Below are 54,686 nucleotides of genomic sequence, written 5' to 3' on the forward strand. Positions count from 1 at the left end.
AATAGGCGTCCACCACTTCCCGCTGTGTCTCGGTGAGCATATCACCGTAAAAATCCAGCAGAAAGCTGATGCGCAGGTCCTTTGCCACACTCCCGCCTCCTTCACAGCGTGTAAAGTGCTTTTCTTTACAGCATTAGGAATTATACACGATTCCAGCGATTTTGTCAACAGGGAAGGGGAAATTTGTAGGGCGGCGAACCATGCGGCGCCCTCCCCGCCCAGCAGGAGCCGCTTTTTTCCGGCACTTCTTGCAAGAATCCTTAATTTTACATAGATTTAATACGGATGCAGCGCTTTTATCTATTGACATTTAATAATATATAGTATATACTTATATAAACAGAAATTTTCAGTGAAAAAGCAGAGAACGGTGTATGTGAAACCCTCTTGTATATTCCCTTGACTATTTCAATTTCGCGCGCTTTGTCACCTTTTAGAAAGAGAGGTTTGGTGATCGAAATGGGGAAAAACTGGCGCAACTACTGGAAAGTGGCCGTCCCAGCCTTTTTGCTGGGGGCCTGTATAGCTGGGGGCACAGCCCTTTTCCTTTGGTGGAACACCTTGCCCGCTCAACAATTCCCTTACTGGGGCGAAGGGACCTCCCCTGACCCCAGCGGGGAGGGCGCGACCCTATGGATCGAGGTCGACAGGGAGGAAAACGGCTCCGGCAAGGTGTCCTACACAGTGGACAACCTGAGCACCCTGGCCCGGCTCCAAGCGACTACTGGGGGAGAACAGTGGGTGGACTTTTCCCAGGGCGGGACCTTTCACCGGGTGACGGAAAGCCTCTCCCGGGACGAGGGCCCGGAGACACTGGATGTGGGGGACGCCTGGACGTTCACTGCGGAGCTTCCCCCGGAGACCCTGGCCCTGCCGGGGCGCTACCGCTTTTGTGTGGAGGGCGTGGGGGCGGTGCCCTTTACCGTCAATCCCAACGGGACCGTGGAAGCGGAGAACGGAGAGCCTATCCACAGCAGCATGGGCACAGGGGGGTTGATGGTGGCCATGGACACCGAGGACCTGTTGGAAGGCTCCCACCTGGTGGCGGTGTGCCGTCTAAAAGAGGTATCCCGGCCCTTCCGCGTCCGCTCCGCTGGCAGCGAGGGCAACGGCGGCCTGCAAAACTATACCGAGTACTACTTTGAAGTGCTGGAGACCCTGCGAGGCGAGGCGGCGGGCCCTGTCATCGCCGTGCGGAGCCTGGGGGGCCGGGTAGGCGCTCTGGATTTGGAAGTGGATGAAGTCCTCCAGTTTCAGGAGGAGGAAAACTACCTGCTGTTTCTGTACCAGCCGGGCATGGGGGGCAACTTCCATACAGAGGGGGACTACTATTATGTATACGGCAACACCCAGGGTATGTACCTGTGCGGGGACACAGCCTCTCTGAGGGAGGACCCGAACGGCTCTGTGCGGAACGCCTATACAGAGGAAGGTCTCTCCGTGGACGCTTTCCTCAAACAGCTGGATCAGGTGAACAAGAACCACCCACCCCAGCCGGAGAAGGCCAAAGAGGAGTACCTCCAATATCTGCGGGACCGGGTGGGTGTGGACGGCTACACCCAGGAGGAGTACGACCAGGTGGCCGCCGGCATCCAGGTCTATGCCACCTACGCCAGCAATCCCCCGTCCTATTCCGGCGGCGAATGACCGCAAACAAAAAAGCACCCCGCGGGGTGCTTTTTTCATGGGCTGGGGCGCTCAGCCGGCTTTTTCCAGGTCCCGGCGCAGCCGGTGGATGATGCGCTTTTCCAGCCGGGATATGTAGGACTGGGAGATGCCCAGGTGGTCGGCCACCTCCTTTTGGGTGTGCTCCTTGGCCGACCCCAGCCCGAAGCGCAGCACCATGATGGTCCGCTCCCGAGGGGAGAGGCGGTCCACAGCGCTGCGGAGCATAGTGCGCTCGGCCTCCCGCTCGATGTCCTGGTTCACCGCGTCGGGCTCGCTGCCCAAAAGGTCGGAGAGCAGCAGCTCGTTGCCGTCCCAGTCCACGTTCAGGGGATCGTCGATGGAGACCTCGTGGCGCAGCTGAGAGCTCTTCCGCAGGTGCATCAGGATCTCGTTCTCGATGCACCTGCTGGCGTAGGTGGCCAGCTTGATGTTCCGCTCCACCTGGAAGGTGTTCACCGCCTTGATGAGCCCGATGGTGCCAATGGAAATCAAATCCTCCACGCTGGCGCCGGGGCTTTCAAACTTTTTGGCGATGTACACCACCAGCCGCAGGTTGTGGGTGATGAGGGGCTCCCGGGCGCCGGACACCCCGCTGCGGATGTTCTCCATCACCTGGGCCTCCTCCTCCTTGGTCAGGGGCGGGGGCAGGGTCTCCGGCCCATTGATGTAATGGCAGCCCCGGCTTTCCGGCGGGAACAGCCGCCAGAGCAGCCGGGCCAGCAGATCGCGAATTTTCTGGAACATGGCAAAGACCTCCTAAACACAAGATCGAGGGGCTAGTGGGCGAGCCCTGGAAACTGGTCGGGATTGTACAGGGCCTGGTACGGCCCGGCGGCAAACCCCCGCTCCCACAGGGCGACGTAACAGGAGACCGGCTCCTTTTCGGGCAGGCACAGCACCCGTTCCGGCCGGAATGCGGGCAGCACCCCCGAACCGCCCAGGCTCTCAAAGGGCACCAGCCGCAGGGAGCTCCCCGGGTCGGGAGGTTCCCCCCGCTCCAGCAAGCCGGCCAGGCCGGCAGGGACCGCCTCTCCCAAGGCCGACGGGGCGCAGACCAGGACCGGCAGTCCGGAAAAGGGCTCCCGCAGGGTGTTGCCCGTGTCGGCCCGGGCCCAGATTTGGACAGATTTCCCGTTTTGCTCCACCAGGAACCGGCGGGATTGATGGGACAGGTCCTCCCGGTGGAACAGCTTTTGAAAGAGCCACAGCACCAGATAGGCTGCTGCCGTGAACAGGAACAGCAGCAGGGGGGACAGGTCCAGGTACACCGCGTGCCCCACCACCGCCAGGTTCCGTGGGGCAAACCAGCGGATGAGGAACAGGAAAAATCCGGCCAGGAGAAAGGAAAAGGCCCAAAAACACAAAAAGGCCCGGAGGAACCCCCGGCGGGAAAGGGGGCAAAAGGCTGCCGCTGTAGTCAACGCGGCAGAAGCCCCACCCCAAAGAAGGGCCAGCCACAAGGGCTGCTGGGGCAGCAGGCACACAAGGGAACAGGCCGCCCCCACCGCGGCGCCCAGCGCCAAACGGCGGTTTCTCACCCGCAGGTGCAGGGACCTCCGCACACACCACAGCAGAAAAAAATCCACATACAGGTTGGTGACGGCCAGCACATCGGCGTAAACTGTCATAGCATTCCTCCTGTCACAGCTTATTATAAGTCCTTCCCGGGGAAAGCCCTGTCGCTTTGTGGGAGCGGCGTGAGGGAAAGCAGGCCAGTTTAAAAATAAGAAAAATTCTTGTTTTCTATTGATTTTCCCAAATTTTGAGGATATAATAGTTACACAAGGCGCCAAGCCCGCAAAAGCATCCGACCGGGCAGTGCCGCATTTTGGATAGTGAAGGGGCGCTTTGCGCACCCTATACCAATAAAAATAGGACCGCACTCAGAAAGGAAGGGAACGCTATGTATTTGAACAAGAGGAAGATCGTTCTGGTGGGCACCGGCATGGTGGGTATGAGCTTTGCCTACTCTGCCTTGAACCAGGCGTTGTGCGATGAGCTGGTGCTGGTAGATATTGACAAGCGCCGGGCCGAGGGCGAGGCTATGGACCTGAACCACGGGGTGGCATTCGCCCCCTCCAGCATGAGAATCTACGCCGGGGATTACAGCGACTGCACCGACGCGGATGTGGTAGTCATCTGCGCAGGGGTCAGCCAGAAGCCGGGGGAGTCCCGCCTGGACCTGCTCAAGCGGAACGCGGCGGTGTTCCAGTCCATCATCTCCCCCATCACCCACTCGGGCTTCTCGGGGATTTTCCTGGTGGCCACCAACCCGGTGGACATTATGACCCGGGTCACCTATGAGCTCTCTGGCTTCAACTCCAACCGGGTGTTCGGCACCGGCACCACCCTGGACACCGCCCGGCTGCGCTACCTGCTGGGGGACTACTTCACTGTGGACCCCCGCAACGTCCACGCCTATGTCATCGGCGAGCACGGCGACAGCGAGTTCGTCCCCTGGAGCCAGGCCATGGTGGCCACCAAATCCGTGCTGGATATCTGCGAGCACTCCGACGGCAGGTTCTGCTTGGAGGAGATGCAGAAAATCAGCCTGGAGGTGCGGGACGCCGCCCAGAAGATTATCGAGGCAAAGCGGGCCACCTACTACGGCATCGGCATGTCCTTGGTGCGCATTGTCCGGGCGGTGCTGTCCAATGAAAACAGCGTGCTCACTGTGTCTGCCCGGCTGCGGGGGGAATACGGCCAGCGGGATGTGTTCGCCGGGGTGCCCTGCATCGTCAACCGCAACGGCGTGGACCGGGTGCTGGAGCTCTCCCTCACCGAGGAGGAGCGCCAGAAATTCGGAGACTCCTGCGCCATCCTTCAGGAGAGCTACCAGGGCTTGGAGCTGTAACAGGCCGGGCTCTCCACCAATCTTGCAAACTGTGTGGAAAGAAAGGGACGCGGAATGACTTCTCTGCTTTTTGTGGCCTTGGGCGGCGCCCTGGGGGCCGCGGGCCGGTACGGCCTGAGCCTACTGCCCTGGAAGGGGGCTTTCCCCCTGCTGACGCTGCTCACCAACTTTCTGGGAGCGGTGGCCATCGGGTTTCTCAGCGGGCTCTTCTCCCAGCGCCTGCTTGGGGAGCGGGGAAAGCTCTTCTGGCAGACCGGCGTCTGCGGGGGCTTCACCACCTTCTCCACCTTTTCCCTGGAGGCAGTGACGCTGTTCCAAAACGGCAAATATCTGCTAGGCGGGGCCTATATTCTGGCCAGCGTGGCCCTCTGTGTGGCGGGGGTCCTGTTGGGCCAGGCGCTGGCCCAGATGCTGGCGAACGCCTGATGGGCGGGAAACAGGACAAAAACGGTCCCCGAAGCGGCGCGGCTTCGGGGACCGTTTATATCTGGAAGGCGTGCTTCACAGCTCCCTGCCCAGGATTTGGATATCCGCGATGAGCTGGTCCACCGCCTCCTCCCGGGTGGCCCAGCTGGTGCACAGGCGGATGGCGGTGTGCTCTTCATCCACCTTGGCCCAGACGGAGACCGCGTACTTTTCCCGCAGCCTGGCCAGCAGCCGGTTGGGGAAGACGGGGAACTGCTGGTTGGTGAAGGAGGGGGCGAAGAAGGGGAACCCAGCCCCTTGGCAGGCAGCGGCAATGCGGTAGGCTTTCTCGTTGGCTTCCCGGCAGATGCGGTAATAGAGCCCGTCCTCAAACAATGCCAGGAACTGCAGCCCCAGCAGCCTGCCCTTGGCCAGCATGCCGCCGTTCTGCTTGATGGCGTAGCGGAAGTCCTGCTTCAGCTCGGGGTTTGCGATGACCACCGCCTCTCCAAAGAGGGCGCCGCACTTGGTGCCGCCGATGTAGAACACATCGCACAGCCGGGCCAGGTCCGCAATGGAAATGTCCGTCCCCCGGGCGGTCAGTCCATAGCCCAGGCGGGCCCCATCCAAAAACAGGTACAAGCCCCTTTCCCGGCACACACGGCCGAGGGCTTCCAATTCAGAACGGGTGTAAAGGGCGCCGTTCTCCGTGGGGTGGGAGATGTACACCAGCTTGGGCTGGACCAGGTGCTCCCGGGCCTCGTCGGCCCAGTGGGCGGCCACGGTCTCCTCCACTTGAGCGGCGGTCAGCTTTCCCTCCGGGCCGCAGGGCAGGGCCAGCACCTTGTGGCCGGTGGCCTCCACCGCGCCGGTCTCATGGCCGTTGATATGCCCTGTCACCGGGGCGATAGCCCCTTGATGGGGCCGCAGCGCCGCCCGGATCACCGTGAAATTGGCCTGGGTGCCCCCCACCAGAAAGTGCACATCCACATCCTCCCGGCCGCACTCCTTGCGGATCAGGGCCCGGGCCGCCTGGCAGTATTCGTCCTCCCCATAGCCCACGGTCTGGGTCAAATTGGTCTCTGCCAGCTTTTCCAAAATCCGGGGATGGCATCCCTCGGTGTAATCGCAGTTAAAATAGAGCATGGGTATTCCTCCCTATTGAATGGATTCTCTGCCGTTCTTATCATAAGAAGCGGAAAAAGATCCGTCAAGCGGTTTTCCAAAAAAAGAACGCCCCTGCCGCAAAAACGCGGCAGGGGCGTCTGTGAAAGGAGAACTCTCAAGGGCTGGAGGAGGGAGATGGTCAGCCCTTGCGCCTATGAAAACCAAAGAAGGAGCCCAGCAGGGACTGGGGGCGCTCCAGCGTGCGGATATCCTCCTGCACGAAGGCCACCGGCTGCAAGCCGCCCTGCATAACCACGCGGTTGGGACGGTCATTGTACATGGGGTATTCAGAATTTCTTATAGTAACAGGCTGCTCTACAAAATCAAACATTGCGATCTTCCTTTCTTCCGCAAAGCAGGATTGAAAATTTGTATTTTCCTGAGAGACAGTTTCCACCGGGTCCGTTCACGCCCCGCTCTCTTCAGCATCTATATTCTAGCATATATCTTCGATATTTTCAACATCTTTATGCTATTTTACCAAAATATTTTTTGAAGATCCAAAAATTCATTTTTGAGCTTTGCAAAGGCGTTTTTCCACGAAAAACACTCTCTTTCTGCACAGCGGCTTTTTCAAAGCTGCAAACACTCTGAAAAAGCACTGTGCTAAAGCCAAAAAAGGGCAAAGTAAAGCCCGGCAGGAATGAGGCCTTGCGCCTCTTCTCTGCCGGGCCCTTTCACAGGGGCTTTTCCTTTTTCCAACCCTGGGTCAGGTCGTGGATCACCAATCCCCGCTCCCGCGCGTACCGCACGGTATAGGCCGTCCCTCCTGTATCCCGCTGCAGGTAGCAAACACAATGCGCACTGTGGTCCACCAAATAGCGGTTGCGCAGGAACAGGCAGCCCCGGGTATAGGCTTTCGCTGTGTATACCACCTCATCCGCCTGGCGCAGCAGCGCCCGGTAGACGGCGGCATCCCGTTGGCTCCACTGGGACTCCTGCCCTACATAGGGGAGCACCAGCACCAACCGCAAATGGGGAAAACGCTCTCCCCGCACCCGAAGCACCTCTTGGGCAGCCATGGTGTCAAAGCCCAAAGCGCCTCCCGCCAGAAATGTGGCAACGCCCCCCTCTGCCAGGGCGCTGATCTCCTCGCGCAGTTTGCGCCGGAGCCAAAGCCCCTCCTGAGCAGGGATACGGCGGTGGCCGGTAAAGCAGCAGCTTGTCTCACGCTCCAAAGGGAGCACTCCTTTCTGTGTTATTCATCTCCAAGATATTCCTCCACAAGAGCCGCCTCATTCCCCGACGTTTCGTACAGGCGGCTTTCTTCCACCAGGAAGGGCAGCCAGCCATTCACGTTTACAACTGCCAGATACTGGCCGTTTTCCGCCGACGCCCCGTACTCCGCAACCCATTCCACCATGACGCCCAGAGCACGCCGGCCGCGGAGTTCCACGGAAAGGCTTTCCTCCACAGGGGGAAGCTCATAGGCTCCATAGCGCTCCTGGATGTGCCGGTTAGCCGTGGCCCCGGCAAGGGCGGGGCGGACCGGGGCAAGGAAATACATCCCTGCCAGCAGCAGCAAAAACGCCAGCGCCAGCAAAACAGCTGCCCGCTTTTTCACGGAAGGTCACTCCCTTGGCCCTTTTCTTAAAGGATACCAGCAACCGGGAAGAATGTCAACCAACGCAAAAAGCGGCCCCCGCAGGAGCCGCTTTTCTTACTGAAACAATACGCTAAACCGAAAGGGAGATTTACTTGGTGCCCTCGTACACAGCCACAGCGCAGGCAACGGTAGCGCCTACCATGGGGTTGTTGCCCATGCCGATGAGGCCCATCATTTCCACGTGGGCAGGCACAGAGGAAGAACCGGCGAACTGGGCGTCGCCGTGCATGCGGCCCATGGAGTCGGTCAGGCCGTAAGAAGCGGGGCCGGCAGCCATGTTGTCGGGATGCAGGGTACGGCCGGTGCCGCCGCCGGAAGCCACGGAGAAGTACTTCTTGCCGTTCTCCAGGGCCCACTTCTTATAGGTGCCGGCAACCAGGTGCTGGAAGCGGGTGGGGTTGGTGGAGTTGCCGGTGATGGAAACGTCCACGCCCTCAGCCTTCATGATGGCCACGCCTTCCAGAACGTCGTTGGCGCCGTAGCACTTCACAGCGGCGCGCTCGCCGTCGGAGAAGGGCTTGGTCTCCACAACCTTCAGCTCGCCGGTGAAGAAGTCGTAGTCAGTCTTCACATAGGTGAAGCCGTTGATACGGGAGATGATGTAAGCCGCGTCCTTGCCCAGGCCGTTGAGGATGATGCGCAGGGGCTCCTTGCGGGCGCGGTTGGCCGTCTTGGCAATGCCGATAGCGCCCTCAGCAGCCGCGAAGGACTCGTGGCCGGCCAGGAAGGCGAAGCACTTGGTCTCATCGCGGAGCAGCATGGCGCCCAGGTTGCCGTGGCCCAGGCCCACGTTGCGCTGCTCGGCCACAGAGCCGGGCACGCAGAAAGCCTCCAGGCCGATGCCGATGGCCTCGGCAGCGTCGGCAGCGGTCTTCACGCCCTTCTTAATGGCCACGGCGCAGCCCAGGGTATAGGCCCAGCCGGCATTCTCAAAAGCGATGGGCTGCACGCCCTTGACGATCTCATAGGGATCGAAGCCCTTGCTCTTGCAGAGCTCGCGGGCCTCCTCCAGGCTGCCGATGCCGTACTCGGCCAGACACTTCTCGATCTTCGGCATTCTTCTCTCTTTGCCTTCAAACATGACGTCATTAGCCATTTGCTTGTCCTCCTTAGTTCATCCGTGTGGGGAATTATTCTTCTCTGGGGTCGATGTACTTGGCAGCGCCGTCGAAACGGCCGTACTGGCCAATGTTGTTCTTGTAGGCCTCGTCGGGAGAAACGCCGTGCCGGATATCCTCCAGCATCTTGCCCACCTTGACGAACTGATAGCCAATGACCTCGCCCTCTTCATCGAGAGCCATCTTGATGACATAGCCTTCTGCCATCTCCATGTAGCGCACGCCCTTCAGGCCGGTGGAGAACATGGTGCCCACCTGGCTGCGCAGGCCCTTGCCCAGGTCCTCCAGGCTGGCGCCGATGGGCAGGCCGTCCTCAGAGAAAGCGGTCTGGCTGCGGCCATAGGCCAGCTGCTTGAAGATCTCGCGCATGGCCACGTTGATGGCGTCACACACCAGGTCGGTGTTCAGACACTCCAGCAGGGTCTTGCCGGGAAGGATCTCAGCGGCCATGGCGGCGGAATGGGTCATGCCAGAGCAGCCCAGGGTCTCCACCAGAGCCTCCTGCACAATGCCCTCCTTCACGTTCAGGGTCAGCTTGCAGGCGCCCTGCTGGGGAGCGCACCAGCCCACACCGTGGGACAAGCCGGAAATATCGGAGATCTGGTAGGATTTTACCCACTTGCCTTCCTCCGGGATGGGAGCGGGGCCATGATGGGGGCCCTTCTTCACCGTGCACATATTTTCCACTTCATGGGAATAGTTCATATTGGTACTCCTTTCGGTTTCAGTTTTCTTCCGGCCCGGCAGCGTCGCCGTCCGAAAAACCAATCTGTGTCCATTATAATCGGAAAAAGCCTTTGTTTCAAGAGCTTTGCCGAAATTTTAACAGGGAAGGCCCGCCTCTTTGAGCACATCCTCTGCCTCCAGGGTGATAGAGCCGTCCGCCCGCACAAAGCAGGGGATGCCAATGCGACCCTCCTCCCGGGCCTCTCTCAGCTCCTCCCGGGTGTCCCGCAGCTTTAAAAAGGCCCGCAGGTTATCCGTGCTGGCAGTGATCTCCACAAACCGGAAATCGGTAAAGCCCTTCTGGGCGAAGAGCTCCTTGGCCTCCCGGCAGCCGGAACAGATGACAGAGCCGTAAAAAGTCACAGAACCTTCCCGCTCCCGCTGGGGCAGGTCCAGCTCATACTCCAGCACCTGGCAGTTGCCCGCGTTGAACTGGAAGAACGCCTCGTTGGTCATATCGTGGAAGTAGCTTTCGATAATGCGGCAGATGCCGCCGTGGCACACCAACAGCACGGACTCCTCCGGGTACTTCTGGGCGATGTCCTCCAAGAAGGCGTAAACCCGGGCGGCGGTGGACATCTGGGACTCCCCGCCGGGGTAGTGGATGGCAAAGGACTTCTTGTTGTTGAGGAAGCCCTCGTCAAAACGGGAGGCCCCCTCGTAAACGCCGTAGTTCTGCTCTTTGATGCGGGGGTCGATCATCACGGGCAGGTCCCGGCCCTCACAGATGAGGGCGGCGGTCTGCCGGGCCCGCAGCAGGGGCGAAACAATGACCCGGTCGATGGGGGTGTCCTTCAGCTTTCGGGCGGTCTCCCTGGCCTGCTCCATGCCGGTCTCGTCCAGGGGCAGGTCCGTGACGCCGCAGACGATGTTCTCCCGGTTCCAAGCGGTCTGTCCATGTCGGGTAACGTAAAGTTTCATAGGGTCCTCCTCAATACCAAGTCAAGTCCAGGCTGGGGTCCAGGTCCGCCAGGAACTGGGCCAGCAGGTCAATGCAGCCCTGGATATCCGCAAGGCTGCCCACTTCCGCCGGGGAGTGCATGTACCGCAGGGGGATGGACACCAGAGAGAAGGGCACGCCCTTCCCGGTCTTGTGGATCACGTCCCCGTCGGTGCCGGTGCGGCCGGTGGCCGCCTCGGTCTGCACGGCGATGCCCTGCTTTTCAGCAGCCTGGCGCAGCAGCCTTTGGAGCTTTCGGTGGCAGCTGGGGTTGTTCACCAGCACAGGTCCGCCGCCCACCCGCACGTCTCCGGTGGCGGCGGTGTCCACGCCTGGGTAGTCGCTGGTGTAGGTCACGTCCACGGCGATTGCCAGGGCGGGCTCCACCCGGGAGGCCACAAAGTAGGCGCCGTTCATGGTGGTCTCCTCCCCCACGGTGGCGGCGCCGTAGACCCCCACCTTGCAGCCCATCTCCCGGGCTTTTTTCACCGCTTCCATCACAATGAAGGCGCCGGTGCGGTTATCCATGCCCCGGCCGGTGACGCACCCGTTGAGCAGCTCCCGGCAGTCCGTGTCGAAGATCACGGGGTCGCCCAGGGACACATGGGCCAGGGCGTCCTCCTTGCTTTTGGCCCCGATGTCGATATACAGATCCTTGGGGGCCAGGTCTTCTTTCTTGGCCATCTCCCTCGTAAACACCACAGACCCATACAGCGGACCGCGCTCCGTAATTACCTGGACTTTATGGCCAGGATACAGGGGCGCAAACACCCCGCCGGTGCGGTTCACCCGCAGAAAGCCCTCCTGGGTCACGGCGGTGACCAGCAGGGCAATCCCATCCATATGGCCGGCCAGCAGCACCCGGAAATCACAATCCGGGTTGAGCACAGCCACCACGTCCCCTATTTCATCGGTTCGCACCTGGTGGGAAAATGTCCCGGCATAGCCGTACAGCTTTTTCCCCAGCTCTGTCTCCCTGCCGGAGGCCGAAGGGGTGGCAAGCATCTCCCATAAAAGCTCCTTGTTCATCTCGGCTCGATCCCTCCCTTAATTCTCACAGTATTCCGCCTTTCATTATACCGGAAAGGCATGGTGTTGAAAAGCCCAGGGGCCGCACTTTTTTCACATCCCCTTTTCCTGGCTGTGAAAAGGGCTTCTTCTGCGCACAAAGCAAAAGGCGGCGCACCGGCTCTTTATCAGCCGGCACGCCGCTTTCCGCTGGCCCGAAAGCCTTTTCCTCTTTACTCGCCGTGGCTCGCGCCGCCCATGGTTTTCACCAGCACGGCCTTCTGGGCATGAAGGCGGTTCTCTGCCTCCTCGAAAATGTACTGGGCATTGGCCTCGAACACCTCCTCGGTGATCTCTTCACCCCGGTGGGCGGGCAGGCAGTGCTGCACCATGGCGTCGGGCTTGGCTTGGGCCATGAGCTTCTCATCGACGCAGTAGCCGGCAAAGGCCGCTTCCCGCTTCTGGCGTTCCTCCTCCTGGCCCATGGAGGTCCACACGTCGGTGATGACCACGTCCGCGTCCTTGGCGGCCTGAAGGGGGGAATCTGTCAATTCAAACTTATCCCCGTACCCGGCGGCGAACTCCAGGATCTCCTGGGGCGGGCGGTAGCCCTGGGGGCAGGCAACGGACACGCCCATGCCCACCTTCAAACCGCCCACAATCAGGGAGTTCATCATGTTGTTGCCGTCGCCGATAAAGCACAGCTTCAGCCCTTCCAAAGAGCCCTTGTACTCCCGGATGGTCATTAAATCCGCCAGCACCTGGCAGGGGTGGCAGAAGTCCGTCAAGCCGTTGATGACGGGCACGCTGCCGTACTGGGCCAGGGCCTCCACCTCGTCCTGACCGAAGGTGCGGATCATGATGCCGTCCACATAGCGGGAGAGCACCCGGGCCGTGTCCTGAACCGGTTCGCCCCGGCCGATCTGAGAGCCTTCTGCCCCCAGCACCACGGCGTAGCCCCCCAGCTGGTTGATGCCCACCTCAAAGCTGACGCGGGTGCGGGTGGAGGACTTCTCAAAAATCATGCCCAGGCACTTGCCCCTGAGATGGGGGTGCTCGATGCCGTGCTTGGTCTCATACTTCAGCTGGTCGGCCAGGTTCAGGATGTCGAGAATTTCCTCGCCGGTGAGATCCAGCAGCTTCAACAGGTGTTTCATGGGTGTTCCTTCCTTTCTGTGCTCCCGCCGGTAAACGGCGCGGACCGTCTCTGTGTTATGCTCCCAGGACTCTCTGGAAGATGGCCAGGCCCTGGTCTATATCCTCTTGCGTGATAGTGAGCGGAGGCAGAAACCGCACCAGCTCCTTGGCGGTGAGGATCAAAAGCCCCTGCTTGGCGCACTGCACCAGCACCTCGTGGGCGTCTTTCTCCTTGAGCTTCACGCCGATCATCAGCCCCCGGCCCCGGACGTACTCCACCTGGGGCATGGCCTCCAGCTTCTTCCGGAAGCAGGCGCCCTTCTCCGCCACGCTCTGAAGGAAGGCGGGGTCGGACACCCGGCGCACCACCACCCGGGCCCCGGCGCTGGCAACGGGATTGCCCCCAAAGGTGGAGCCCTGCATGCCGGGTTTCAAGATATCCCCCAGCCTTTCGCTGACCAGGCAGGCGCCCATGGGCAGGCCACCTGCCAGGCCTTTGGCTGTGGTGACAACGTCCGGCTTCACCCCATAGCCCTGGTAGGCATAGAAGGAGCCAGTGCGCCCAATGCCAGTCTGCACCTCGTCGATGAGGAGCAGCACGTCTTTTTCCCCGCACAGCTGGGCCAGGCCCTTTACAAATTCCTCGTCCATGGGGATGACGCCGCCCTCGCCCTGGACCATTTCCAGCATCACGGCGCAGACGGAGCCATCCAGAAGGGCCCGGATGCCTTCCAAGTCCCCGGCTTCGGCGTAGAGGAAGCCCTCTGTCAGGGGAAGGAAATCCTTGTGGAACCCTTCCTGCCCGGTGGCAGCCAAGGTGGTGAGGGTGCGGCCGTGGAAGGAGTTGTTCAGAGTGACAATCTTGTAAGCGCCCCGCTTCTCGCCGTACTTGCGGGCTATCTTGACAGCGCACTCGTTGGCCTCGGCGCCGGAGTTGCAGAAAAAGGCTTTCGCCATGCCGGAGGCCTGGGAGAGCTCCTGGGCCAGGGCGGTGTTCTCCGGGCTGTAGTAGTAGTTGCACAGATGCTGGATGGCGCCCGCCTGGCCCGCCACAGCTTGGACCCACTCCGGGTCGCTGTATCCCAGGGCGTTGACGCCGATGCCTGCGGTGAAGTCGATGTATTCCTTGCCGTCCACATCCCAGGCCCGGGCGTTGCGCCCCTTGACCAGGGCGGCGTCCACCCGGCCATAGGTGGGCAGGATGTAAGCTTGGTCTTGGTCCTTGATATGCTGAAAGGTCATGGTATCACTCCCAACGAAAAATCGTAAAACCGCGAAGCGGCGTTTTTTAATAGAACATCGTGCCGATGCCCTCGTCGGTGAACAGCTCCACCAGGATGGAGTGGGGCGTCCGCCCGTCGATGATGTGGGCCCGGCCCACGCCCCGGCGCACCGCGTCCACGCAGCAGTCGATCTTGGGGATCATGCCGCCGGAGATGATGCCCTCTTTCTTTAAGCGGCTGACGTCGCTGACGTTCACCACGGGGATCAGGGTGCTCTCGTCGTCCTTGTCCCGCAGCAGGCCCCGCACGTCCGTCATCAAAATCAGCTTCATGGCCCCTAATGATGAGGCGATCCGGGCGGCGGCCACGTCGGCGTTGATGTTGAACACCTCGCCGTGATACCCAGCCGCCACGGTGGAGACAATGGGCACATAGCCGTTCCCGGCGGCATTGCGCAGGATGTCCACGTTTACCTCCCGAATCTCCCCCACATAGCCCAGCTCCGTGTCCAGCTGGTCCGCTTTCAGCAGGGAGCCGTCCAGGCCGCACAGGCCTACAGCCTTGCCGCCCGCGTCCTCCAGGCGCTGGACCAGGTCCTTGTTCACCTTGCCCGCCAGCACCTGCTGGACGATATCCATGGTCTCCTGGTCCGTGACGCGCATGCCGTTTAAGAACTTGCTCTCTTTTTGAATCTTTTTCAGCATGGCGTTGATCTCCGGCCCGCCGCCGTGGACCAGCACCACGTTGATGCCCACCAGCTGCATCAGCACGATGTCGTTCATCACGTCGTTTTTCAGGCCCTCGTCGATCATAGCGTTGCCGCCGTACTTCACCACTACGGTCTTGCCCGCGTATTTTTTAATATAGGGCAGCGCCTGTACCAGGACCTTTGCCCGCTCGCTGTTTGAAATGTCCACCGAAAATTCCCCCTCGTTTCGCCAGTCACAGGCCGGCGGTATAATTGGCCGTGTAAAGTACCAGCGCCCCGACAGCCAGGGCAAAGAGCAGCAGCATCACGCCCCCGGCGATGAGCGCCCCCAGCAGCAACCGCCGGGGCAGCTTAGCCATGCGCTTTTTTCCCGGCAAGTACAACGCCAGGGCCAGCAACAGCAAGACCCCCGCCACAAAGCCCATCTCCAAGGCGTAAACGATGAGCAACCCAATACCCAACACTGCCAGAACCAGAAAAGCCAGCACGTCCAGGTACACCAGACCCGCCAGCACCAGGGCGGCAATCTCCCAGAAGCCCCAGTCCAACCTATGTTTCATGGAGACACTCCTTTCTCCACCAGCACTCAAGTGCGGTAATCGCCGTTGATCTTCACATAGTCATAGGTCAGGTCGCAGCCGTAGGCCTCGGCGGAAGCCTCCCCCAAATGGAGGTGCACCAAAATTTCGATCTCATGCTCGGAGAGGACCTGGGAGGCCTCCTCCTCGGAGAAGGGGATGCCCGCGCCGTTTTGGCACACATCCACCTGGCCTTTGGCCGAGCGGAAGGACACGTCGATCTTGTTCACGTCCACCGCCGCGCCAGAGTAGCCAATGGCGCACAGCACCCGGCCCCAGTTGGCGTCTGCGCCGAACATGGCCGCCTTGAACAGGGTGGAGCAGATGACGCTTTTGGACACGGTGCGGGCCATGGACAGGTCCGCGGCGCCGTCCACCCGGCAGATGAGCAGCTTGGTGGCCCCTTCCCCGTCCCCTGCCATCAGCTTGGAGAGCTGGCGGCACACGGCTTCCAGTGCCTGTGCAAAGGCGTCGTAGTCCGGGCCGGGGGCGGTGATCTCCGGGTTGCCCGCCGCACCGTTGGCCAGGATGGCGAAGGTGTCGTTGGTGGAGGTGTCCCCGTCCACGGAGATCATGTTGAAGGTCTTTTCCGTCACCTGGTGGATGGCCTTGTCCAGCATGGCCGGGCTGATGGCGCAGTCCGTGGTGACAAAGCAGAGCATGGTGGCCATGTTGGGGTGGATCATGCCGCTGCCCTTGGAGATGCCCCCCACCTTCACGGTTTTGCCGCCGATCTCCACTTCCGCCGCCGCTTCCTTCGCGATGGTGTCAGTGGTCATAATGGCGGTGGCCGCGGCGTGGGAGCCGTCTGCGCTCAGGGCCTTTACCAGCTCCGGGATGCCCGCCTGGATGGGCTCGATGGGCAGCACCTGGCCGATAACCCCGGTGGAAGCCACCACCACGTCCTGGGGGTCGATGCTCAGGGCTTGGGCGGTGAGATCACACATGGTCTGGGCCTTTTCCTCGCCGTCGGCGTTGCAGGTGTTGGCGTTGCCGGAGTTGCAGATGACAGCCTTGGCGGCGCCGTCCGCGATGTTCTTCTGGGTGACCAGAATGGGCGCGCCCTTTACCAGGTTCTGGGTGTACACGGCGGCGGCCGCGCAGGGAGCCTCGCTGTAAATCATGGCCAGGTCGGGCTTGGATTTATTCTTGCGGACGCCGCAGTGGATGCCCCCGGCCACAAAACCCTGGGCCGCCGTAACGCCGCCTTCTATCATCTTCATAGGTTGATTCCCCTCTCTACTTAATCTATGTGGTTCCCCTGTTTAGAAGGCTGGAGGGACAATAGTCAGTCCCGCGGTCTCCTCCAGGCCGAAGCTCAGGTTCATGTTCTGAATGGCCTGGCCCGCCGCCCCCTTGACCATGTTGTCGATGGCGGAGATGGCGATGAAGGTGCCGGTGCGGCTGTCCACAAACAGGGACACGTCGCAGAAGTTGCTGTAGCGCACGTTCTTCACGTTGGCCACCTGGCCCTTTCCCAGCAGGCGGACGAAGTACTCCCCGTCGTAGCGGGCGTGGTAGGCCTCCCACAGCTGGTCCTCGGTGACGCCGGGCTTCAGCCTGGCGTAGCAGGTGGCTAGGATGCCCCGGTTGATGGGCAGCAGGTGGGGCACGAAAGTCACCTTCAGGGGGCTGCCCTCTATTTTGGACAGCGTCTGCTCAATCTCCGGGGTGTGGCGGTGGGCCGCCACCTTGTAGGCGGTGAAGCTCTCATTGAGCTCCGGGTAGTGGTTGCCCTGGGTGGGCTTTCTCCCAGCGCCGGTGACGCCGGATTTGCAGTCGGCGATGATGCCCTCCTGCTCGATCAGCCCGGCCTCCAGGGCGGGCACCAGGGCCAGGGGCACCGCCGTGGTGTAGCACCCCGGGTTGGCGATGACCTTCTTCCCCCGAATCTTCTCCCGGAAGAACTCCGGCAGGCCGTACACCGCCTTCTCATGGAGGGCCTTGTCCTGGTATTCGCCGCCGTACCACTCCTGGTAGGCGGCCTCGTCCTCCAGGCGGAAGTCAGCGCCCATGTCGATGAAGGTCTTGCCCAGGGCGTCGCACTGGGCGGCCAAGTCCTGGGAAAGGCCGTGGGGCAGGGCGGCAAAGACCACGTCGCTTTGCTCCACCACCTGGTCCTGGGTGCCGCAGACCAAATCAATCATCTGGCTGTAGGCGGGGTACACCTGGGAGAGGGCCATGCCCTCAAAGCTGACGGAGCTGATGGCAGAAAGCTCCGCCTGGGGATGGCCCGCGATCAGACGGCAGATCTCGCTGCCCGCGTAGCCCGTGGCCCCCACCACGCCCACTTTAATGGGTTCCATGTCACTTTTCCTCCTTTTCCAGCAGTCCCAGCACCCGCTGGGCCTGGGCTTTTACGTTCTCCGGGGCGGGGCCGCCCAGCACCTTCCGGCCGCCCACGCACTTCTCCAGGGAGATAGCGCCGTACACGCCTTCATCGAAGTCGGGGCAGACAGCCCGGTAGTCTTCCAGGGGCAGGGTCTCCAGGGTCAGGCCCTTCTGGATGCACAGGGCCACCAGCTCCCCGGTGATCTTATAGGCGTCCCGGAAGGGCAGGCCCTTCTCCGCCACCAGGTAGTCGGCGCAGTCCGTGGCATTGATAAAGCCCCCGGCGGCCGCGGCCCGCATCTTGTCCTCCTTCACGGTCATGGTCTCCACCATGGGGATGAGGGGCGTCAGGCACAGCTTGAGGGTGTCCACCGCGTCGAACACAGCTTCCTTGTCCTCCTGCATGTCCTTGTTGTAGGCCAGGGGCAGGCCCTTCATCATGGAGAGCAGGGCCATCAGGTCGCCGAACACCCGGCCGCTCTTGCCCCGGATGAGCTCGGCAATATCCGGGTTCTTCTTCTGGGGCATGATGCTGGAGCCGGTGGAGAAGGCGTCGTCCAGCTCGATGAACTGGAACTCCCAGGAGCACCACAGCACCAGCTCCTCGCAGAAGCGGGACAGGTGCACCATGATGAGGGAGGCGTCAAAGGCGATTTCCGCGCAGAAGTCCCGGTCGGAGACGCCGTCCAGGCTGTTCTGGCTAATCTGGGAAAAGCCCAGCAGCTTCGCGGTGATGGTCCTATCCAAGGGATAGGTGGTGCCGGCCAGGGCGCCGCTGCCCAGGGGCATAACGTCCATGCGCTTCAGGGCGTCCTCCAGGCGGGAGAGGTCCCGCAGCAGCATCTCGGCGTAGGCCATCAAGTGGTGGCCAAAGGTGATGGGCTGGGCCCGCTGCATGTGGGTGTAGCCGGGCATCACTGTGGCGGCGTACTGCTCCGCTTTGCGGCACAGCACTTTCACAAAGTCCTTCAGCTGGGTCTGGACGGCGGCGCAGTCCTTGCGCAAGGTCAGGCGCACATCCAAGGCGACCTGGTCGTTGCGGCTGCGGGCGGTGTGCAGGCGCTTGCCCGCGTCGCCGATGCGGGCGGTGAGCTCCCCCTCCACAAAGGTGTGGATGTCCTCGGCGTCCGGGTCAATCATCAGGGCGCCGGAATCCAAATCGGCCAGAATGCCCTGCAGGCCCTTCACAATCTTCTCGCTTTCGCCTTTCTCGATGATGCCGCACTCCCCCAGCATGGTGGCGTGGGCCATGCTGCCCTCGATATCCTCCCGGTACATCCGGCTGTCGATGGAGATGCTGGAGTTAAAGTCGTTGGTCTTGGGGTCGGCTTCCTTTTGGAAACGGCCTTTCCAAAGCTTCATAGTGTTCCCTCCCGTGGAGTCTCTTAAAAAGGGCAAGGGGACTTTTCCCTTGGGAAAGCCCCCTCGTCCGGGTGGTCCATATAAAATGCCCTTACTTGTCGTAGGTCAGGCCCTTCTTCGCCTGGACCTTGATGGGCAGGCCGAACAGGTTGATAAACCCGGCGGAGTCGGCCTGGTTGTACACCTCGTCCTCGTCAAAGGTGGCGATTTCCTCGTCATACAGGGAGTAGGGGGAGGTGACGCCCGCGTCGATGATGTTGCCCTTATAGAGCTTCAGCTTCACGTCGCCGGTGACGGTCTCCTGGGTGGAGTCCACAAAGGCGGACAGGGCTTGGCGCAGAGGGGTGTACCACTGGCCGTTGTACACCAGGTCGGCGAACTTCAGGGCAATCTGCTGCTTGTAGTGATAGGTCTCCTTATCCAGGCACAGCTCCTCCAGCTTGTTGTGGGCGTGGTAGAGGATGGTGCCGCCGGGAGTCTCGTAGACGCCACGGGACTTCATGCCCACCAGGCGGTTCTCGATGATATCCGCCAGGCCGATGCCGTTTTTGCCGCCCAGCTCGTTGAGCTTGGCCACCATCTCCATGCCGGTGAGGGTCTCCCCGTCCAGCTGGGTGGGCACGCCCTTCTCAAAGTGCAGGGTGATGTAGGTGGGCTCATCGGGGGCCTGCTCGGGGGAGACGCCCAGTTCCAGGAAGCCCGGCTTGTTGTACTGGGGCTCGTTGGCGGGGTTCTCCAAATCCAGGCCCTCGTGGGAGAGGTGCCACAAGTTCTTGTCCTTGGAGTAGTTGGTCTCCCGGTTGATTTTCAGGGGGATGTTGTGGGCCTCGGCGTACTCAATCTCCTCTTCCCGGCTCTTGATGTCCCAGATGCGCCAGGGGGCGATGATCTTCATATCCGGAGCAAAGGCCTTGATGGCCAGCTCGAAACGCACCTGGTCGTTGCCCTTGCCGGTGCAGCCGTGGCAGATGGCGTCGGCGCCCTCTTTTTTGGCGATGTCCACAATGCCCTTGGCGATGATGGGACGGGCAAAGGAGGTGCCCAGCAGGTACTTGTTCTCATACACAGCCCCGGCCTTCACCGTGGGGTAGACGTAGTCCTGGATGAACTCCTCTTTCAAATCCAGCACGTACAGCTTGGAGGCGCCGGTCTTCTTGGCCTTTTCCTCCAGGCCGTCCAGCTCGGTGCCCTGGCCCACGTCGCCGGAAACGGCGATAACCTCGCAGTTGTTGTAGTTTTCCTTCAGCCAGGGGATGATGATAGAGGTGTCCAGGCCGCCGGAGTAGGCCAGCACTACCTTTTTAATCTCGTTTGCCATGATGGGTCCCTTCCTTTATTGCAAATTCAAAAGAGTCTTGGGTTTTGTGACACTTGCTATTATACACCCCTTTCGGAAAAAATCAAGGGCAAATTGCATATTTATTCATATTTTTTGCAAACCAACACGGGAGCGGCTTCTTTTCCCGTTATTTTCCCTATTTTCAGGGACAAAAATGAGGGAGCGGCTTGCGCAACTCCCATCCATTCCAATTTTTATGCAAAATATTCACCAAATTATACAGGAGACTTTTTGCCTGCCGGCTCCACTCCCTGCTCCAGGGCCTGGCGCTCCCGCTCCTTCCGCTGGTGGTGCTGGGTGATTTTCCGATACACCAGCACCCCCAGGCCGCTGATGGCCGCCGTAGCCACAAAGACAATGACGGCAAACAGGTAGTTCTGTGTGCCCAGGGCGTCCCCGCCGATGGTGGATGTGATCACGGAAGGAATGCGCGCCACCGTGGTAATAAGCACCCAGGTGCGCAGGCGCATGGGAGTCAAGCCCACGATATAGGTGAGCACATCCTTGGGCGTGCCAGGGATAAAAAACAGGATGAAGGCGATGAGGTTCAGCCGGCGGGCGTTCTGCAGAAACTTGAGCGAGTGGATTTTCTCCTCCGCGATAAACAGCGTGACGAACCGCATGCCAAACTTTTTTACAAAAAGGAAGATGGCAATGCTGCTCAGGGTGGTGCCCAAAACGCACAGCAGCGTGCCCTCCAGAATGCCGAAAGCATAGCCGGCCCCAATCTCCAGGGGCTCTCCAGGGATGATGGCCACAAAGACCTGAAGCATCATCATGCCCAAAAAGGCCAGCCGCCCCCAGATCCCGTGGGTGTCCACCCAGTCCCGAAACTGGTCCGGCTGGGAGACAAACTGCAGCATGGGCTTGCCCACAAACCAAAACACCAGGCCCATGGCTGCCAGGGCCACCCCCAAGCACACCAGGGCTACAATCCGTTTTCTTTTTCTCTCTCGCTTTTCCATAGACTCGCTTTCCCTTCCGGACCTGCCAGGGCGATCCATTTACCCTTTCTTTTCTTTTTAGTATAAAAGAAAGCGCTCAAGAAATCTTAAACAGTTTCTGAATTTTTTCTTCCATTGCCGCGGGCTTCCCTGCGTTCCGAAGGGCCCGGGCGGGCGTCTTTGGAAATTTTTCTCAAACCCCTGTAAGGAATGCCTAAAAAACCGTAGAATAAAGACAGAGAGGGAAAAGGAGGAGTGAGAAGGATGAAGGACCGGGACATCATCGAGCTGTTTTGGCAGCGCCTGCCCCAAGCCGTGGACGCGGTGGAGGAGGCCTACGGCTCTCAGCTACGGGGCCTGGCCGGGAACCTGCTGCCCGACCCCCAGGACGCGGAGGAGTGCCTGAACGACGCCTACCTGGGGCTGTGGAACAGCATCCCGCCGGCAAAGCCCCAGCCCCTGCTGCCCTATGCCCTGCGGGTGGTGCGCAACCTGTGCCTGAAGCGCTATCACTACAACCGGGCCGGCAAGCGGAACCGCCAGCTGGACGTGGCCCTCTCGGAGCTGGAAAACTGCCTGGCCGGGTCCTCCACGCCGGAGAGGGAACAGGACGCCAAGGAGCTGGGGGCCGCCTTGAACGGCTTTGTCAAAGGGCTGTCCCACCGGGACCGGGTGCTGTTTTTGGGGCGCTACTGGTACGGCAGCTCTTACAAGGAGCTGGCCCTGAAGCTGGGGATCACGGAGAACAACGCGGCCGTGCGGCTCTCCCGCCTGCGGGACAAGCTGCGGGCCCACTTGCAGAAAAAGGGGGTTTTGGAATGAACGGAAAAGACTTGATGCAAGCGCTCAACGACATCGACGAACGGTACATCGAGGAAGCCCTGCCCTGGAGCGCTGCCGTGAAAAAGGAGCGCCATCCCGTGTGGGCCCTGGCCGCCGGCCTGGCCCTCTGCCTGGGGCTGGGGGCGGGCGCCGCCCTACTGTTCGGCGGGCCTCTGCTCACCTCGGGGGACCCGGGCCCGGAGGTCACCACCCTGGAAAACGCTGCCACTGGGGAAGCCCGGGCGGCAGAACAGGAAGCCCCGGAGGTACCCATCCCCCACCTGGAGTTCGCCGTGAGCGACAGCGGCATCGGCGCGTCGGTGGGCGGCGTCTACGCGGAGGGCGTCATCCAGCGGACCCTGACACTGGATGAGCTCTCCTCCCTGCGGGAGCAGCCGGGCCTCTCCTGGATGGGGGACTATTACCTGACCGGCACGGCCCTCTTTGACGAGAACGGGGGCACCCTCCAGGTGATGGTGGCGGGGTACGACCCCTCCATCGTGGATGAAAGTTTGGAGACCTTCCCCGTGGAGAAAACCCCCGCCTTCCTGCTGGCGCTGGGACAGGAGGATCTCCCCACTCAGATCGAGGAGCAGCTGGCTTTTCTGGGGGAGCCCAACAACACCGTGGAGGGTGTGGGGGTGCGGGCCGCCCAGTTTCCCTACCAGGGCGGCTACATCGACCCGGTGAGTGGGGAATCCATCCAGGTGGATTCCACCCTGTACTGCACCGGCTACACTCTGGACGGCGCCAGCGCGGGCCTGATGGCTGTTGGCGGCGACACCCTGACAGAGGAGGAGGCCCAGCACCTGGCGGAGGTGGCGGCAGGCTATGGGGTATATCACGGCCTGAGCCTGGAGGACATCTCTGCTGAACCCAAGGGCAAGGATACCCCCAACGTGAATTACGGCGACTCCTACCACCTGACCGTGCTGGGGCCCCTGGGCATTCCCCAGGAAGAGTCCTCCGCCTCGTCCCAGGCGGAAAGCGCTGTGTCCTCTGAGATCGAGTCCCAAATCGACAGCTCCGCTGTACGCCAGGAACCGGCAGCATCCCCCACCGTGGACCTGTCATTTACATCCCGCCCAGAGGGGGACAACACGTTCTCTGACGTTTGGAACACCTTTACGGAGCTCTATTTGGAGCCACAGGACCAGGCTCCCCACGGGGCCAAATCGGACTACACTCTCAGTGAGGAAGAACTGGCCTCCATCTGGGGCGGGGCAGTGCCTTGGCGCGATATGCTGACAGAAAATGACGAGGTATTGGCCTACGGATATTTCTCGGATGAGGGCGAGCTCATCAAAGTCTTTGTGGGCGGCTACCGGGATGACCCAGACACTGAGAACCATGAGATGTTCCAACTCTTTGCTGTCAGCCTATACAACATGGAACCAACAGGAACCTGGGGGCAGGACGTGGAAGAGGTGCTGGCTTTGGCCGGCGCCACTGTCAACAACATGGACGTAGCCACCCAGCAGATCTTCTCCCCCGTGGAGTACGAAGACGGCAGCACCATGGACCACACCGCTTACAGCGCCGCCTTCCAACCTGCCGCAGGCCCCGCTTTTATGGTGGTAGACGCCTTTGCCAGTCAGGTCTCCTTCAGTGAAGAAGAAGCCAAAGGCTTTGTGGAGCAAGTGACAGGCGGCTCCCTCTACAACGGAGTGAACCTAGACGCCATTGCAAAAGGTGAATGAAAAAGAAACTTGGACGCAGAAAAGGGGCCTCCCAGGCGAGAGGCCCCTTCGTTTCTTTCTTCAGCTGGTGCGGGTGATGTACTGGCAATAGACGTACACGTTTTGGATCTTCTTGGCGGTGACGCCATCCGAGGCCTCTACCTCGGGCTGTGTCTCCGAGGGGGTGATGTGCAGCTTCACGGCGATGGCGTCCTGCCCCACCCGCATTTTGCGAATGGGTTTGTAGGCGAAGTTCCGGGGCTCGATGCCCACAAAGTCGTGGAGCACCTGCTCGGTGGCCCGGTCGGTGAAGCAGCGGAGGATGTCCTCCGTGCTGTACATGTCGATGATGGCCTTGGCCTCCTCAAAGCTCAGGTTGGTGGAGTGGTAATCCCCCGCGCCGATGACATACATGGTGCTGTTATCCAAAAGCAGCAAAGGTTCTCTCTTATCCGGCATATCAGGTGCCCCCTTCTCTTGGAATTACGCAGGCGGCCGCATTGCAGCAAACCATACATTTAATTTTCCTGCTTTCATTTTATTATATAGAGTTTGCACTCTCTTTACAAGAGTCCCAAGGGTTTGTTAAAAAATAAATTAGTACAAAGTTTCCCTTCCTTTTCTGGAAGCCTCCCCCTCAAAGTAGAAAAAGGGCCCCAGAAGGGGCCCTTTTAGGAGATCTGATAGTCTTTCACCTGCGCGTACAGGCGCTCATCCACCTGTGCGGAAAGCCGCAGGCCTTCTGGCACATACTCCTCCGAGAGCACGGCCCCCTCCTCCCGCAGCTTGGCGGCCAAGCCCGTTTTGGCAAAGGGCAGCAGCAGCTCCACGGGGAAGGTCTTTTCCGGCAGGGCCTCTTCCACAGCTGCCAACAGCTCAGGGATGCCCTCCCCGGTTAGGGCGCTGATGCGCACCGCGCCAGGCAGGCGGGGGGCCAGGTCCGGGTCCTCCACGGCGTCCCACTTGTTCAGCACGGGGATGATGGGGTGCCCGGCGGCGCCCAGTTCATTCAAGAGCTGGCCCGTCACCTCCAGGTGCTCCCGGGCCTCCCCGCTGGAGGCGTCGCAGACGTTCAAAAGGATATCCGCCGTTGCCGCCTGCTCCAAGGTGGACTTGAAGGCCTCCACCAAGTGGTGGGGCAGCCGCCGGATGAGCCCCACCGTGTCGATGAGCATGACGGTCTTGCCGCAGGGCAGCTTCAAGGCCCGGGCGGTGGGGTCCAGGGTGGCGAAGAGCTTGTCCTCCGCCAGCACCCCCGCCTGGGTGAGCTGGTTCATCAGGGTGCTCTTCCCCGCGTTGGTGTAGCCCACTAAAGCCACGGTGACAGTGCCGTCCTTTTTCCGGCGGTGGTCGATGACGCCCCGGGCGGCCTCCACCTCTTTCAGCTGTTCCTTCAAAGAGCCGATGCGCCGCCGGATGTGGCGGCGGTCCGTCTCCAGCTTGGTCTCGCCGGGGCCCCGGGTGCCGATGCCGCCCCCCAGCCGGGACAGGGCCGTGCCCTGGCCGCCCAGCCTGGGAAGCAAATACCGAAGCTGGGCAAGCTCCACCTGCAGCTTGCCCTCTTTGCTGCGGGCCCGCTGGGCGAAGATGTCCAAGATCAGGGTGGTGCGGTCGATGACCCGCACCTGGCAGGCCTTCTCCAGGTTGCGGATCTGGGTGGGGGTCAGCTCCCGGTCGAACAGCAGCAGGTCGATCTCCTCCTGCCGGCACAGCTCGGCGGCCTGTTCCACCATGCCGGAGCCCAGGCAGGTAGCGGTATCCGGGGCGGGGCGCTTCTGGGTCAGGGTGAGCACTGGGTCTGCCCCGGCCGTGCGGGAGAGCTCCTCCAGCTCCCGCAGGGACGCTTGGGCGTCGAACTCCCCCGTGTCCAAAGACACCAGCAGGGCCCGCTGGGGCCGGGTCTCATTTTCATACAAGGGCATTCCCTCCTTTTTCAAGGGTCAGTCCCTATGATAGTACAGAAACGCCCGAACGTCAATGGATTTTAGGCCTCCAGCTCCACCACATAGGTAACGCCGGAGCGGTTCAAGGCGTGATAGAGCCCCGTCTCCCCTGTGAAAGCCCCCTCTGCCAGCTGGGCGGTCAGGCCTTCCCCTGTCACCGTGATGCCGCCCGTGCCGTAAGCCGCCTCTTCCCCGGAGAGCCACACCTCTGTGAACACATCCCATCCCCCATCGGAACGGGGGAGCATGGCGGGCTTGCCCTGGGCATAGACCGTCAGCTTGCGGGGCAAAAAGGGCAGGGTGACGCTGGCCGCCCCGCTGCCCGTGCCCGCATAGCTCACCAAAGCGGTCCGCTGGGAAAGAAACTGCTTTTCCTCCGCTGTCAGGTGCAGGGCCGCGTTAGAGATGTGCCCGCCCGCCAGCTGTTCCAATTTTTGATTGTCCTGCAAAAAGTCCGCCCACTCCGGGCAGTCGGTCTGCTCCCACAGAGAGAGCCCCAGGGTGGTGGAATGATTGGTTGCAGCCATATTACGTCTCCTCCTCAAAATAGTCTTCCAGGTCTTCCCGAACCGCCTGATCCAACTGGGCCCAGGTGAGGCCCAGGCCATCCCACTCCTCAAAAGAATGGGGGTAGGCGTCCCAGGCCACCCAGGTGATGGACTCCTCCCACGCCCATGCCAGGTGGGCGGGCAGCAGCTGGTCCAGCTCCCGCTGGGCTTCCGCCTGGGTGACGCCCAGCAACCGGCCCAGCACCACCGTGAGGCCGCTCTCCCCCTCCAGGAGCAGTCCCCGCACTCCGGCGCCGGGCAGCAGCGCCTGCACATCCGGCGGGGTAAACCCATCCCGCTGGATGGCGAGCCGGCACTGGACCATCTCCCGGCAATCCTCCAAGCTGGCACGGGCCCTCTGGGGCCGGAACAGAGCTTCCCACTGGGCCAGCTTTTCCCGGCTGGCCGTGGCTGGGAACAGGTCGCCCAACAGCTGGTCAAACCGTTCCTCCAGCAGGGCAAAGCCCGCTCCGTAAGCGGCCAGCTCCCAATCCACAGGCGAGGCCCCCGTCAGCTCGTAAAGGCCGGTGCCCTCCAGCACCTGGGCCAGATGCTCCCGGGCGCTCATGCAATCTCCCCCACAACCACATTGGAAAGCCGGAGGATACTGCCTTTCACACTGGGCACGTCGCGCATGGTGCTGGGGAATTCCAGCTTTTCCACCGGGACAGCGGAGAGCACCACCCGGCTGATGTCCGTCAACAGGTAGCCGTCCCCCACGCCAAGGCCTTTGAAAAACTCCCGCAAGGCAGCTTCAATGTCCTCCTTCGCCTGTTCCAGGTCCAGCTCCTCAGAAAGCTGGATATTCACCAAAACGCTCACCTGCACAGCCCGGGCCGCCTGCACCGTCACTGTCACGCCCACCTCCCGCTGGGCGTCTAAATCCGCCTTCAGCGCGGCAATTGTATCGTTGGAGGGGGCGGCGTCCTCCCCCCATAAGTAAAGGGCCACCGTTCCCGCCCCGCTGGAGCGGGGCACCACCTGCACGGAGGTGATTCCCTCCCGGTTCAGGGCAATCTCCCGGTAATAATCGGCGTTGGTGCCGTTGGGGCTGTGGGCCCAGGCGTCTAGAATGCGCTTGCGGTAGGCCTCGTCCTCTTCTGGGTCTTGGCCACCGGTAATAGGGCTTTCATTGGCGGCGTAATTGATACCCACGGGTGCTCCCACCAGGGTTGTCACATAGCCGGCCGCCGCGTTGCCCGCAGCGCCTGGGACAACCGCCTCCACCGGCACATCCACTGTCAGCTCCCCCGCCTGCAGCACCGCCTCCTCTGTGGTGGCGTACTCCACCACTGGTTCTCCCGAGGTGGCGCACACCGTGCCCTTGGGCACCACCAGGTCAAAAGAGAGGGGAAGGTACCGGGAAAAGGACACCACCCCAGCGGCCTTCTCCGCCTGCTTTCGAAGGACGCCCCGCTGGGCCCCATGCAGGTCCAGCTGCTTTCCCGTTGCCGTTTGGGGAAAGGCCTGCCGCTCCAGCCATTCCATAGAGGCCTCCAGCCGGTACAGCTCCCCAGCCAGGGCCCGCATCCGCAGGCCCACGTCGGAGACATCCTCTATTTTGCACCCGCTTTCCCGCTCATACGTCTCCTCCATGCGCCGGAGGATTCCTTCAAATTTGTCCATCCGATTGCTCCTTTCCAGGAACGGCAACCTGCCCCGTCCCTTCGGGTGTGGTGATTGTAAACGTCCAGACCCAGTCCTCCTGGTCAAACATGGCTTGCCCCACCTCTACGCCGGGGCAGGGGAGCAGCGCCTCCCCCGCCAGGGCCCAAGCCCGCTGTACGCTGTTCTCCTCCTGCGGGTCCAGCCCAGCCAGGCCGCTGCCAAGGTCCGGGACATAGGGAATACTCCCCCTGGGCAGCCGCAGCCGCATGGCCGCGTTTTGCAGCGCCTCCTCCAAGCCGGAAACCCGCTGGGGGAGGCCGTTGGGCCCCAGGGCTATGCCGCCATTTTCCCATTTCATGTCCATAGAAATCCCCCCGTTACAGTTCCTTCGGCGGGAAGCTTTGGCCATTGATGACCACCTCTCCCGTGTTCTTCAGCAAAATCTCCGCCCCGCCCGCAGAATAGATACGCACCTCTCCCTGGGAGAGGTCTCCATCGGGGGCGGCAGCCATGCCCGCGCACACCCCGTCCAGCATCAGGGCACGGCCTCCCTCCGCCGCCGCGGCGGAATAGCCGTAAGGGAACAGCAGCTCTGGGGAATGGTATTCGCTTTCCCCCTGGATGCGCAGCTGCTCTCCCGTTCCGGACACCTGCCCCCTTCGGAGCCTGGCCCCAGAGGAGCGGCTTCCCTGCCTTGTCAACCACATACGCCGGTCCCTCCTTCCAAGGTAAGCCGCGTGCGTTCCCCGCGGCTGTTTCGGGCATAGCGGGCAGCGCGCACCGGAAGATCTACAAAGCGCCCCAAGGGGCCGGCCTGCCCGCTGGCCAGCGCCCCCCGGACAGGCCAATACAGCCCCGGGCACTCCACAATGAGCAGCCGGCTCTCCCGCTGCCCCTCCTGCAGAAGAGCCCGGGGGTCCCGGCCGTCCTCCATGCTCACATAGCGCTGGCGCTGAATTCCCAGAGACGCGCCCCCGCGGAAGGGGGTGTCGTAAGTTCCCCGGTAGCTCTGCTGCCACACAGTGCTCAACTGTTTGCAGTGCAGCAGGGAAAACTCTGCCCAAAGCACAGGCCCCGCTTCCACCCGGCTTTCCGGAAGACTCTCGCAGTGGAGCACACCGCTGCTGTCTACCCAAGGGGACACCCCCAGGTAGTCCTGGCAAAAGCCTTCCAGCACCTCCCAGCAGCTCATGCCTTTTTCAACTGTCATCTCCCCCGTTTGGGCGCCCTTTTCCCCGGCATATCCCGCCAGCCCCAAGGGCTTGAGATACTTTTCCCACAGGGCCTCTAAGGAAGGGGAACGGAGCACAGCGGGCTGGGCTTCATTGTCCAGCAGAAGCGCCTCCCAGCTGCGGCACACCAGCTCTACCTGAAGCCCGCTTTCAGACAGGACTGCATTCTGTTCGTCCACAATACCCCCAAAAAGCAGCTTGCCCTCGTGAAAAACCCGCACAACAGAAAGCGCCTCCCAAGGCTCTTCCGCCGGGAATACGGCGGTCAGCTGGTCTGCAGGTGCGTCCCTGTCGTAAAGCAGCTCCACGGACAAGGGTTCTCCCAGCAGCATCTCTGGCCCCTGGGGCAGCTCTCCCCAAAATGTCATGGCACCACCACCTTCTCTCCCGCCTCCAGTTCATTGATGTTTGGAATATGAGGGTTGGACTCTACCAGCGCCTCTATGGGAAGGTCCCATCGGTTGGCGTAATCCCACAGGCTTTCCCCTTCCTGCGCCCTGTAGGTTCCCCTTCCCGAAAAGGCAGGCTGCCCCTTCCATTCCGTAAAGGAAAAGCTGTACCGAACCAGATCCTTTCCCTGGGCTCCGGTGAGCTCCAGCCGGTCCATCAGCGCCCAGAAGGGGGTGAGCCCAGGCAATTGCAGCCTGCCCGGCCCCTCTTGCGCATAGGCACGCTGCAGGGCCGCCCACCGCTCCATGCAGTCCGCCCCGGAGAAGTACCCCTCCCCAGTGACCTTGCGGCGCTGCTGTCCCAGTTCCTCGGCCCTGCTTTCCCCATAGGGAACGCGGACCTCCGCCACATTTCTGGCGCTTTCCACCTGCAGAGACACTGGGTTATCCCGCCAGGTGAAATCCCGAAAGCGCATCCCCATCAGCCGCACAGCCGCCCACCTCCTTTACAGGGAAGCCGGGTAGCGCCGGCTGTCCCGCTCTACCTGCCGGGAGACCTCCTCGGCCCTGTCCCGGCTGGTTTCACTTCTCTCTTCCCTCATGGCGTCTCCTCCATTTCTTCCCGGTTTGCGGCAAGGAAGACCGCCTTCCCTGCTGTAAGCTCCAACCGTTTCCACCGGCACCCCGTATAGCGCGCCTTTCCAATCTGCGCGGTAAACACCGCCATTCTCTCCAAACCAGAGGCGTTTTGAAGCCCCTCCAGCTCCACCTGGTATAGGACCCCCGGGTCCCGCAGGGCAAAGGGCTCTTCCTCCCCCACTGAAACCAGCTCCTCACCGGAAAGGGAAAGGGACACCGATACTCCTGCCGCCCGGTACGCCTTCCCCCCCAGAAGGATTTCCCTGCCCTGGAGGGAGAGGCCCTCCTCCCCAGAAAATAAGGCTCGCAGAACAGCGCAGCGCTGACGGGTCAGGTTGTCGGTCCGGCCTGTTTCCCGCGTCAGCTCCCCGCACCCGGGGCACTGCTCCCGCAGCAGGCTCCACAAGGTGGAGAACACCTGTTCCCGCTGGGATTCCTCCGGGGCGAAAATCCAAAAGACCAGCTCCGTCTCCTGGCGGCCATCTTGCAGGCGCTGCGCCGCCACCTGGCCGCAGACCACCGGGCGCGCCAGAAGCCGGGTGCCCCAGCCGGGATCATAGGCCCGCCGGAAGTCCACGTTCTCCACATTTTCCTGGAAGAGCTCCAGCAGCCCCTCCAGCAGGTCAGTTTCCGCCATCGTCTTCCCACCTTTCCAAAAGGGCCTGCTCCCACAGCCGCCGGCCGCCCAAAGTGACCTCCTCCGCGCGCAGCACCCGATATGCCTGACCGCCCTGGGTCAGCTTTCCACCCCGGGCCCCCAGCAGCTCGGGGAAGCTGCCGGCAAACCGGTACAGAGGCGCGGCCAGCTTGCCCAGCAAGTGGGGGCGCTCCCCCCACAGGTCGGCCTTTTCCTCCCCCCAGGGGAACACCACCCCAAATCCCTGGGCGGGGTCCTTCCCCTCTTGCACAAGGGACGCCCTGCCTGCCCGGCGAAACCACTCCTTTTCCCTGCTCCTCATGGCTTCCACCTCACTTGGGAAAAATAAAAGCCCGGTTCTTCCAGTGCGGAGGCAACGGCCCGGCGCTTTTCCTCTACCAACAGGGCGGCCCTCTCGCTGCCTCCCCCCTGTGTGAGTTTCACCTCTCCCGCTGTGATGCTTTGGGGCGTTACGGCCTCCTCTGTTAAAAGCAGCTGATAAAAGGCCTGGGCCGCCGCCAAAACTTCCAGCCCTGCTTCCCATTCTTGCAGCTCTTCCTCCGTCAAACAGGAGCGCAGCCGCCCCTGCACCTGCCGGGCGCACTGGGCGCACAGCGCCGCACAGAGCGCTTCCCGCTCCGTGCCCTCCTCGTCTGCGGCCTCCCCGCTGAACCGGGCAAATTCCTGCTTGACCACTGCCAAATCCAATTCCAATGAAGCAGCCTCCCTTCCATGTAAATCAAAAAGGAAGAAAAGGGGGACAGCTGTCCCCGTCCCCCTTCCTCCACATTTCCGCTTACTCTACCGTGTAGCTCACACCCTGGGCCGCGCCCTCAAAAATGCGGGCAAAGCCTGCAATGGCGCTGACGGAGATCTTCTCCAGCTGCCGGTCGATGAGCTTGTCGCTGTCCACCAGCACGTCCCCAGCCTGGACCATCTCCAGGGCGCAGTTCTTGTCCAGGGCGATGATCTTGCCCTCCTCCATGCCGGGCACATGGACCAGGGCGGCCCCCAGGGGAGTGACCAGCTTGCCGGTGCCCTGGAAGTTCAGCCCTGCCTGGGCGTCTTTAAACTCGCTGATCTGCAAGAGCTTCTGGATGCCGTCGGTGCCCGCGGCGATGGCATTGAGCTGGTAGGGAGCCAGGCTGCCCCACAGCTTCAAAAAGTCCGCATAGCTCAGGGACGTGCTGGAGGCAAAAGTGATGCCGTCCTTGCTGCCGTCGCCGTTGATGAGCACGTCCACCGCGTCCTCCAGCTGGGCTGCGGCAATGCCCGCGCCAATCTGGCCCAGTGCCACGGTGAGCAGGTCCAGCTTCTGGAAGCGCAGGGCCTCATAAGAACTGGAGAGAACCCGTCCCCGCTTGTACAGGGGCACCAGGCCGCTGCCCAGGCGCAGGGTGGTCTGGGGCAGCTGGGCCCCTTCAGAGACCACGGCGGCCTGCCAGGTCTCGTCCTCCGCGTCGATGGTGCGGTAGTCCATGCCGTCAATGCGGGTGACCGTGGCCACCAGGTCGTTCACCTGGCTCACCCGCTCCATGCCCTGGCGCACGGCCCGGGACACATACTCCGGAAACAAGGCCGCCCCTGCCGAAGTGGCGAAAAATCGCTCCACCGGGTCGGAGCCGGGACCGCTGACTTTGATGTCAAAGCGCTTCAGCTGGCGCTGGAAAGCGTCCAGCCCTTCCAGGGGCGTGCCCCGGTACTGCTCCGAGCGGTCCAGCTCCTCCAGCACCTGGGTAAAACTTTTGCCAGGAACGCTGTACATCCCTTTTTCCAGTGTAATATGTTCATATCCTGCCATAACCCATTCCTCCCTTTCTCAGCAAAAGATAACGCCGCAAATTCCTGCGGCAGTGTCCACATCCGTGACAATGCCCGGGCGGCCCGTGGTGCCCGCGTCCAGCTTCCCGCTGGAATCCAGGGCCAGCAGGGCGCAGCCCACCGCCAAATCACTGGCGCAGGGCAGGCGCATATACCCCGCCACCTGCACTGCGGCCAAGTCTCCCTTCACACCCAGCACCAGGCCCACCGGGGTGGTGCTTACCGGGCAGACCTTCACTGTGTTGTTGGCGGCAAGGGATACCAGGTCCCCCTCCTTGGCGGCAGTTCCAGTGGTGTCCAGTTTCATGGTGACCACCTGTTCGGCCACTCCCTCATACGAAATGCTCATATCCTTTCCCCTTTCTCAACTGTGTCAAATGCAAAACTCCCCATTGGATGCCTCCCGCACCCCTTGGGCCTCCGGCGCCAGCTGGGGCTTCAGCGGCAGCTTCTGCCCCGCCAGCTTCTCATAGGTCTCCGCCATCTGGGAGAGCTCCGGCAGGGCCAGGGCCTTCACCACCGCCTCCATCACAGCGCGGGGGAGTTCCGGCTGCAGCACGGCGCTGTACTTCAGCACGTCCCCTTGCAGCCTCTCCCGGTAGGAGCGGCCCCACTGGGCCTCTTCTTTCCACGCCTTCACCTGGGCCAGCAGTTCCCCCGCCTGGGATTTGGTCAGCAGCACCCCCTCCTCGGGGGCCTCCTCCAGGCGCTTTTCAATATCCATGTCCATCCCTCCTTCATAGTGCTTTACAACCCCCGCGGCCCGCTGGGCGGGCACCGCCACAAAAGAGCACTCATAGGCGTCCGCCGGGTCACACAGCACCCGGTGGCACCGGCGCCCGCCATAGGTGCGGCCCTTTACGTGCTGGCACTGTTCCTTCCCGCACAGGGAGCACACCGAGCGCTTCATAGAGCAGCCCACGCTCACCTCCTTCAAAATGCCGCTCTCGATCAGCTCGATGACCTGGCGGTTCTTCTCCGTGCGGGGCAGATATGCCTTGGCGGTCAGGCGCACATAAGGCTCTCCCGCCTGGGTTGTCTTGTCTGGCAGTTCTTCCAGGCCCGTGTCATAGATACGGGCTGTCTGGCTTGCGGCGCTCCTCTGGTGATCCAGCAGAACTGTCTTTCCCAGGAACAGCTCCCTCAGACCCTCCAGGGCCTCCCGGGAGAAGCGCTCAAAGTCCCGGTCCACCTCGTTGTCACACAGCACCAGAGAGAAGGTGTACACCTCCTCCGGGCTGTAGGCCCGCCGGGTGTAACGGCCGATCTGCTCCATATCCGGCGCCGCGGCGTTCTTCCGCACCAAGCCTTCTTTCATGTCTCCTCCTTTCGTTCCAGCTGCCGGGCCCGGGCGTTGAGATACCGGGCATTGGCATGGTCCACCTCATCCTGCATGGTGATTTGCTCCCACTCCACCCGGCACTGCGGGTCATAGCCCGCCAGGGTGAGCCAGGTTCGGCAGATTTTCTGGATCACAGGGGTCAGCAGCCCGCGGTAGGCGTCCAGCTCGCTGGTGAGCATATCCGCCTGCTGGCTGGACATCCGCTCCGTAGAGGACCAGGAAAGCCCCAGCAGGAAGGGGGGCACCCCCAGCTTGGCCACGATCTGCTCCAGCATCTGCCGCACGGGCACCTCGCTGTCCAGGATTTGGTTGTCCGCGCCAATGGCCTTGATGGACACGTCCCCCACCGCCACGAAGTCGCTGACCTCCCGGCTGTGCATGGCCCGTCTCCACTCCTCCGCCATCTGGCGCGCCCGGTCCCCTGCGTACAGGCCGGAGGGGTCGGGCTTGCAGGTGACGGCAAACCGCACGTTCCCCAGCCTGTCCCAGTTGACCCCCAAGGTCTTGTAGATTTTCAGCAAGATCTCGCTGACAAACGGCAGCCCCCGCAGCAGGGAGGTGCCCCAGATGGAGCCCGCCTCCGGGGCCAGGGCGGAGAGCAGCAGCAGCTCGGGATAAGGGCAAGGCCGTTTCCGATCCCCCTCCCACACGGAGACAGCGGCCTCCAGGGGGCCCTTCGGTTCCAGTTCTATCCCGTCCAGAGAGGCGTTGTACAGGGCAGCCACCTGGCCGCCTCCCAACACCATCTCCCCCACCGCGTTGCCATAGGTGAGCAGCTGCTCGAAGTAGACGCCCAAAAAGGCCTGCACCCCGTGCTCCATGGCGTTTACCGGGACGGACTGCAGAAACTCCTCCAGCTCCCGCTGGGCCTGCGCTTGGGGGCAGGAGACGGTGAACTCTCCCAGCAGTCTGCGAAGTTTGCCGATGGCCGCGTCGATGATGGGCACGCTTTCCCGCAAAGCCCGGTAGAGCCGCCTCTCCCCGGGACCCGAAGGCGCGCCCCCCGCCAAGCGGAAAGACTCCTCCGGACGGGTCTGCACCGAAAGGGCCGCTTTTTCCTCCTTTCTCCGAAACTTCAACATGCGTTCCTCCTTTCTGAAAGCAGCCAGAAAAAACTGCTTTCATAATACCCTCCAAAAAGCGAAAATTTTGCCCGTTTTGGGGCAATTTTTTCAAAAAATTTTTCAAAAAACTTTCAGTCTTTAATTTTATCTTACTTTGAGGGCCCGTCGCTTGATTTCTAAAAAGTGGTAGTGTAAGATAAGAACAGAAGAAAACACAGCGTCTCGAGACCGATGAAATAGCAAGCCGCCCACCGCCCCCATTTGGGACGGTGCGGCCCGGGAAAGGAATGGATCTCTATGCCAGATTATTACAATTACGACCAAAATTCCGGTCAACAGCCCATGTACAACCCACCCCAATATCAGCCCCAGGCCGGCATGGAACCCCCGCCCGGCTATGTGCAGAAAAGCCGCATGGCCGCCGGCATTCTGGCTATTCTGATGGGCACCTACGGCATCCACAGCTTCTATCTTGGGAACACCTCTAAGGGACTGATGCAGCTGCTTCTCTCTTTGTTCACCTGCGGCATCGGCGCCATTGTGATGCTCATTTGGGGCATTGTGGACGGGGTGCGCATTTTGGACGGCCGCATCAACACCGACGCCAACGGCGTCTTCTTAAAGGATTAATCATTAAAAAAGGAGAACCGCTATGACTGATTTTGATAACAAGGAGCTGCAGGAACAGCCAGAGGCCGCCGCACCGGCCCCCTCCTCTGAACCCGCCTCCCAGCAGCCCCCCGCAGCCCAGCAGGAGCCCCAGCCCGCCCCTCAAGAGGAGGCTGCCGCCCCCCAGCCGGAAAAAGCCGCGGAGAGCACACCTCCTTATGGAGGCCATGTTCCCCACCTGACGCTGGACCCCAATGAGGCCGAGCCCTTTCAAAACGACCCCTTCCACACGCCAGAGCCCCCTCGGGCACCGGAACCTCCCAAGCCCGAACCCGAGTACCAGCAGCCGCCTCAGTACAACGAGCCTGCCTATGGCGCCCCGCAGTACGGGACTCCCCCCTACGGCCAAGGGCAGTATGGGGCCCCACAGTACGGCGGCCCCCAATATCAGCCCCCACAGTACAGCCAGCCCCCGCAGCAGCCTTATTATCCGCCCCAGTACAATGTGCCTCCGGCGGGCTATACGCAGAAAAGCCGTATAGCGGCCGGCCTGCTGGCAATCATGCTGGGATTCCTGGGAATACACAATTTCTACCTGGGATTCACCTCCCGGGGCGTGGCCCAGCTGGTCATCTCCCTGGTGGGAGGCGTGGTCACTTGCGGCCTGGCCACCCTTGCTGTGGTTGTCTGGGCCTTTGTAGAGGGCGTGATGCTTCTTTCCGCCTCTCCCTCCCGTATGTATGACGGCCATGGCGTCATTCTGCGCGACTGAGAAAACACGCTGCCGGAAACAAAAAAACACAAGGGCCGCCCAGCCAGGCGGCCCTTTCTCTATCGCTTTCAGGCTTGCAGGCATAAAAAAGCGCCGTCCTAAAAAGGGAACGGCGTTTTTTATGCGATATGGGGCAGCTCCTTCACGGTCTGGACGCCGCTCCGCAGCGGCGCAGCGCCAGGGTGATCAAAGGGAGCGACGCTGCCTGAAGCACAATGCCCGGCAGGCAGTGGACAAAGGATTCCTGCACCCACAGGCTCCAGGTATAGCCCGGCACAAAGGCAAAGGCATCCAGCAGGCCGCAGAAGACCCGGCCCAACAGCATGGTCCCCAGCAGGGAAACACTCACGTTCAGCACCGGCGGGGCCGCCGCCAGCAAGGCGGTCAGCAGGCCGGCCAAAAAGCCGTAGATAGCCAGCTCCCACAACAGGCTGATGGAGAGAAGGCCCTCCGGGGCTCCGGAGAAAAGCTGGGGCAGCACAGGGATGAGCAGCCCACAGGACAGGCCATAGGCCGGGCCGCAGAGCAGCCCGCACAGAAGGACGGGCAACTGCAAGAGCAGCAGGACCTGCTCTCCATTTTCCACCCAGCGGAAAGCCCCGGGCAGAAGCAACCCCAGCCCCACGCACAGGGCCGCCAGCAACAGGTCCAGCAGGCAGCGCTTCGTCTTTCCCATGGCGGTTTCCTCCTTTTCCTATTCCTCCCGGCAGACGATGACTGTCACATCCCGGTGCAGCTGCAGCACCGAAGCGGGCACCTGGGGCGTCACCCTGCCCGTGAGGGCCTCCTCCAGAATATAGCGCTTATCCGCCCCCGCAATGAGCAGAATGCGCTCCGCTTTCAGAATGGTTCCCACGCCCATGGTGATGGCCTGGGTGGGCACATCCTCAATACGTTCAAACAGCCGGGAATTGGCCTGGATGGTGCTCTCTGTCAGCTGCACCGTATGGACCACCGGGGGAAAACTGTCAGAAGGCTCGTTAAAGCCGATGTGCCCGTTGCGGCCAATGCCCAAAAGCTGCAGGTCCACCCCGCCCAGGCTTTGGATCAAGGCCTCATACCGGTGGCATTCCTCCTCCAAGTCCGGGGCAGCGCCATTGGGAAGATGGGTGTTCTCCCGCTGGAGATTCACCCGGCTGAACAGGTGGTGGTCCATAAAAAACCGGTAGCTGTTGGGGTCATCCCCCCTAAGTCCGCAGTACTCATCCAGGTTCACCGTGCGCACCTGGGAAAAGTCCAGCCGCCCCTCCCGATGGGCCTCCACCAGGCGCTCATAGGTTCCAATGGGGCTGGAACCTGTGGCAAGGCCCAAAACACACCGGGGCTTCAGCAGCACCTGCGCCCCGATGAGCTCTGCCGCCAAAGCGCTCATTTCCTCATAATTGCTCACTTCTAATACGCGCATCCTCACTCAACCCTTTCCATTTATAGCCCGGCCTTTCTTGCTGGGCAGCTGCGCCAAAATCACGGCCACAAACACCAGAGCGCACCCAAAAAGTTCCCGCAGGGACAGGGCCTGCCCCAAAATTGCCCACCCCGCCAAGGCGGCAAATACCGACTCCAGGCTGAGGATGAGAGAGGCCACAGTGGGGTTCACCGTGCGCTGCCCTAAAATCTGCAGGGTATAGCCCACCCCGCTGGAAACCACGCCTGTATACAGCAGAGGCACCCAGGCGGAAAGAATATCCCGCCAGGTGAAGCTCTCCAAAAACAGGGCCAGCACCAGGGCGAACGCCCCCGCCACCAAAAACTGCACACACGAGAGCCTTACGCCATCCACCCCAGCGGGGACGGAGTCGATGACCAGGATATGCAGAGAAAATACCACGGCGCTGGCAATCACCAGCAGGTCGCCAGAGGCGATGCCCGCTCCCCCTTTCACGCTGAGAAGGTAAGCGCCCACCAGCGCCAGCACTACCCCCATCCAGACTTTCAGCCCGGGGCGGCGCCCCAGGAAGATGCCCAGCACCGGCACGATGACAATGTACAGGGCGGTTAAAAAACCGGCCTTTCCCGCTGAAGCGGTCTGCATGCCGGCCTGCTGCAGCAGGGTGGCCCCTCCCAACAGAAGGCCGCAGGCGGCGCCCCAGCCAAAGAGGGCTTTCTTCCCCGGAGCGGGGGCGGCCTCTTCCGGCTGTGCCCCGCTCCGCATACGGGAGGCCAGCCCAATTACCGGCAAAAGAGCCACGCATCCAATAAAGTTCCGCACAGCCGTGAAAGCGCAGGGCCCCAGATAGTCCATGCCCACGCTTTGGGCCACAAAAGCCGTGCCCCAGATTAAGGCGGTAAGCATCAGCATGGCCCCGCCCCGCAGCTGCTTTGTCTCATTCCCCATGCACTGGGACCTCCTTTTCCTCTGTGGACGCATCCCGCGTCAAGTTCTTCATCCAGTTGTACCGGTTGATTTTCACAATCGCCACAAAACATTTGAGGATCTGATCGCACTTCAAGCAGGCGAACACCACCCAGGGCGGCGCCCCCAGCCACATGGCAATCAGCGACGAGGGGATGACCACCAAAAACACGAAGATGGTGTCGTTCTTAAACACAAAGGAGATGTCCCCGCCGGACTTCACCAGCCCAAACAGGCAGGCCGCCTGATAGCAGGTGCCGATGATGGTGACAGAGATCACATTGATGAACTGGCGGGAGTACTCCTGGGCCTCGGGGCTGGCATTGTACAAGGAGATAAAGCCATCCCGGAAAAGGAACACCGCCGCCCCAGAGATGAGGCCCACAAAGAGAAAGATCATCTGCACGGTTTTCGAGTATTCCTTCATCTTCTCATACTGGCCGGCGCCCACGGTCTTGCCGGTGATGATGCCCACTGCAGAGGACATGCCGTTCATCCAAACGTAGACCAGGTTGTGGAGCATCCCTGTGATGCTGGCCGCCGCGATGACCCCCGCGCTGTAATACCCCAAAATCTTGGTGTTGGCCAGGGAATTGACCGCCCACACCACCTGCCCGCCGATGATGGGCAGGCCATAGCGGACAAAATCCCGCAAAAGCTGGCCATCCGTATGGAGCAGATCCCTCCATCCAAAGCGAAGCTTTTTATCCACAAAAAACACATATCCAATGCTGACGCACATCTCCATAATGCGAGAGATCAGCGTGGCCACCGCCGCGCCCCGCACCCCCATGGCGGGAAACCCCAAATGCCCAAAGATGAACACATAGTTCAGGCACACGTTGACCACCAGGGCCATGCAGGAAATATACAGTCCAATGCGGGCGGTCTCCACGCTGCGCATGGCGGCGATCATCACCTGGGAAACGGAGAAAAAGAGGTAGGTAAAGCCCACAATCTGCACATAGGCCGCACCCTCCCGGATGACGCCGGGCTCCGTGGTAAAAATGCGGATAACCCACTGGGGGAACAGCACCGCCACCAGCGTGGTGAACAGCCCCACCCCCAGGGCGAACTTCACCCCAATGGAAACCACCTTGCGGATGCTGTCCCTGTCCTTTCTGCCCCAGTACTGGGCGGCTAAAATCAAAATCGCGCCCTCAATGCCGCCCACAAACATCTGCACCACAGATTGGAGCTGGCCTCCTACATACACGCCAGAGATGGCGTCATCCCCCAGGGACCCTATCATCACGTTATCTGCAAAATTCACCGCAAAGGTAACCAGGTTCTGCAGAGAGATGGGCACCGCCAGCAGAATCAGCGACCGGTAAAAGGACCGGTCCTTGGTAAACAGAGCCATACGCTTCCTTCCCCTTTGCCCGGCGTCCGGGCCAAAATTCCCGCTTTTTCTGCGGTTGGCTTTCATTATAGCACTGGCAGTTTCTCAGTGTAAAGGGGCTTGCGGGCAGTTTCCCCTCTTTCCCCCATGAGAAAGAGACAAAAAGGGCGCGGCTTTCGCCGCGCCCTTACAGAGCCTGTCACAAGGTGGTTCCGCCTTTACGCAGAGGCGGAGCTTTCAGAAGAGGAAGAACTGTCCTGGGAGGACTCTGCACTGCTGGAAGAGCTCTCCGAGGCGGAACTTTCTGAAGCCGCGCTGGAGCTGCTCGCAGAGGATTCGCTGCTGGAGGAAGACTCCGCCTCATCCGGCAGGGGGGTGCCGTCCTCCCGCAGGGCGCCCTGCCGGAACAGGGCCAGCTGGGTCTCGGGGGAGGCCACCCCGTCGGCAGTCAATCCGTTGGCCTCCTGGAAACGGCTGACACAGTCCGCCGTGGTGGCGCCGTAATGGCCGTCATACTCCTCAGTCAAATAACCCAGCTCCTCCAGGCGCTGCTGCAGCTCCAGAACCGCGTCGCCGGTGTCGCCCTCCTCCAGGGTCTCATACTGGGCCAGGAGCTCCTCCTCTTCCAGAGCGGAACTCACCTGGTTTTCAATCTCAGAAGTGGGGTCACTCGCCTCTGTGGAGTTCTCCTCCAGCAGTTCTGGGAAGGCATTGGCGCAGATTTCATAGGCGGCCTCAATCACAGTGCGGCCCTGCCGCTCCATCAAGCTTGTATCCAGCTCGAACACCTTGTCCTGCTGAACCGCCTGGAACTCGTCGAAGCGGCTGTCACTTTCAATCTGCTCCTTGATGCCGGGGGCGCAGAAAATCACATTGGGGTTGGCAATGCGCAGGGACTCGAAATCGTACTCTCCCCCCTCCACGCTGTCAAAAACATTGGTAACGCCAGCATAGGACATGATGGTGCTTCCGAACATATCCCCAGTCACAGCGCTTCCATCCAGATCATATAAGTAGCAGGCAGTGGTTACCGTATCCTGGGGGACGATGCGGTTGATATTGTCCAGGGTGATGAAGATATCCTGGGCAGCAGCAATTCCCGCGTCATATCCGGCGCCGCCGCCCGCCAAAGCGGAGGCCACCTGGGAATAGAGGCGCTCAAAGTCCTCCCGGTCCGTAGCGGGCTCCACAGAGAGCACCGTAACGCCGGCCCCCTCCAGGGCGCTCTGCGCGTCGCTGCTGTTGGAATCCAGCAGAACCAGGTCAGGCTGCAAGCCCTGGATGGCTTCTACATCGCCAGCCGCCACCTTCTCCAGTTCCTGCAGGGCGCTCTGGCTGCACTCCTCACTGGCACCCGCCAGCTGGGTTTCGTAACCCAGGGCAAGAACCACATCCGCCAGGCTGGGAGAAAGCACTACCACCCGGCTGGGCCGGGACTGGATGTTTACGCCGTTTACCTCCACAGGGAATTCCCCTGTCGCCGCCACTCCCGAGACGATTTCCTCCACCTGAGAGCAACCGGCAAAAGCTCCGCATGCCAGCAGCACGCACAGCAGCAAGGCCGCAACGCGCCGCAAAGCACTGATATTCCGTCGCATCGTGCAAGACACTTCCTTTCCGAATGGAACCGCCAAAACGGCCCGGCATTCGTGGATAATCTTCTTTATTTTACCCTGATTTCCCCCAGTGTGTCAACTCCTTTGAAAAAACCTTGACTTTTTCCCCGTTGCAGACTACAATAGACAATACCTGAGCTGTGAGGAGATCCGCTCTCTGCAGCGGCCGGGCAGCGGCCTATTTCCTGTTCGGCGAATGTTGCACATGTAAAGCATTTCCACTTTTCGCTTTTGCATGAAGGGCTCTATTCTGTGCTTTTTCTGGTGTTTGATTCCAAAGCAACGAAAAGCTTTCTAACTTTACACTTCCAATTTCACCAGGGCTGCTGTAGAGAAAAGCGGCGACTGCTGTATGTTCTCTTTCAGAAAATTAAATCTTGGAGATGTACCCAAGTGGTTGAAGGGTCCGCACTCGAAATTTTCCCGGAATTTGGGAAGCCGAGCTTCCAAAAATGGCTCTAGACCGCGGGTTTCCGGGTTTGGGGCGGTTCTAAGGCGGCCCCTGTTCTAACGGTTGTTCTAAGGAATTTTCAGAAAACAAAAATTACTCACAAAAAGTTCCTTTCACGGGAATTTTATATGGAGATGTACCCAAGTGGTTGAAGGGTCCGGATTCGAAATCCGGTAGGTCGGTTCCGCCGGCGCTGGGGTTCAAATCCCCACATCTCCGCCATATTAAGGAACAATCTTTAATACAAAAACAGCCTTCCAAATCGGAGGGCTGTTTTTGTATCTGGGCCCGGAAAGCCTAATATTATGGACTTTCCTGGCTTTTTCTGTTTTCCGGGAACTTGGCGGATTATGCTGTCATCATCTTGTTTCCCATTGTGGCGAGCATTTAGTCCCATAGCGTCCCTGTCTTTCGCTGGATGATGGACAACATTTACATTCGAATCGACCCGGCAGGGAACATAAAACCGGACAAGGAAAAATCCACAGAAAAAATCGATGGCGCCGTTGCCACCGTTATGGCCCTTGATCGGGCAATCAGATGCGGCAACGACACCAGCGAGTCAGTCTATGACAGCAGAGGGCTGCTGTTTATCTAATCTGCAGGGATTAGTCATCATCCTCGCCATAACCATAGACAGTGTTTTTAGTCCGGCAATGAGGACAGATGATGTAGGCGTTGGGATTGTCACCATCCTCCCAGGGCAGCGTAAGGTCTCCTCCGCTGAGGGACATTCCGCAATTGATGCAGTCTTCCATAGCTAATCCTCCTTAATTTAGTGACTCGTTTTCTGATGCGCTTTGCTGATCAGGCTGCTCCGTGCCTTCGAGTTCAGTAGACTCCACCTCCAATTCTTAATCTACCTGCTGTAATTCGTTAATCCGTTCAGCTTTTTTACGATGAAAATCGAAAGCTATCTTGATTGCGCTAACTACAGTAAGTGTACCGAGTATGCCGAGCCCAAGTCCTTTCTTCAGACCGATTTTTTCGCCTATTTCCATGCCGCTTTTTGCAGCATATTTAGTTAAGGCAGTAACACCTGCGGACATTTTGCCGTTGCCTATTACCCGGAGCTTTTCAGTCATATAAGGTGCAGCTTTACCGGCGCTGGAATTGATCAGGTCTATAGGGCAACGCCTATGCCCAGATCATCTGCAACGGTAAGGGCGAGGCCACTGCCCCCTATCCGCTGATGCCAAACCGCATGGTGGTGGACAGGGACACCAAGGGCCGGCTCTACTACCAATATACCACCAGCACCGAGGACGCTCCCACCATGAAGGGCGTCACCGTCAACCTGCCGCCCTCGGATGTGCAGCACATCCCCGGCCAGGGCTTTGACGAGCTAGTAAGCTAATTCAAGGCCACCAGAAAAAAAGGCCGACACCCTGCAGGAAGCACTTATACACTGTATCGGTGGAGAAAATACCGCAATCAATTCCCTCGTGATAGAAAACAGGCTCCACGATCTGAACAAGGACTTGGACCGGCTGCTTACGATGGATGAGAGTGAAATCGGAGATCTGCGAATCAAGCAAATCAGCAACGAAATGCTCCAGCTGAGGCAAATGAAAAAACATGCGGAACTGGATGCCAAGCAGGATATGGGCCGAGAAAACAAGGCCAGGGAGATCATGGAACTCATCTCCGCAGAAGATCTCGACCTTACGGAGTATTCCGACACCCTGGTGTACCGGGTGATCGAACGAGTAACCGTCCTCTCCAAAGAAGAGATCCGCATCCGCTTCGTCGGTGGGTTTGAACTCACGCAGCCCCTTCACTAAGAAGCAGGCACAGAGAGATGCTGACAGCTTGTGCGCTGCCGGTGTCTCTCTGTGCCTGCTTTTCTCGTTGAGAAATGGGGAATTTTGTGGTATAATTAAAGAGTTATCAATGGATATGAAAAATCGGTAAATTTAAAGATGCCCATTAAGTGATATATAGTACTTAAATTTATCGCACACACAGGAGGCGGTGCAAATGTCGGAAATCAGTCTATCTGACCTGTACTCTAATATGCAAGCTGAAATGTTACAGACTCTTCATACTGGTTCGGTTCCATTTGCACATTCAGGAACAAAAGGCGACAATACGGAAGCCAATTGGATTGCCTGGTTTAAAAAATATCTGCCCGCTCGATATGCAGTTGACAAGGCTATTGTCATAGATTCGGGGGGCAAATGCAGCCAACAAATCGATTTGGTAATTTATGACGCACAGTATTCTTATATGGTATTTCAGCAACAAGAGAGCAAACTCATCCCTGCCGAAAGCGTGTATGCTGTTTTTGAAATCAAACAGAATCTCAATAAAGATCACATGGAGTATGCCCAAGAAAAGGCAGAAAGTGTTCGTTCTTTAATTCGCTCATCGGCACCAATTCAACATGCAGGTGGTCAGTATAAGCCTAAACCTTTGCATGAAATTCTTGCTGGAGTTTTGACCACAAAGAGTGATTGGACTGCACCAATTGCGCCCAATGTCGTTAAGTATATCAATATAACAAGCCATAATAAGCGGTTAGATTTTGTGTGCTCTGTTTCCGACAATACATTCGTTATTGATAACAACATATTTGTTAGTCAATATGATGCATCTAAAACTCCTACAATCCGATTTTGTGAGCAAAATGATTCTCTTGTTTTTTTACTTCTTAACCTATTGAAGAGATTACAGGATATTGGCACGGTTCCGGCAATCGATTATAGAGAATATGCAAGTAAAATTGATAGCAAATATTATAAAGTCATGTAAAGGAGAGTTATGGCTAAACAAAAAGATTTTGATGCTTTTTTGAAAAACATCGAACCCAGCACAACGACAGTTTCATACATTAGTAGCATTCAAACCAATTTACGAGCCTATCTAAAGGAGCATGAAAGTTACAAGAGTGTACATGTCGACACATTTTTATCTGGCTCCTATGCCAAGCATACTTCTATTCGCCCTGTTGCGGGTGATAATAAGCGGGATGTTGATATTATTGTCGTAACAACATATTCTTCTGAAAAAAGCTCAGTTGATGTATTAAATGAACTTCGAGACACCTTGGCGGAAAAAAGTGATTATTCCTCTGCCAAAGTTCAGCACCACTCTGTAGGAATCGATATGAGTGGTATTAGTGTTGATGTCGTTCCAGTCATTGTAGATGAAAACGATAATCAACTTTATTACATAGGGGACTCAGAAACTGGAAATTGGACTGTAAGCGATCCTAAAGGCCACAAGGTATGGTCTACTGAAGTAAATAAAAGCAATGATAGAAAATATAAGCCTCTTGTAAAAATCTTCAAATGGTGGAGACGAGTTAATTGTCCTGATAATCGAAAATATCCCAAAGGTATCACGCTCGAAAAAATTATAGCAGATAATCTTGGAGACTGTACTCTTTCCACAGAAGATTTTTTGATAGGTACTATACAAAATATTATTTCTGCGTATAAAGAAGATTATGTTTCCCAAAAAATCAACCCAGAAATTGACGATCCTTCTGATAAAATTGTTGGCAATAATTTGTTATCCGGTTACTCCATAGACGATTTTTCCGCATTCATTGAAAAGCTTGAGGAACATGCAAATTTGCTTAATGCAGAGGGGACAGCAAATGATATTTGGCGGAAAATTCTTGGATGCGAGTTTCCAAAAGAAGATTCTGCCAATAGTTCGTCCATTTCTAATTTGCAAATGTGTATTAATGCACCGCACCGCCAACGTCTGCTATGGCCCATGCAGCGTGGTGGGGCCGCATTTATTTCCGCTCGAGTTATTAACTCCAATGGGGAGAAAATAGAATACACAAGCAATGGAATACCTTTGGAGAAGCAGTGTTCCTTGCTTTTTAAGGCATTGACAGGTGTTAAACCTCCCTACACGGTAAAATGGCAAATCGTTAATACTGGGTTGGAAGCACAAAATGCACATTGCCTCCGCGGAAATTTTGAAGACTCTGATGTTGGTGCCGATTGTAAGCGGGAGTCAACATCATATTCCGGCACACATTCTGTTCAGTGCTTTATTATTAAACGTGGTATCTGCGTTGCAAAAAGTCAGGAATTTATTGTTAATATTCAATAACTTAAAATTTTAAACAGAAATCGAAATTTGGATGTCTCATTTTGAGTTCTAAATTTCGATTTCTGTTTCCATGCTTGAATATCAGAATTCAAACCAAATTTTGGGTGTTTTATTCTCCAGCAGAAATGAGACACCTAAAAAGAATGCAAAAATCGCCATCCCAGCCCCATCTGCACGCAGTTTTAGCACCACCTTGCCGGAGTTTTAGCCCCACTTTCACGCACTGAAGCCCCAAAGCCTTATAATTGGTTTAGCACAGCCAAGCTGTGACTAAATCAATTGGAGGTTTCGTAATGACAAATTATCGGGAGATCTTGCGGTTAAGCAGTCTTCAGTACAGCCAGCGAACCATTGGATATGCTCACGGCAATGAAGCTGACCGCTATGGCAGCGGAGTTCGCCAACCAGTTGAAAGACCCCACGTTCAATGAACTGGGCTTCGAGGAGCGCCTGGGCTTGCTGGTAAATGCGGAATGGAACCGACGCCAGAGCAACAAACTGAACCGGTTTATCCGCAACGCGCGCTTCGCCGTACCGTCTGCCACTGTGGAGGGCATTGAATACTACGAGGACCGCAAACTGGACAAAGCACAGATGCTGCGGTTTACCACCTGCCAGTACATTGACGAAGGCCACCACATTATCCTCAAGGGAGCCTCTGGCAACGGCAAGACTTACATCGCCTGTGCCCTGGGCAATGCCGCCTGCCGCCGCTTCAAGAAGGTACAGTACATCCGTATGCCGGAACTGCTGGATGAACTGAGTATTGCCCGCAGCGGCGGTACGCTGAAAAAGGTGCTTGAAGCCTACAAGAAGAAAGATTTGCTGATCCTGGACGAGTGGCTGATTCGTCCGCTGTCCCCGCAAGAATCCTATGATATGCTGGAGATTGTGGAGGCGCGGTGCCACAAGTCTACGATCTTTTGCACGCAGTACGAATCTGAGGATTGGTACACCAGGATCGATCCCAACCCGGAATCTGACAGCCCCGTTTCAGAAGCCATTATGGACCGCATTATCCACAACGCTTATGAGGTTCTGGTGGATGGCCGAGTCTCGATGCGGGAACGCAAGGGCTTGAAAGCTGCTCGGGAAGGCGGTGGCCAGGATGTGTGACCGCCCATATCTTTGCGATGAGGAAAAATGTATGGTTTTAGAACTGGAACGGGCCTGCTACAACGAGATGGAGCGTGAGTCGATGGAATACTTTTACGCAGCTGAGAAAGAACTCCAACGACAGCGCGAGCGGATTCGACAGTTGGAGAACATCTTGACAGAGAACGGCATTCCTGTTCCTGAAGAAAGTTGACCTGAGCTCTGCTGGCTGGCTTAGCTGGCAGAGCTTTTGCATGTGCCACAGGGGGTGTCCTTTTAGAGCGATGAGGTGTCGCTGGTTCTCCGGCAGGGTGTCGCTAAAACTCCGGCGATGCAGGTGGGGCTTTAGTACGTGAAAGTGGTGCTCAAATCGCGTGCAGATGGGGCTGGGGTGGCGATTTTTGCAAAAAGAAAACCAGAAAATTGCAATGCGACACAAACTCGAATCCGGAATCTTTATATCCTCGAGGATCTTTTTCTTATTTTCATTTTCTTTCTTAATATATTCCAACATATATTGCCGTAAAACATAAACTTCCAAAATTTTTCTGTTCGCTTCCGAATTGAGTCTTTCTTTGTAGGAATTTGTCTGATATAATATTTTGAAGGTTATCCTGCTATATAAAAAGCTTTACGGGCCTACATCCAACGATTGAGGGATTCTAATGCAAAGCAATGATTCTAAATTTGTATTTACTGATGCAAATAAGCTTATTAGCCGTCTCACCCAATTAGCTGTTAATAAGAACAACGTTTTTAGAGGCTACGGTAAACAGTCTGAGTTATTGCCAAATGTGATTCGTGAAAAAGATTGGAGCCCACAGGAAATTAGTCTTCTGTATGAATTTGAAAAATATGGGCTACAGTATTTTTCTGCGAATAATCCGATTGATTTCATGTCGTATGCTCAGCATTATGGGCTTCCAACCAGATTGCTGGATTTTACCTACAATCCGTTCACAGCACTATCATTTGCGCTATTTATGCCTAAAAGTACAAAATATAAATGTGTAGAAGATGCGACATATTACTATATTCGTTATTGCAACTTAGAAAATCAAATTCATGTCCGCTCATTACCGTATTATGATGAAGATATGTTTTTTCAATCCGGATCGTTCTCTTCCAAAAGCAGTAAAATGATTTTCTTGCTTAAGAGAATTATTGACGGGCTTGGAGAGCCGTATAATAAACAAGATGCTGGTACTAAAGCAATCATATCTTATTTTAAAAAGATATACTCTGAAGACCACCCTGGAAAAATAGCAATAAATACTTCAGAGTTTAAACCATTTTTGGACGATATAATATCAAAATTTACGAGTAAAAAAATGCTATTTGTGGATGCAAACCAATGCAATCAGAGAATAGTTATGCAACAAGGATTATTTATGTTCCCATATACTCTGAAAAGAGACGAGTTATTAGAGATAATCAATAATAACACAACTGTAATAAAAATTCATAAAGATTTACGGGGAGCGTTGTTGGACTATCTGGATACTATTGGATTGAATACTTTTCGGCTTATGCCAGACTTGCAAAGTGTTTGCCATGCAGTTAAACGTAAAATAACAGAGGAACATCAGTCGGCAAGTACTCTTTTTAAGAAGAAATCTTCCACAGAAAATTATAAGTCAACTGATTAAATTTTTCGTTCGAACAGAGGTCGAAATTTGGAACTTAAAATGAGAAATCCAATTTCCGACCTCTTTTTAATATTATAATCCAGCATTTAAGACGCTTTTCAAGATTTGCCCTCCTCTATCAAAATGAGATGCCAATAAAACCACGGTGAAAAAAGGAAAGCAGCTCTATTTTGGCTCCAGAATTCTTATTATTGGCGGGGTATCTATTTTGTCAACACAACCCATTGAAAAACCGCACGCAGAATGGTCTGGGTGCGGTTTTCATTTACGCAAAAAGGAAGGAGATTGCAAACATGGATGAACACACTAAAAGACCTGTCTACAATGGCTATGAGGAGCGAATCATGACCGGGCAAGAATTGTTTGACTACTTTGCCAACGCTTACGAATGCTTCGGCCGCCATCACCAACAAATTCGTAGCCATAGAATGAACTTATCAAAATACAAAAAACTAAAAGCAGACGGCGTTTACCGAGTCTTCATCAACAAACTCTTTTGCAAAATCATGGATAACAAAACAGATGCTTCTCTCTATTTCTTTGGTTACACCATGGAAAGGCCGCCTTGGGCAAAGGACTAACTACCAGAATCATGTATGGTTCTCGCCTGTTATTTTTCACCTTTGATAGATCATCCGGTCTATTCACTCCACGCCCAAGGCTTTAAACACCGCATCCTCGGGGCTACTGTAAAAGATCAAATTAAAACTTCCGATCAGTTCCGAAGGAACGGAACCAAGATCTACTGCCGATGTAATAGGCAATAGGACTTTCTTCGCGCCGCTATCCAGACAGACTTGAAGGGCATTTGCCAGTTCGTCCACCTTAATAAGGGAACCAGCGATACTGGTTTCTCCTAATACGGCCAAGGTGCTGATGGTTGGCTTTCCCAGCGCAATTGAGCAAAGTGCTATCAAAGTGGGGAGAGCCATTTTATCGGTCATGCCAATTCCTTGCAAATCCTGATAGTTGATAATATAGTCCTTTGTTGTTGTGCTGATGGCTCCGCTGATCCTTCCTGCGTTGGCTTTTAAGTAATTAAACGCGGTGTTGGTTGCCTCTTTGCTTTTTGTCTCAGAACCGATACCGGTGCGCTCAAATTTACCATTACCGGGCAGCATTTGTGATTCCAGCCGGAATACGCCAATCATGCCGGATTTCCCTTGGGATACAGTGTAAACCTGTCCTGGATTGCAGATGCCTTCCGGGATGAGCTTACCGCTGCCCTGTTCCGGAACGCTGACATAACGCTCTTCAAACGTCTCCAAATCAATGTAGGAAAAATTAACATCGTAGAACTCCATGCCGCCCAGCTTTTTGAGCTGTTCTTTAACCCGCCGCCGCATTTCCAGCGAAACCTTCAGGGTTTCCTCGAGCTGCTCCTTTGAGTATTCACCATCAGGATACAGCAGCTTGACAAAGCCGTCTACCATTTTGCGGACAGCAATAGTATCGCGTTGGTTGAGGTTTTTCCCAAGGCGGAAGTATTTGTCCAATTCGTCCCCATGCTGCTCTTTACGCAGCTCCCGGATAAACTCAGCGAGATAATCGGTGATAAATCCGTAATCATCAGTAAAATGTTCCGGTCTGAACTTCGGAATCTCCCAGCCGGGAATGTAGCAGTGAATTCGGTCAAGGAACGCTGTGTCCGTCCCCATCTCAGGCGGAAAGGGGTCAAATAAGCTGGACGTTTTCAGTAGCACATCCACGCTCTGATTGATATTTCCCACAAAGACCATAGAAGCACTTGCAGCCTTTTCTTCTTTGCCGCGGGCAAAGGAGCCAGATGCCATGTAGTCCTTCATGATCTGAATACCGTCTTTATCCTTGAAATGGATTCCTGCAACCTCATCAAATGCCACGCAGTCCCAAAGTCCTACAAGCCCGACAGTCTTCCTGCCCATATTGTAGAATAAATTTGCCACGGTTGTCTGACCGCCGGAAACAAGGATGCTGTTAGGTGAAATCTCCTTGTAAATATGGGATTTGCCCGTGCTGCGCGGTCCCAGCTCGCAAAGGTTGAAGTTGTTTTCCACCAACGGCAGCATTCTGGTCAGCAGAAGCCACCGCTCGCGGTCATTGAATTTGTCCGGTTCCATACCGATGGAGCGCAATAGTACCTGGATCCACTCTTCTTCAGTAAAAGCTTTCCGCCCCTGCTTTAATTCCTCAATGTCCACATGAGGCATCTGAATGGGGGTGAGCTTCCGAATACTGATTGGTGTTCCGTTCCGGTCTTCCTCCATATACTCATAATCCAGTTGCACGATGCACCAGATACCGCCACAAAGCAGCCGGTCAAATTTGGCGGGGTATTCCTCGTCTATGGGGATGTTCTTCAGCCCGAGGTTGGAGAACTCCGCCTCATAAAAATCCCGCTTGATATTCAGGCTCACCGTGATTTTATCAATCACGGTGTAGCTGCTCCGCTGCCGCAGAACAGAGAGAATCTTCTGCGCCTCATCTGGACGGACAAAGTTATCCGCAAGAATGCGCTTTACGCTCTCTACGCCTTCCTCAATCACCTCCGGATCATCAGAGCTGCAATACTGTCCCAGAAGAAATTCAAGGACATAGACCGGCACATTTGCCCCTTCCTTGATTTTCTTGGTCAAATCCTTGCGTACAATCTTTCCATCAAAATACTGCCGCAGTTTTGATTTGAGGACAGCTCTTTTGTCCTCGTTTTTTGTCACATCAACCACTCCAATCGCCTCCTGTCACACCGGTATTCCTTTAAAAGCCAAAGCCGTAGTCATCGGCAAAGGCCATGTCCATGATGACAGGATGCCGGAACACCTCAAGCCCTGTTGCATCATCGCATATCACGAAGAAATACTGCTTGTCCTTGTCGTACTTTTTTTCTTTGAACTGGAATTTCAAGCGGAAGATACGCTTAGACGCATCCTGATCACGGCTGTCAGCAATACAGCTATTCTCGTTGGAAATCCGCTCGTTGTCATCCGAGATAAAGAACAGACGATAAGTAGCCGCTTTGACTACATCGCTGACCGGTTCGGATTGGATGAGATCCAGTATGGTGATCTTGTTGGTAATTTTTCGCACCATACTCACAAGGGCAAGACTCGCACTTCGAGTATCCATATGGCCGCGTTCCATCTTGAGATCAAGTACAGGCACAAGCATTTCCTGCGGGGATGAGCCGCCATGCACGTAATTCTGCCCGCCGCCAGTCACCTTGAACACATCGTCGCTGATTGGGTAAGACACCCATTTGGTGTCGGAGTTGCAAAGGATCTCCCCCATTTCCATACTGGCAATGCCATCTCCGACAACTGGTTCCGGTGAAACCACAAACCGTCGATTGATAAGGGAGGTCTTATTTTTAACACCCTCGATCTTATCGCTCTCCGCGATTTTATCCCGCTTGTAGATGAAGCCATGATCAGCCGTTACGATAAACCGGTATGTATTCGCGCTGGTGGAGATGCGCCGAATCAGGTCGATGATTTCCGCAATCGCTTCCTGACAGGCAACGAAAACTTCGTCCTCGGTATTAGGTTTGTCCCCACGGGCATCGATCTGGTTGTGGTACACATAAACCAACTGTTTGCCGGTGAAAATGCTGCGGAGATCGGCAATCTTGAGCGATTTGATACTGTCAAACTGGACACATACGCTGTCCATGTTGTATTTCTGCAAAATTGCTTCCCGCTCGACGAGATTTTCGCAGGGAAGCCCATCAACCAACACCTTGAAATCATTCGTCATCGTCAGTTCCGTGTGCGGAAGCAATGCCGCCATACCGAGACGGGTATAGGAAGGCAGAACACTAAGCTGCACTTCCAACTTCGCCGTACATTTGGGATCATCCTGCATCCGGCGGAACAGTTCCTTGCCTACCTCATAGCGCATGGCATCGGAGATAATGACTACCGTGCGCTCCTTGACGTTCTTCAAGTTGCGGGCGTAGAAATCCCGCTGCAAAGGCAGCGCCATCAATGCGTCCGGCTCCTGAATCGCAGCATTCCACTTGGGAAGCAGCGTTTCCAGATACTCGTTTGTGTAGATGTTCTCCACCAAGTCGCGCAGCGGCTCAAATCCCGTCGTGTCTTCAATCTGGTCAAAGGCAGAGTAAAACTGGCGGTATTCGCAGTCCAGACGAAAGTCTTCCTCCTGATAATGAAGAAGAATGTCTTTGAAGCTGTCCGGGCAATGATAATTCCCCGCCTGAATAATTTGATAGGCGCTGCTGAGCATCTGATAGCAGCTCCCTATTTTCTCCCCAAAGTGCATCTTGCTCCGTTTATCGCAGATTTGCGGGATGATCAGATTGTCCAGTCTTGCACCTACATCCTCAGCCACCAAGCGCGCTACAACCCAATTTATGAGGATCTGGTCAATGGCGAGAAAAGTATCGCAGTTCACCAAGTCCTCGGGCGGAAAGTCAGAAAAGGCTTTCTTGACATTCAAGCCGAAAGCGACATGGGCGGAAAGCTCGTCATACCGTCCCCGGTACAGAATACTGTTCATCAGGTTGTCCATAAAGGCGATTATATTTCCAGCCTTATAAGAAATAAATCCCTTCCACGCTTTCGGAAGTTCAGCTCCTACATACTTGGCAGTATAGGTGACGAACATGGTCACGACCAGTTTTTCCAGCGTCGGCTTGACATCCGTATAGCCGAAATGCTGCTCGCAGAGCTTCCAGAAATCATCCAGCAGGCCGTACTTCTCTACCTCGGACAGGAACTTGTTATCTGCAAGCTCGCTGTCCGTCAGTATGACCCGGATTACTTCTTCAAAGGAACAGGTGCGGGTGCGACAAATGGCAGAGAGGAGACCCGTGATGATGTTCTCTTCATTGAAGTTCTCGATTTCAAGGTCATAGAAGCGCTGTGTCCGTTCCTTGTTGGCAAAGAACTTGATGTGCTTTTCAATGATGGGTTTATATTTCTCATCGATACCCAAATCCACCAAAAGCAGCGAGGCACGGTCGGCAAAAAAGCGCTTGGAATAGAGCAGCGTGTCTTCCAAATGGTTGTCCCGCACATCCGGCTTTGGAAAGGGAGCATAAATGAGGTAGTTTGTTGTGGTGTCCTGCCGTTCCAGAAAAAGCTTGGTGGCAAACTGGTTGTCAGCCTGCAAAAAGTAGACCTTGGCATTTTCAAGCTCCACATTCTGCATATCCTCCACAAATTCGCCGTTGTCATCGTACCAAAAGACGAGTTTACGGGTGTCGCCGGTAAACTCCGCATTCAGACGGTCTATGATTTGTTTGATGTTCATTTCTGCCATGCCGCTTACTCCTTTTGGCCTGTGACTACCCACGAGCCGTTTCGATTGGTTCCTTCACGCCGCAGCTTACCGCTCTTTTGAAGGCTGCGCATGATGCGCTTGACAGTGGAAAGAGATGCCTCCACTTCTTTCGCAATCGCCCCTTGTGTTGCTTGCGGATTTTTCAGGATGATGCTCAGGATCGCTTCTTCATTGGTGTCATTGGGTTCAACTTTGGTGTCATTGGTGTCACGCTCTTTGGGGTCAATGACACCATTCTGATCGATAGCCGCCTTTTTCCGATAAAGGTTGATGCGGAAATCGCTGCCCATGTCGATCAGCTCCGGCTCACGAAGGCCATATTCCTTTGCTTCCCGGACCATTTTCGGAATACCGCTGCCCCATGCCTCCACGATGTTCATGTAGGAAAAGGCGGCTGCAATCCCACGGTTGCGGATCTTCGAGAGGCCGGACTTCATCTTCTCAATCGTGATTTCGCTGTCCAGCATACCGGGGGAGGTGACCTCCAGCCGGTCGTCAAAGAGCGCTACTTGGATTTTACCCGGTGTCAGGTAGCTGCGATGGCAGACGGCATTCGAGATCATCTCGCGGATGGTCTTGACCGGCAACTCATAGTAATCCTGACGG

The 54,686-nt window shown here is 57.7% G+C and carries 60 protein-coding genes, 1 tRNA gene and 2 pseudogenes (2 of these 63 running past the window's edge); 17 read left to right on the plus strand and 46 right to left on the minus strand.

Annotation, left to right across the window (positions count from 1 at the left end; translation table 11 throughout):
- A protein-coding gene (gene ylxM, locus ODJ80_RS09050; protein WP_178863070.1) for a YlxM family DNA-binding protein crosses the window boundary here: on the minus strand, positions 1-88 show its start. The gene continues 281 nt to the left of window position 1, outside the view; 88 of the gene's 369 nt are visible here — the first part of the coding sequence; its start codon is at positions 86-88; the stop codon falls past the left edge of the window.
- Positions 89-459: 371 nt separating this feature from the next.
- Here ylxM and ODJ80_RS09055 point away from each other — a divergent pair, with 371 nt between their 5' ends.
- On the plus strand, positions 460-1,647 hold the full coding sequence (locus ODJ80_RS09055) for a hypothetical protein (RefSeq protein WP_263041819.1): 1,188 nt from the start codon (positions 460-462) through the stop codon (positions 1,645-1,647).
- A 51-nt stretch (positions 1,648-1,698) separates the two neighbouring features.
- Here the strand turns inward: ODJ80_RS09055 and sigE are convergent, their stop codons facing one another.
- Both sigE and ODJ80_RS09065 read right to left on the minus strand, forming a co-directional pair.
- Positions 1,699-2,412, minus strand: coding sequence for an RNA polymerase sporulation sigma factor SigE (gene sigE, locus ODJ80_RS09060; RefSeq protein WP_263041820.1), 714 nt, complete (start codon positions 2,410-2,412; stop codon positions 1,699-1,701).
- Positions 2,413-2,444: 32 nt separating this feature from the next.
- Positions 2,445-3,296 (minus strand): sigma-E processing peptidase SpoIIGA, encoded by an 852-nt coding sequence (locus ODJ80_RS09065; protein ID WP_263041821.1) that lies wholly within the window; start codon positions 3,294-3,296, stop codon positions 2,445-2,447.
- A gap of 275 nt (positions 3,297-3,571) precedes the next feature.
- Between ODJ80_RS09065 and ODJ80_RS09070 the strand changes: the two genes are divergently transcribed.
- Positions 3,572-4,522: an L-lactate dehydrogenase gene (locus ODJ80_RS09070; RefSeq protein ID WP_263041822.1), complete on the plus strand. Its 951-nt coding sequence runs from the start codon at positions 3,572-3,574 to the stop codon at positions 4,520-4,522.
- A 54-nt stretch (positions 4,523-4,576) separates the two neighbouring features.
- Complete coding sequence (gene crcB / locus ODJ80_RS09075; RefSeq protein WP_178863081.1) at positions 4,577-4,948, plus strand: fluoride efflux transporter CrcB; 372 nt, start codon at positions 4,577-4,579, stop codon at positions 4,946-4,948.
- A gap of 75 nt (positions 4,949-5,023) precedes the next feature.
- Here the strand turns inward: crcB and ODJ80_RS09080 are convergent, their stop codons facing one another.
- The 17 genes from ODJ80_RS09080 to ODJ80_RS09160 form a co-directional block, all read right to left on the minus strand.
- Entirely contained in the window at positions 5,024-6,073 is a 1,050-nt protein-coding gene (locus tag ODJ80_RS09080; protein WP_263041823.1) for a threonine aldolase family protein, read from the minus strand.
- A gap of 160 nt (positions 6,074-6,233) precedes the next feature.
- Complete coding sequence (locus ODJ80_RS09085) at positions 6,234-6,425, minus strand: hypothetical protein (protein WP_178863085.1); 192 nt, start codon at positions 6,423-6,425, stop codon at positions 6,234-6,236.
- 346 nt (positions 6,426-6,771) lie between these two features.
- Positions 6,772-7,272 carry a DUF1273 domain-containing protein gene (locus tag ODJ80_RS09090; RefSeq protein WP_263041824.1) on the minus strand — a complete coding sequence of 167 codons (501 nt, stop codon included), beginning with the start codon at positions 7,270-7,272 and terminating at the stop codon, positions 6,772-6,774.
- A 20-nt stretch (positions 7,273-7,292) separates the two neighbouring features.
- Positions 7,293-7,658 carry a hypothetical protein gene (locus ODJ80_RS09095; RefSeq protein ID WP_263041825.1) on the minus strand — a complete coding sequence of 122 codons (366 nt, stop codon included), beginning with the start codon at positions 7,656-7,658 and terminating at the stop codon, positions 7,293-7,295.
- A gap of 130 nt (positions 7,659-7,788) precedes the next feature.
- Positions 7,789-8,796 (minus strand): GGGtGRT protein, encoded by a 1,008-nt coding sequence (locus ODJ80_RS09100; RefSeq protein WP_178863092.1) that lies wholly within the window; start codon positions 8,794-8,796, stop codon positions 7,789-7,791.
- Between the two features lie 34 nt (positions 8,797-8,830).
- Entirely contained in the window at positions 8,831-9,523 is a 693-nt protein-coding gene (locus ODJ80_RS09105; protein WP_177896502.1) for an iron-sulfur cluster assembly scaffold protein, read from the minus strand.
- 117 nt (positions 9,524-9,640) lie between these two features.
- Positions 9,641-10,465, minus strand: a complete 825-nt coding sequence (locus ODJ80_RS09110; protein WP_178863094.1) for a histidine phosphatase family protein — start codon at positions 10,463-10,465, stop codon at positions 9,641-9,643.
- 10 nt (positions 10,466-10,475) lie between these two features.
- Complete coding sequence (locus ODJ80_RS09115) at positions 10,476-11,513, minus strand: M20/M25/M40 family metallo-hydrolase (RefSeq protein ID WP_263041826.1); 1,038 nt, start codon at positions 11,511-11,513, stop codon at positions 10,476-10,478.
- A gap of 212 nt (positions 11,514-11,725) precedes the next feature.
- A complete protein-coding gene (argF, locus tag ODJ80_RS09120; protein ID WP_263041827.1) occupies positions 11,726-12,649 on the minus strand; it encodes an ornithine carbamoyltransferase in 924 nt (307 codons plus the stop codon).
- A gap of 55 nt (positions 12,650-12,704) precedes the next feature.
- Entirely contained in the window at positions 12,705-13,871 is a 1,167-nt protein-coding gene (locus ODJ80_RS09125) for an aspartate aminotransferase family protein (protein ID WP_263041828.1), read from the minus strand.
- 46 nt (positions 13,872-13,917) lie between these two features.
- Positions 13,918-14,769, minus strand: a complete 852-nt coding sequence (gene argB / locus ODJ80_RS09130; RefSeq protein ID WP_263041829.1) for an acetylglutamate kinase — start codon at positions 14,767-14,769, stop codon at positions 13,918-13,920.
- Positions 14,770-14,794: 25 nt separating this feature from the next.
- The gene (locus ODJ80_RS09135) at positions 14,795-15,121 is read right to left on the minus strand and encodes a hypothetical protein (RefSeq protein WP_178863106.1); all 327 of its coding nucleotides are present in this window, start codon (positions 15,119-15,121) and stop codon (positions 14,795-14,797) included.
- Between the two features lie 26 nt (positions 15,122-15,147).
- Positions 15,148-16,362, minus strand: coding sequence for a bifunctional glutamate N-acetyltransferase/amino-acid acetyltransferase ArgJ (gene argJ, locus ODJ80_RS09140; protein WP_263041830.1), 1,215 nt, complete (start codon positions 16,360-16,362; stop codon positions 15,148-15,150).
- Positions 16,363-16,404: 42 nt separating this feature from the next.
- The gene (gene argC / locus ODJ80_RS09145; RefSeq protein ID WP_263041831.1) at positions 16,405-17,445 is read right to left on the minus strand and encodes an N-acetyl-gamma-glutamyl-phosphate reductase; all 1,041 of its coding nucleotides are present in this window, start codon (positions 17,443-17,445) and stop codon (positions 16,405-16,407) included.
- A gap of 1 nt (position 17,446) precedes the next feature.
- Positions 17,447-18,832, minus strand: a complete 1,386-nt coding sequence (gene argH / locus ODJ80_RS09150) for an argininosuccinate lyase (RefSeq protein WP_263041832.1) — start codon at positions 18,830-18,832, stop codon at positions 17,447-17,449.
- 91 nt (positions 18,833-18,923) lie between these two features.
- Entirely contained in the window at positions 18,924-20,150 is a 1,227-nt protein-coding gene (locus tag ODJ80_RS09155) for an argininosuccinate synthase (RefSeq protein ID WP_263041833.1), read from the minus strand.
- Between the two features lie 236 nt (positions 20,151-20,386).
- Positions 20,387-21,136 carry a TVP38/TMEM64 family protein gene (locus ODJ80_RS09160; protein WP_263041834.1) on the minus strand — a complete coding sequence of 250 codons (750 nt, stop codon included), beginning with the start codon at positions 21,134-21,136 and terminating at the stop codon, positions 20,387-20,389.
- 243 nt (positions 21,137-21,379) lie between these two features.
- Here ODJ80_RS09160 and ODJ80_RS09165 point away from each other — a divergent pair, with 243 nt between their 5' ends.
- On the plus strand, positions 21,380-21,937 hold the full coding sequence (locus tag ODJ80_RS09165; RefSeq protein ID WP_263041881.1) for an RNA polymerase sigma factor: 558 nt from the start codon (positions 21,380-21,382) through the stop codon (positions 21,935-21,937).
- The gene (locus ODJ80_RS09170; RefSeq protein ID WP_263041835.1) at positions 21,934-23,637 is read left to right on the plus strand and encodes a hypothetical protein; all 1,704 of its coding nucleotides are present in this window, start codon (positions 21,934-21,936) and stop codon (positions 23,635-23,637) included. The genes ODJ80_RS09165 and ODJ80_RS09170 overlap by 4 nt, the downstream gene beginning before the upstream one ends.
- A gap of 60 nt (positions 23,638-23,697) precedes the next feature.
- On the opposite strand, the gene ODJ80_RS09175 is transcribed toward ODJ80_RS09170, so the two are convergent.
- The 16 genes from ODJ80_RS09175 to ODJ80_RS09250 form a co-directional block, all read right to left on the minus strand.
- A complete protein-coding gene (locus ODJ80_RS09175; protein ID WP_178865008.1) occupies positions 23,698-24,075 on the minus strand; it encodes a hypothetical protein in 378 nt (125 codons plus the stop codon).
- Between the two features lie 212 nt (positions 24,076-24,287).
- The gene (gene hflX, locus ODJ80_RS09180; protein WP_263041836.1) at positions 24,288-25,538 is read right to left on the minus strand and encodes a GTPase HflX; all 1,251 of its coding nucleotides are present in this window, start codon (positions 25,536-25,538) and stop codon (positions 24,288-24,290) included.
- Positions 25,539-25,600: 62 nt separating this feature from the next.
- On the minus strand, positions 25,601-26,086 hold the full coding sequence (locus ODJ80_RS09185; protein WP_263041837.1) for a hypothetical protein: 486 nt from the start codon (positions 26,084-26,086) through the stop codon (positions 25,601-25,603).
- A gap of 1 nt (position 26,087) precedes the next feature.
- The gene (locus tag ODJ80_RS09190) at positions 26,088-26,675 is read right to left on the minus strand and encodes a YmfQ family protein (protein ID WP_263041838.1); all 588 of its coding nucleotides are present in this window, start codon (positions 26,673-26,675) and stop codon (positions 26,088-26,090) included.
- Positions 26,672-27,733 (minus strand): baseplate J/gp47 family protein, encoded by a 1,062-nt coding sequence (locus ODJ80_RS09195; RefSeq protein WP_263041839.1) that lies wholly within the window; start codon positions 27,731-27,733, stop codon positions 26,672-26,674. The genes ODJ80_RS09190 and ODJ80_RS09195 overlap by 4 nt, the downstream gene beginning before the upstream one ends.
- Positions 27,720-28,079, minus strand: a complete 360-nt coding sequence (locus ODJ80_RS09200) for a histidine kinase (RefSeq protein WP_263041840.1) — start codon at positions 28,077-28,079, stop codon at positions 27,720-27,722. The genes ODJ80_RS09195 and ODJ80_RS09200 overlap by 14 nt, the downstream gene beginning before the upstream one ends.
- Positions 28,080-28,092: 13 nt before the next feature.
- Positions 28,093-28,422, minus strand: a complete 330-nt coding sequence (locus tag ODJ80_RS09205; RefSeq protein ID WP_178865002.1) for a hypothetical protein — start codon at positions 28,420-28,422, stop codon at positions 28,093-28,095.
- Complete coding sequence (locus ODJ80_RS09210; RefSeq protein WP_263041841.1) at positions 28,413-29,315, minus strand: hypothetical protein; 903 nt, start codon at positions 29,313-29,315, stop codon at positions 28,413-28,415. Before ODJ80_RS09210 ends, ODJ80_RS09205 begins: the two co-directional genes overlap by 10 nt.
- Entirely contained in the window at positions 29,312-29,818 is a 507-nt protein-coding gene (locus tag ODJ80_RS09215; RefSeq protein WP_263041882.1) for a DNA circularization N-terminal domain-containing protein, read from the minus strand. Before ODJ80_RS09215 ends, ODJ80_RS09210 begins: the two co-directional genes overlap by 4 nt.
- A gap of 116 nt (positions 29,819-29,934) precedes the next feature.
- Entirely contained in the window at positions 29,935-30,612 is a 678-nt protein-coding gene (locus ODJ80_RS09220; RefSeq protein WP_263041842.1) for a hypothetical protein, read from the minus strand.
- Positions 30,599-30,934, minus strand: coding sequence for a hypothetical protein (locus ODJ80_RS09225; RefSeq protein ID WP_178864998.1), 336 nt, complete (start codon positions 30,932-30,934; stop codon positions 30,599-30,601). Before ODJ80_RS09225 ends, ODJ80_RS09220 begins: the two co-directional genes overlap by 14 nt.
- Complete coding sequence (locus tag ODJ80_RS09230; protein WP_263041843.1) at positions 30,931-31,326, minus strand: hypothetical protein; 396 nt, start codon at positions 31,324-31,326, stop codon at positions 30,931-30,933. The genes ODJ80_RS09225 and ODJ80_RS09230 overlap by 4 nt, the downstream gene beginning before the upstream one ends.
- 82 nt (positions 31,327-31,408) lie before the next feature.
- Positions 31,409-32,413: a phage major capsid protein gene (locus ODJ80_RS09235; RefSeq protein WP_263041844.1), complete on the minus strand. Its 1,005-nt coding sequence runs from the start codon at positions 32,411-32,413 to the stop codon at positions 31,409-31,411.
- Positions 32,414-32,431: 18 nt separating this feature from the next.
- Positions 32,432-32,782: a hypothetical protein gene (locus ODJ80_RS09240; RefSeq protein ID WP_263041845.1), complete on the minus strand. Its 351-nt coding sequence runs from the start codon at positions 32,780-32,782 to the stop codon at positions 32,432-32,434.
- Between the two features lie 24 nt (positions 32,783-32,806).
- Positions 32,807-33,751: a hypothetical protein gene (locus ODJ80_RS09245; RefSeq protein WP_263041846.1), complete on the minus strand. Its 945-nt coding sequence runs from the start codon at positions 33,749-33,751 to the stop codon at positions 32,807-32,809.
- Entirely contained in the window at positions 33,748-34,857 is a 1,110-nt protein-coding gene (locus ODJ80_RS09250) for a phage portal protein (RefSeq protein WP_263041847.1), read from the minus strand. Before ODJ80_RS09250 ends, ODJ80_RS09245 begins: the two co-directional genes overlap by 4 nt.
- Positions 34,858-35,136: 279 nt before the next feature.
- Between ODJ80_RS09250 and ODJ80_RS09255 the strand changes: the two genes are divergently transcribed.
- Positions 35,137-35,469: a TM2 domain-containing protein gene (locus tag ODJ80_RS09255; protein ID WP_263041848.1), complete on the plus strand. Its 333-nt coding sequence runs from the start codon at positions 35,137-35,139 to the stop codon at positions 35,467-35,469.
- A gap of 22 nt (positions 35,470-35,491) precedes the next feature.
- Positions 35,492-36,220 carry a TM2 domain-containing protein gene (locus ODJ80_RS09260; RefSeq protein ID WP_263041849.1) on the plus strand — a complete coding sequence of 243 codons (729 nt, stop codon included), beginning with the start codon at positions 35,492-35,494 and terminating at the stop codon, positions 36,218-36,220.
- 142 nt (positions 36,221-36,362) lie between these two features.
- Here ODJ80_RS09260 and ODJ80_RS09265 read toward each other — a convergent pair whose 3' ends face one another.
- The 5 genes from ODJ80_RS09265 to ODJ80_RS09285 all read right to left on the minus strand — a co-directional run bounded on the left by ODJ80_RS09265 (position 36,363) and on the right by ODJ80_RS09285 (position 41,513).
- Complete coding sequence (locus ODJ80_RS09265; protein WP_263041850.1) at positions 36,363-36,896, minus strand: ECF transporter S component; 534 nt, start codon at positions 36,894-36,896, stop codon at positions 36,363-36,365.
- A gap of 18 nt (positions 36,897-36,914) precedes the next feature.
- The gene (gene nagB, locus ODJ80_RS09270) at positions 36,915-37,625 is read right to left on the minus strand and encodes a glucosamine-6-phosphate deaminase (RefSeq protein WP_263041851.1); all 711 of its coding nucleotides are present in this window, start codon (positions 37,623-37,625) and stop codon (positions 36,915-36,917) included.
- Positions 37,626-37,631: 6 nt separating this feature from the next.
- Positions 37,632-38,555 (minus strand): DMT family transporter, encoded by a 924-nt coding sequence (locus ODJ80_RS09275; protein ID WP_263041852.1) that lies wholly within the window; start codon positions 38,553-38,555, stop codon positions 37,632-37,634.
- Positions 38,545-39,936, minus strand: coding sequence for an MATE family efflux transporter (locus ODJ80_RS09280; RefSeq protein WP_263041853.1), 1,392 nt, complete (start codon positions 39,934-39,936; stop codon positions 38,545-38,547). The genes ODJ80_RS09275 and ODJ80_RS09280 overlap by 11 nt, the downstream gene beginning before the upstream one ends.
- Before the next feature lie 197 nt (positions 39,937-40,133).
- Positions 40,134-41,513: an ABC transporter substrate-binding protein gene (locus ODJ80_RS09285; protein WP_263041854.1), complete on the minus strand. Its 1,380-nt coding sequence runs from the start codon at positions 41,511-41,513 to the stop codon at positions 40,134-40,136.
- A 599-nt stretch (positions 41,514-42,112) separates the two neighbouring features.
- On the opposite strand from ODJ80_RS09285, the gene ODJ80_RS09290 reads away from it, so the two are divergent.
- Together ODJ80_RS09290 and ODJ80_RS09295 are read left to right on the plus strand one after the other, a co-directional pair.
- Positions 42,113-42,204 (plus strand) — tRNA-Ser (locus ODJ80_RS09290).
- 181 nt (positions 42,205-42,385) lie between these two features.
- A pseudogene (locus ODJ80_RS09295) lies at positions 42,386-42,580 on the plus strand (terminase TerL endonuclease subunit); the annotation flags it as partial.
- 10 nt (positions 42,581-42,590) lie between these two features.
- On the opposite strand, the gene ODJ80_RS09300 reads toward ODJ80_RS09295, so the two are convergent.
- Together ODJ80_RS09300 and ODJ80_RS09305 are read right to left on the minus strand one after the other, a co-directional pair.
- On the minus strand, positions 42,591-42,740 hold the full coding sequence (locus ODJ80_RS09300; protein WP_263041855.1) for a phage terminase large subunit family protein: 150 nt from the start codon (positions 42,738-42,740) through the stop codon (positions 42,591-42,593).
- A 96-nt stretch (positions 42,741-42,836) separates the two neighbouring features.
- The gene (locus ODJ80_RS09305) at positions 42,837-43,067 is read right to left on the minus strand and encodes a hypothetical protein (RefSeq protein ID WP_263041856.1); all 231 of its coding nucleotides are present in this window, start codon (positions 43,065-43,067) and stop codon (positions 42,837-42,839) included.
- Positions 43,068-43,111: 44 nt separating this feature from the next.
- Between ODJ80_RS09305 and ODJ80_RS09310 the strand changes: the two are divergent.
- The 8 genes and pseudogenes from ODJ80_RS09310 to ODJ80_RS09345 all read left to right on the plus strand — a co-directional run.
- Positions 43,112-43,333 (plus strand): annotated as a pseudogene (locus tag ODJ80_RS09310) (phage portal protein); the annotation flags it as partial.
- 148 nt (positions 43,334-43,481) lie between these two features.
- Entirely contained in the window at positions 43,482-43,766 is a 285-nt protein-coding gene (locus tag ODJ80_RS09315) for a hypothetical protein (protein WP_263041857.1), read from the plus strand.
- 196 nt (positions 43,767-43,962) lie between these two features.
- Entirely contained in the window at positions 43,963-44,736 is a 774-nt protein-coding gene (locus ODJ80_RS09320; RefSeq protein WP_263041858.1) for a DUF6602 domain-containing protein, read from the plus strand.
- Between the two features lie 9 nt (positions 44,737-44,745).
- The gene (locus tag ODJ80_RS09325) at positions 44,746-46,056 is read left to right on the plus strand and encodes an SMODS domain-containing nucleotidyltransferase (protein ID WP_263041859.1); all 1,311 of its coding nucleotides are present in this window, start codon (positions 44,746-44,748) and stop codon (positions 46,054-46,056) included.
- A 369-nt stretch (positions 46,057-46,425) separates the two neighbouring features.
- On the plus strand, positions 46,426-47,172 hold the full coding sequence (locus ODJ80_RS09330) for an ATP-binding protein (RefSeq protein ID WP_263041860.1): 747 nt from the start codon (positions 46,426-46,428) through the stop codon (positions 47,170-47,172).
- 31 nt (positions 47,173-47,203) lie between these two features.
- On the plus strand, positions 47,204-47,365 hold the full coding sequence (locus ODJ80_RS09335; RefSeq protein ID WP_162613447.1) for a hypothetical protein: 162 nt from the start codon (positions 47,204-47,206) through the stop codon (positions 47,363-47,365).
- A 451-nt stretch (positions 47,366-47,816) separates the two neighbouring features.
- Positions 47,817-48,800 carry an FRG domain-containing protein gene (locus ODJ80_RS09340; protein ID WP_263041861.1) on the plus strand — a complete coding sequence of 328 codons (984 nt, stop codon included), beginning with the start codon at positions 47,817-47,819 and terminating at the stop codon, positions 48,798-48,800.
- 293 nt (positions 48,801-49,093) lie between these two features.
- Entirely contained in the window at positions 49,094-49,381 is a 288-nt protein-coding gene (locus ODJ80_RS09345; protein WP_178864985.1) for a hypothetical protein, read from the plus strand.
- A 63-nt stretch (positions 49,382-49,444) separates the two neighbouring features.
- On the opposite strand, the gene brxL is transcribed toward ODJ80_RS09345, so the two are convergent.
- The 3 genes in view from brxL to ODJ80_RS09360 are tightly spaced (at most 31 nt apart) and all read right to left on the minus strand, a layout consistent with a single transcriptional unit that may run on beyond the window.
- A complete protein-coding gene (brxL, locus tag ODJ80_RS09350; protein WP_442863906.1) occupies positions 49,445-51,505 on the minus strand; it encodes a protease Lon-related BREX system protein BrxL in 2,061 nt (686 codons plus the stop codon).
- Between the two features lie 31 nt (positions 51,506-51,536).
- Positions 51,537-54,059, minus strand: coding sequence for a BREX-1 system phosphatase PglZ type A (pglZ, locus tag ODJ80_RS09355; RefSeq protein WP_263041862.1), 2,523 nt, complete (start codon positions 54,057-54,059; stop codon positions 51,537-51,539).
- Between the two features lie 5 nt (positions 54,060-54,064).
- Positions 54,065-54,686: the 3' end of an RNA-binding domain-containing protein gene (locus ODJ80_RS09360; RefSeq protein WP_263041863.1), read on the minus strand. It continues 821 nt past the right edge of the window; the window shows 622 of its 1,443 coding nt (coding positions 822-1,443); its start codon lies off the right edge, out of view; it ends in the stop codon at positions 54,065-54,067.

It is taken from the genome of Acutalibacter sp. LFL-21, from assembly GCF_025630755.1.
Classification (GTDB): Bacteria; Bacillota; Clostridia; order Oscillospirales; family Acutalibacteraceae; genus Acutalibacter; species Acutalibacter stercoravium.

Coding starts and splice junctions, on each gene's coding strand:
- argJ (WP_263041830.1), bottom strand. CDS start 16,362: ATGAAGATGATAGAAGGCGGCGTTACGGCGGCCCAGGGTTTTGTGGCC.
- ODJ80_RS09055 (WP_263041819.1), top strand. CDS start 460: ATGGGGAAAAACTGGCGCAACTACTGGAAAGTGGCCGTCCCAGCCTTT.
- ODJ80_RS09280 (WP_263041853.1), bottom strand. CDS start 39,936: ATGGCTCTGTTTACCAAGGACCGGTCCTTTTACCGGTCGCTGATTCTG.
- ODJ80_RS09070 (WP_263041822.1), top strand. CDS start 3,572: ATGTATTTGAACAAGAGGAAGATCGTTCTGGTGGGCACCGGCATGGTG.
- ODJ80_RS09215 (WP_263041882.1), bottom strand. CDS start 29,818: ATGGGGATGCGCTTTCGGGATTTCACCTGGCGGGATAACCCAGTGTCT.
- ODJ80_RS09285 (WP_263041854.1), bottom strand. CDS start 41,513: ATGCGACGGAATATCAGTGCTTTGCGGCGCGTTGCGGCCTTGCTGCTG.
- ODJ80_RS09235 (WP_263041844.1), bottom strand. CDS start 32,413: ATGGCAGGATATGAACATATTACACTGGAAAAAGGGATGTACAGCGTT.
- ODJ80_RS09185 (WP_263041837.1), bottom strand. CDS start 26,086: ATGGCTGCAACCAATCATTCCACCACCCTGGGGCTCTCTCTGTGGGAG.
- ODJ80_RS09205 (WP_178865002.1), bottom strand. CDS start 28,422: ATGTGGTTGACAAGGCAGGGAAGCCGCTCCTCTGGGGCCAGGCTCCGA.
- ODJ80_RS09250 (WP_263041847.1), bottom strand. CDS start 34,857: ATGTTGAAGTTTCGGAGAAAGGAGGAAAAAGCGGCCCTTTCGGTGCAG.
- ODJ80_RS09240 (WP_263041845.1), bottom strand. CDS start 32,782: ATGAGCATTTCGTATGAGGGAGTGGCCGAACAGGTGGTCACCATGAAA.
- ODJ80_RS09210 (WP_263041841.1), bottom strand. CDS start 29,315: ATGACATTTTGGGGAGAGCTGCCCCAGGGGCCAGAGATGCTGCTGGGA.
- ODJ80_RS09335 (WP_162613447.1), top strand. CDS start 47,204: ATGGTTTTAGAACTGGAACGGGCCTGCTACAACGAGATGGAGCGTGAG.
- ODJ80_RS09190 (WP_263041838.1), bottom strand. CDS start 26,675: ATGAGCGCCCGGGAGCATCTGGCCCAGGTGCTGGAGGGCACCGGCCTT.
- ODJ80_RS09330 (WP_263041860.1), top strand. CDS start 46,426: ATGAAGCTGACCGCTATGGCAGCGGAGTTCGCCAACCAGTTGAAAGAC.
- ODJ80_RS09085 (WP_178863085.1), bottom strand. CDS start 6,425: ATGTTTGATTTTGTAGAGCAGCCTGTTACTATAAGAAATTCTGAATAC.
- argC (WP_263041831.1), bottom strand. CDS start 17,445: ATGGAACCCATTAAAGTGGGCGTGGTGGGGGCCACGGGCTACGCGGGC.
- ODJ80_RS09315 (WP_263041857.1), top strand. CDS start 43,482: ATGGATGAGAGTGAAATCGGAGATCTGCGAATCAAGCAAATCAGCAAC.
- ODJ80_RS09325 (WP_263041859.1), top strand. CDS start 44,746: ATGGCTAAACAAAAAGATTTTGATGCTTTTTTGAAAAACATCGAACCC.
- ODJ80_RS09135 (WP_178863106.1), bottom strand. CDS start 15,121: ATGAAACATAGGTTGGACTGGGGCTTCTGGGAGATTGCCGCCCTGGTG.
- ODJ80_RS09225 (WP_178864998.1), bottom strand. CDS start 30,934: ATGAGGAGCAGGGAAAAGGAGTGGTTTCGCCGGGCAGGCAGGGCGTCC.
- hflX (WP_263041836.1), bottom strand. CDS start 25,538: ATGCCCTTGTATGAAAATGAGACCCGGCCCCAGCGGGCCCTGCTGGTG.
- nagB (WP_263041851.1), bottom strand. CDS start 37,625: ATGCGCGTATTAGAAGTGAGCAATTATGAGGAAATGAGCGCTTTGGCG.
- ODJ80_RS09065 (WP_263041821.1), bottom strand. CDS start 3,296: ATGACAGTTTACGCCGATGTGCTGGCCGTCACCAACCTGTATGTGGAT.
- ODJ80_RS09300 (WP_263041855.1), bottom strand. CDS start 42,740: ATGGAAGACTGCATCAATTGCGGAATGTCCCTCAGCGGAGGAGACCTT.
- ODJ80_RS09175 (WP_178865008.1), bottom strand. CDS start 24,075: ATGCCGGATAAGAGAGAACCTTTGCTGCTTTTGGATAACAGCACCATG.
- ODJ80_RS09345 (WP_178864985.1), top strand. CDS start 49,094: ATGGATGAACACACTAAAAGACCTGTCTACAATGGCTATGAGGAGCGA.
- ODJ80_RS09275 (WP_263041852.1), bottom strand. CDS start 38,555: ATGGGGAATGAGACAAAGCAGCTGCGGGGCGGGGCCATGCTGATGCTT.
- ODJ80_RS09265 (WP_263041850.1), bottom strand. CDS start 36,896: ATGGGAAAGACGAAGCGCTGCCTGCTGGACCTGTTGCTGGCGGCCCTG.
- sigE (WP_263041820.1), bottom strand. CDS start 2,412: ATGTTCCAGAAAATTCGCGATCTGCTGGCCCGGCTGCTCTGGCGGCTG.
- pglZ (WP_263041862.1), bottom strand. CDS start 54,059: ATGGCAGAAATGAACATCAAACAAATCATAGACCGTCTGAATGCGGAG.
- ODJ80_RS09245 (WP_263041846.1), bottom strand. CDS start 33,751: ATGAAAGAAGGCTTGGTGCGGAAGAACGCCGCGGCGCCGGATATGGAG.
- ODJ80_RS09165 (WP_263041881.1), top strand. CDS start 21,380: ATGAAGGACCGGGACATCATCGAGCTGTTTTGGCAGCGCCTGCCCCAA.
- ODJ80_RS09340 (WP_263041861.1), top strand. CDS start 47,817: ATGCAAAGCAATGATTCTAAATTTGTATTTACTGATGCAAATAAGCTT.
- argF (WP_263041827.1), bottom strand. CDS start 12,649: ATGAAACACCTGTTGAAGCTGCTGGATCTCACCGGCGAGGAAATTCTC.
- crcB (WP_178863081.1), top strand. CDS start 4,577: ATGACTTCTCTGCTTTTTGTGGCCTTGGGCGGCGCCCTGGGGGCCGCG.
- argH (WP_263041832.1), bottom strand. CDS start 18,832: ATGAAGCTTTGGAAAGGCCGTTTCCAAAAGGAAGCCGACCCCAAGACC.
- ODJ80_RS09110 (WP_178863094.1), bottom strand. CDS start 10,465: ATGAAACTTTACGTTACCCGACATGGACAGACCGCTTGGAACCGGGAG.
- ODJ80_RS09305 (WP_263041856.1), bottom strand. CDS start 43,067: ATGACTGAAAAGCTCCGGGTAATAGGCAACGGCAAAATGTCCGCAGGT.
- ODJ80_RS09255 (WP_263041848.1), top strand. CDS start 35,137: ATGCCAGATTATTACAATTACGACCAAAATTCCGGTCAACAGCCCATG.
- ODJ80_RS09260 (WP_263041849.1), top strand. CDS start 35,492: ATGACTGATTTTGATAACAAGGAGCTGCAGGAACAGCCAGAGGCCGCC.
- ODJ80_RS09155 (WP_263041833.1), bottom strand. CDS start 20,150: ATGGCAAACGAGATTAAAAAGGTAGTGCTGGCCTACTCCGGCGGCCTG.
- ODJ80_RS09160 (WP_263041834.1), bottom strand. CDS start 21,136: ATGGAAAAGCGAGAGAGAAAAAGAAAACGGATTGTAGCCCTGGTGTGC.
- ODJ80_RS09080 (WP_263041823.1), bottom strand. CDS start 6,073: ATGCTCTATTTTAACTGCGATTACACCGAGGGATGCCATCCCCGGATT.
- ODJ80_RS09320 (WP_263041858.1), top strand. CDS start 43,963: ATGTCGGAAATCAGTCTATCTGACCTGTACTCTAATATGCAAGCTGAA.
- ODJ80_RS09115 (WP_263041826.1), bottom strand. CDS start 11,513: ATGAACAAGGAGCTTTTATGGGAGATGCTTGCCACCCCTTCGGCCTCC.
- ODJ80_RS09195 (WP_263041839.1), bottom strand. CDS start 27,733: ATGGACAAATTTGAAGGAATCCTCCGGCGCATGGAGGAGACGTATGAG.
- ODJ80_RS09200 (WP_263041840.1), bottom strand. CDS start 28,079: ATGGACATGAAATGGGAAAATGGCGGCATAGCCCTGGGGCCCAACGGC.
- ODJ80_RS09105 (WP_177896502.1), bottom strand. CDS start 9,523: ATGAACTATTCCCATGAAGTGGAAAATATGTGCACGGTGAAGAAGGGC.
- ODJ80_RS09125 (WP_263041828.1), bottom strand. CDS start 13,871: ATGACCTTTCAGCATATCAAGGACCAAGACCAAGCTTACATCCTGCCC.
- ODJ80_RS09170 (WP_263041835.1), top strand. CDS start 21,934: ATGAACGGAAAAGACTTGATGCAAGCGCTCAACGACATCGACGAACGG.
- ODJ80_RS09220 (WP_263041842.1), bottom strand. CDS start 30,612: ATGGCGGAAACTGACCTGCTGGAGGGGCTGCTGGAGCTCTTCCAGGAA.
- ODJ80_RS09100 (WP_178863092.1), bottom strand. CDS start 8,796: ATGGCTAATGACGTCATGTTTGAAGGCAAAGAGAGAAGAATGCCGAAG.